The organism is Bacillus sp. AFS018417, assembly GCF_002560985.1.
Classification (GTDB): domain Bacteria; phylum Bacillota; class Bacilli; order Bacillales; family Bacillaceae_G; genus Bacillus_A; species Bacillus_A rhizoplanae.
Map to the genome: position 1 here is coordinate 1 of NZ_NTTM01000003.1, position 57,671 is coordinate 57,671.

The window sequence follows — 57,671 nt, forward strand, 5'->3', positions numbered from 1 at the left end:
ATGAATTATAGAGCTGCTTTCATTTTGTTTTACGCAATAAAACAGGAATCTCCTCCTATTTAGAGAAATTAAATACAGGTCTGTATTTCATAACAGGGGGATTTCTATGGAGAATTTATTTTTAATTGATAAGATTGACGGATTAAGCGACGATTTTTCTAAACTTGTTTCGATGATGAACTATGCACGCCTCTCAACTTTACGTGCTGTTCAAGATTTAACAATTGAAGAATTAGACTATTTATATGATGAAAATGCAAATTCAATCGGTATGCTTCTGTATCACATGGCAGCTGTCGAATTTTATTATCAAATTCATACCTTTGAAGACAGAGAACCAACAGAGGAAGAACTAGAACGCTGGTTACCAGGTGTTGAACTAGGCAATCTCGGACGCCAGAAAATTAAAAACCAGCCTCTGGAATTCTACATAAACACATTACAAGAAGTGCGTGATAAAACAATCGCTACATTTCAATCACTTCCAAACGAATGGTTATTTAAAACAACTCCTTTTTGGGAAGACAAGCCGGCAAACAATTATTTCAAATGGTTTCATGTATTTGAGGATGAACTAAGTCATCGTGGGCAAATTCGCATCATTAAAAAGATGCAACAAGCTCATTCCGTAAAGTAATATACAAAAAGCTGTATTACTGTATATGTGAAGTAGTACAGCTTTTTGTTATGATTTTGATTTATTTTATTAAAGTAAAAGACACTCTTATTTCAGTAAATGAAATTATATACTTTCTTTTATCCCAGACTCACACTCTTTATCTTAAAACACGACAGAGCACGCCTATTCAATAGGAGCGTGCTCTGATGATTATCGGATTCATATGCTAAATTTATTCCCATCATAAATTTAACTTATATGTTTTAGTTGTGTGTCTTCTTTCTTTCTACTCCGTCCTTTAAGTAAAGCAAGACCAATTAAAAGTACTAAAGTTGTAAAACAAACCACTGTTCCGACTGAAATTCCATTACTAAACGTTGAGCCTATGAAAATAACACATAATCCTACGATTCCAATAATAGTCGTAGTTGGAAAAAACTTCATTTTAAAATTAGGCATTGTTGAATAATTAGGACGTAATTTAAGTTGCGCAAAGCAAATACTTAACCAAAGCAATAACATTGTAAATCCTGGAATTGTCATCATTGTTCCGATAATACTATCTGGAGCAAAGAATGCTAGTCCTGCACCTATCAATAATAATAATCCATTAAAAGAGATTGCAACGATTGGTGCACCTGATTTCGCAGTATGTTTCAATATTTTTGGCGCTTCTCCTTTTTCAGCTAACGCAACCATTGTTCTGGAAGTAGCATAAACTCCTGAATTCGCAGCTGAAAGAACTGCCGTTAATAAAACAAAATTCATGATGTGTGCAACACCTGGGATACCAATGGCATTCATTACTTGTATAAACGGACTTACATTTCCTGCAACTTCATTCCAAGGTATTAATCCCGCAATAATTGTAATAGGTAAGATATAAAATATGATAACGCGCCAAACAACACCCTTTATCACTTTAGGTAAAACCTTCTCAACGTCTTTTGTCTCAGAAATTGCTACCCCTATTAACTCAGATCCTCCGAATGAAAACATGACAATAAAACAAGCACTAAATACCCCTTTAATACCATTTGGAAAGAATCCCCCATGCCCAAGTAAATGTTCCGTTGGTGTTGATGGAGCAAAATTCGTTAGCCCAAATAAGACTGCTCCACCTAAAAGGATGAATAATACAAGTGCCAAAATTTTTATACTAGCAAACCAAAATTCCATTTCGCCATAAAATTTCACTTGAAAACTGTTAATTCCCACAACTAAAAGCGCACAAATAGCACTTAGTAACCAAAGAGGTACATTCGGAAACCAAAATTGTAAAAAAGATCCTGCAGCTAATATTTCTACAATTGTAACAAGCGTCCAGTTAATCCAGTATAGCCATCCAACTACAAATGATACATGAAATCCAAAAGCCTTATGAACTAAATGTTGAACATTATGATTTGGATAAACAACAGCCATTTCAGCTAAAGCCACCATAACAATCATCATTAATAATCCACCAAGTAAGTACGAAACAATTACGCCAGGCCCGGCAATCCCTAGAGTATCTCCACTCCCTTTGAAAATGCCCGTACCAATCATTCCCGCTAACGCTAAAAATTGAACATGTCTAGGTAATAACTCTTTCTTTAAGCCATCTTTCTTCATTCTTTTTTCCTCTTTCTGTTCCTAATTTTTTTAATTGTTTTGCAAGTGATTTTAAATAATAATAGCCATCTTCCATGGCTATTCACCTCCTTTACATCACTATTTTTACTTGGTGAATGAATTGATTTATATGATTAAAATCCATTTTTTAAGAATAAAGGTCTGTAAGCCTCATCCACAATGAAACCTCCTAAAAACATAATCATCATTCATACATTTAGGTACTTTTACTTTTAAAAACAAATAAAAAATCCCTACTGAAATTAATCAGTAGGGACGATTTTATTCGCGGTACCACCCTAATTATTGACAAACTTTATATGTCAATCTCTTCATTCTCTATAACGGCTCTTCACCGTCTTCCCCTTACAATTCGCTCGAAGAAGATGCTCCTGGATTGTAATTCATGCTGTTCTATGTACTGACTTACACCAACCGTCAGCTCTCTTTAACAGGGAGAACATACACTACTTTATTCCATTCATCGCTTATCTATTATTTAGTTGTTATGAAAATACAAAAAATCCCTACTGAAATTAATCAGTAGGGACGATTTTATTCGCGGTACCACCCTAATTATTGACAAACTCTATATGTCAATCTCTTCATTCTTTATAACGGCTCTTCACCGTCTTCCCCTTACAATTCGCTCGAAGAAGATGCTCCTGGATTGTAATTCATGCTGTTCTATGTACTGACTTACACCAACCGTCAGCTCTCTTTAACAGGGAGAACATACACTACTCTATTCCATTCATCGCTTATCTTATTTACTTATAAAGTATCCTATAATAAATATAATAAAAAATCAATATTTTTTATTCCTGTAATTTTCTGTTAAATATGCCCATATCCTTTACGAAACATCACCTTAACCATTACAAAAATGCAGGATTTACTAATTTTTCGTACGAGTATTAGAGAGAGGAACTGTTTCCCCTTCTGATGAAATTAGATTAATAGAACAAAATGAACATAACAATTACCTTTGCAAATGAAATGATGCACCACGATAAACATAATATAGAAAAACTGCAACTTATATTTGCAGTCAATTCCTTGTCAAAAAGCTGGCGAAATACATTTACAAAGCGATTTGGAGGAAAAGAAACGAGTGCAGAAAAACGTTTAACAGGAAAACAACAAACTAATAGGAAAAGAGGACAGCGCATGAGTGAATTTATATTCGTATTATTTGTTTGTCCATTACTTGTCTTTATTTTTTCTGTTATTGGTACACGAATTACAAAGACGTATTATATAATGCCTATTATTACGTTTGCGATTTTTCTTATTGTAGCAGTAGCGTTATTTAATCGATCATTTTTCTTTTGGGTAGGGATGTATAGTATTTTTTCATTTCTTGTTTCTTATATGACGTTATTATTTGTAAAAGGAGACAAAGAGGTAGAAAAAAAGCAATAACGATGTAATTGCATAAAGAAAACACGACCGTGTTTCTCCCCACGGTCGTGTTTTCTTTTATTATTATGCTGTAATCCAAGCCTCATCAGCTGGATTTTTGCGCCATTCTTGTAGTTTCTTCGTTTCTGCTTCGCCGATCATACCTTTTTCTGCTGCTACTTCTGTAAGTGCACTGTAGTCGCTTAAAGAGTATGATGCAACATTTGCTGCTGCTAATTTTTCTTTTCCTGCTTCAAGTTCGTATGTGAAGATTGATACGATTCCTAATACTTCACAACCAGCTTCGCGAAGTGCCTCTACACAAGTAATTGCACTGCCACCAGTTGAGATTAAATCTTCTACTACGACAACTTTTTGGCCTTTTTCTGCTTTACCTTCGATTTGATTTCCTTTACCATGCCCTTTTGCCTTACTGCGTACATAACACATTGGTAAGTTCATACGATCGCTTACCCAAGCAGCATGTGCAATCCCTGCTGTTGCTGTTCCTGCAATAACCTCTACAGTTGGGAAGTGTGTTTGAATTAATTCTTCTAATCCTGCCGCAATCGCTTGACGTACTTCTGGATATGATAATGTTAAACGATTATCACAATAAATTGGTGATTTCATTCCAGAAGACCATGTAAATGGATCATTTGGTTGTAAGAATACTGCTCCGATATCTAATAAATGAGATGCGATTTGTTTTTTCATACTGTTACACCCTCCCACTGTTCTTTTACAATTTGATACGCTGCGCGTGGATTTTCTGCTTTTGTAATACTACGTCCTACTACGATATAACTAGAGCCTAGTTCACGCGCACGTTTTGGCGTTGCTACGCGAACTTGGTCATTTACATCATCGCTTGCAAGACGAATCCCCGGTGTTACTGTTACGAAAGCATCTCCGCATACTTCACGCAATTTTGGTACTTCCAGCGTTGAACAAACAACGCCGTCCAGACCGCTTTCTTTCGTTAATTTCGCATAATGAGCAACCGCTTCTTCTAACGTTTTCTCAATGCCGATCTCTTTTTTCATTACTTCTTCCGATGTACTTGTTAGTTGTGTAACTGCAATACAAATCGGTCTCTCTTTTCCTTCTTTCTTACCTTCCTCTAATCCCTCAAGCGCAGCTTTCATCATACTGCTTCCCCCAGCAGCATGAACGTTTACCATATCAACTTCTAAACTAGCTAAATTGCGCATTGCGCTTTTTACTGTGTTCGGAATATCATGAAGTTTTAAATCTAGAAAAATTTGATGTCCTTTTTCTTTTAGGTACGTAATAATAGCAGGTCCCTCTTTGTAAAACAGTTCCATACCAACTTTGACAAATAATTGTTCCCCTTCAAAGTGACTTAAAAACTGTTCTACCTCTGCTTTACCTGGAAAATCCAGTGCAACAATTAAAGATTGTGACATGTTTGCTTCCAGCTCCTTCCTTGACATTCCGAAATGTGTTCAAATCCTAATTCATCTAAAAGTGCTGGTAATTCTTCAATAATTGTTGGACATACAAACGGATCAACGAAGTTTGCTGTTCCAACTGCTACTGCACTTGCACCAGCGTAGAAGAACTCAATTACATCTTCTGCTGATTCAATACCGCCCATTCCGATAATTGGAATGTTCACAGCTTGACTCACTTCGTGCACCATACGAATTGCCACTGGCTTAATCGCTGGGCCTGATAATCCACCTGTACGGTTTGCTAAAATTGGTTTTGCCGTTTTTAAATCTAGACGCATGCCAAGCAATGTATTAATCATCGTTAATCCGTCCGCACCCGCGTTTTCAATTGCCTTTGCAATCTCCACAATGTTTGCCACGTTCGGTGACAATTTCACATATACCGGTACTTCAGAAACCTCTTTTACTCGCTTCGTTAAATCGGCAGCAATTTCTGGAACTGTACCAAAAGCGATACCGCCTGTTTTTACGTTTGGACAAGAAATATTTAATTCTAGTGCATGAACATTTGGTGCTTTCGAAATTTCCTTTGCTACTGCTACATAGTCCTCAGCTTGTGAACCCGCAACGTTCGCAATAATAGGAAGATCAAATTGCTCTAGCCATGGTAATTCAGACGTCATTACCTTTTCTAACCCTGGGTTTTGAAGCCCGATTGCATTTAGCATTCCGCCTGGTGTTTCTGCAACACGAGGAGTTGGATTTCCATAACGAGGTTGTTCTGTTGTTGCTTTAATCATGATTGATCCAAGTACACTTAAATCATAGAACTGTGCGTACTCACGACCAAATCCGAAACAACCAGATGCCGGGATAATTGGATTCTTTAATGATAATCCTGGTAATTCAACTTGCAATCTGTTCATAGTACAACCTCCCCGATTGGAAATACTGGCCCGTCGCTGCACACCTTCTTGTAAGAATGTCCACTTGGATCTTCTTGCAAGTGGCATACACATGCGAAACATGCTCCAACCCCACAGCCCATACGTTCTTCTAATGAAATGTAGGCTTTTTTCTCTTTATAGCGGCCTTCTAATGCACGAAGCATTGCTAAAGGTCCACATGAGTATAAAATGTCAAAGTCAATTCCATACGCATCGATCACATCTGTTACAAATCCTTTTGTACCATGTGTACCATCGACTGTTGCGACATACGTATCACCAAGCTCTGCAAATTTCTCTTCGTAGAAGACAACATCTTTTGTTTGGAAACCTAAGATGTGAATGACACGTACTCCTTTTGCAACAAGGCGTTGTGATAACTCATAAAGTGGTGGCACACCAATTCCGCCTCCTACTAAAAGAGCCGTTTGCCCTGCTTCCGCTTCTTCTACAGGAAATCCATGGCCTAATGGTCCTAATACGTCTACAAGTTCACCTTGTTTTTTCTTTGCTAATGTTTTTGTTCCTTGTCCTTCCGCGCGATAGAGCATTGTAAATTCGTTCTTTTCTTGATCAACATTACAAATACTAATTGGGCGGCGCAGCAGAGGCGCAATGCCTTCTGCTACTTTAATGTGTACAAACTGCCCTGGTTCGTTCATTTGCTGTACAAGATCACCTTGAAGCACTAGTTCATAAATATTTTTTGCGATTTCTTTTTGGTTAACGACGATCATATTTTGCTTTTGCATCATGCACGTACCACCTCGTGACGCTCGGTTGGCGCAATTTCTTTCATTGCGTGAGCTGAAAATGTCATGGATTCTAGTACACGTAAGATTGCTCTTGTTGTATCTAGTGATGTTAAGCATGCTACTCCATTTTCTACAGACTCACGGCGAATACGGAAGCCATCACGCGCTGGTTGTTTACCTTTTGTTAATGTGTTAATTACAAACTGAGCTTTTCCTTGGCGAATAATATCCAGCAAGTTGTAGTCTTCAGAATCGATTTTGTTGACAACTTGAACTGGAACACCTTGGTCTGTTAATGATTTTGCTGTTCCTGCTGTCGCTAATAAGTTATAACCAATTTCATGGAAGCGCTTTGCAATTTCCATTGCTTCTTCTTTGTCTTTATCCGCAACAGTAATGATGACAGATCCGTGTGTTGGAATACTAATTCCAGCAGCAACAAGTCCTTTATATAATGCTTTTTCAAGTGTTAAGTCTTTCCCCATTACTTCCCCTGTTGATTTCATTTCAGGTCCTAATGTTGTATCAACAGAACGTAGTTTTGCAAAAGAGAATACCGGAGCTTTTACGTACACTTCTTTCTCTTCTGGGCGATATCCAGTTTCATATCCTTGTTCTACAAGATTTTGACCTAAAATAACTTTTGTTGCGATATTCGCCATCGGTACACCTGTAATTTTACTTAAGAATGGTACTGTACGGCTCGCACGTGGGTTTACTTCAATTACATACACTTCGTCTTTGAATACTACAAACTGGATATTCAGTAAGCCAACAATGTTTAATCCTCTTCCAAGTGCAATTGTATTTTCGATAATTTGTTCTTTCAGTTTTGCAGATAAGCTTTGCGGTGGGTATACACCGATGGAGTCACCAGAGTGAACTCCAGCGCGTTCAATATGTTCCATAATACCTGGAATGAATACATTTTCACCGTCTGAAATTGCATCTACTTCAATTTCTTTACCAACCATGTAACGGTCAATTAATACTGGATGATCCGCATGAACTTTAACCGCATTTTTCATGTAGTGCAGTAGTTCTTCTTGACGATATACAATTTCCATCGCACGTCCACCAAGTACGTAAGATGGTCTTACAAGTACTGGATAACCAATTTCTTCAGCGATTGCTACTGCTGCTTCTACTGTTGTTGCCGTTTTCCCAACTGGTTGTGGAATACCTAACTCTGTTAAAGCCGCTTCGAATTTATCACGGTCTTCTGCACGATCTAAATCTTCCAGTGATGTACCTAAAATTTTCACACCGCGCTCTTGTAATTTTGCCGCTAAGTTAATTGCTGTTTGACCACCAAACTGAACGATTACACCTTCTGGTTGTTCTAAATCGATGATGTGCATTACATCCTCAATTGTAAGTGGTTCAAAATATAACTTATCCGAAATACTGAAATCTGTTGAAACTGTTTCTGGGTTGTTATTGATGATAATTGCTTCATAACCAGCTTCTTTAATTGCCCATACAGAGTGAACTGTTGCATAGTCAAACTCCACACCTTGCCCGATGCGGATTGGACCAGACCCAAGTACTACTACGCTTTTACGATCTGTAACAATCGATTCATTTTCGTCGCCATATGTGCTGTAGTAGTACGGTGTTGCAGATTCAAACTCTGCCGCACAAGTATCTACCATTTTAAATACTGGCGTCATATTGTTTTCTTGACGTGTTTCATAAATCTCACGCTCTGTTTTGTTCCAAGCAGCTGCGATGTAATGATCACTGAAGCCCATTTCTTTTGCTTCTTGCAGCACTTCCATATCACCAACATGTGCTTTTACTTTGCGTTCCATGTTTACGATGTTTTCAACTTTTTGTAAGAAGAAGAAGTCCATTTCACACCATGAGTTGATTTCTTCTTTTGTTACACCTTGACGGATCGCTTCTGCTACAACAAACAGTCGCTCATCATCAGCTTTAATAATGCGTTTTTTCATTGTTTCTTTATCAAGCTCTTTTAAGTGGTCTAACTCTAAGTGATAAATGCCAAGCTCTAGAGAACGAACCGCTTTTAATAATGATTCCTCTAAGTTACGTCCGATTGACATAACTTCACCAGTTGCTTTCATCTGCGTACCAAGCGTTCTGTTTGCTGATTCAAACTTATCAAATGGCCAGCGCGGAATTTTTGAAACAACATAGTCTAATGCTGGTTCGAAACATGCATATGTTTTCTGAGTTACTGGGTTTACAATTTCATCTAATGTTAAGCCAACTGCAATTTTCGCCGCTAATTTAGCGATTGGATACCCTGTTGCTTTTGACGCTAATGCAGATGAACGACTTACACGTGGATTTACTTCGATTACATAGTACTGGAAGCTATATGGATCAAGCGCAAGCTGAACGTTACATCCACCTTCAATTCCTAGTGCACGAATAATTCTTAATGAAGTGTTACGTAACATTTGATATTCACGATCACTTAATGTTTGGCTTGGTGCAACAACGATAGAATCCCCTGTATGAACACCAACTGGATCAATGTTTTCCATATTACATACTACGATGGCATTATCATTTGAATCACGCATTACTTCATATTCAATTTCCTTGCAACCAGCAATACTTTTTTCTAATAAACATTGTGTTACTGGGCTATGTTTTAAACCACTTGTTACGGTTTCAATTAATTCTTCTTCGTTATGACAAATACCACCGCCAGTTCCTCCTAATGTGAACGCTGGACGAACGATTACTGGATAACCAATTTCTTTTACAAAGTCATATGCTTCATCAAGCGTATGAATGATTTCACTTGGTGGTGTTGGTTCATTTAATTCTTGCATTAATGTACGGAATAGGTCACGATCTTCCGCTTGCTCAATTGCTGATAATTTTGTTCCTAAAATTTCAACTCCGCACTCTTCTAGTATGCCTGATTTTGCAAGTTCAACAGCCATATTTAGTCCCGTTTGTCCGCCTAGTGTCGGCAAGATTGCATCTGGGCGTTCTTTACGAATAATACGGCTTACAAATTCTAATGTTAATGGTTCAATATATACTTTATCTGCTGTTGCAGTGTCAGTCATAATTGTTGCTGGGTTAGAGTTCACAAGGATTACTTTGTAACCTTCTTCTTTAAGAGATTGACAAGCTTGTGTTCCAGAGTAGTCAAACTCCGCTGCTTGCCCGATTACAATAGGTCCTGATCCGATTACTAAAATTGTGTTAATGTCTAGGCGTTTTGGCATAACTCTTCCCCTTCTTTCTTGAAGTTTTCAATCATTGTTAAGAAATCTTCGAATAAATCATTTGCATCTTCTGGCCCTGCTGAAGCTTCTGGATGGTATTGTACTGTAAATGCTGGGAACTTCGTATGACGAAGACCTTCTACTGTTCCATCATTTAACGCTACATGTGTAATTTCAAGATCTGTACTTTTAACTGATTCTTCTTCTACTGCGTAACCATGGTTTTGAGAAGTAATGGCTACTTTTCCAGTTGCAAGATGCTTTACTGGATGATTTAAACCACGGTGACCGAATTTTAACTTGCTTGTATTTGCACCAGATGCTAGAGCGAACAATTGATGTCCAAGGCAAATCCCGAATAATGGTACTTTTCCGATAATGTCTTTTAGCATTTCAATTGCTTCTGGTACATCTTTTGGATCCCCAGGTCCATTACTTAACATAATTCCATCTGGGCTAAGGCGTAAAATCTCTTCAGCCGTTGTATTGTAAGGGACAACAATTACATCACAGTCACGTTTATTTAGTTCTCGTAAAATACCATGCTTCATACCGAAGTCTACAAGTACAACGCGATGGCCACGGCCTGGACTTGGATATGGATCTTTTGTTGATACGCGTTTCACATGATCTGTAAAGACTGTCGCTTTTAATTGGCTAACGATGTACTCTACATCCGCATCCATGTTGCAAAGACGTCCGCGTAATGTTCCATATTGACGAATTTTTCGTGTTAATTTTCTTGTATCAATTCCTGCTAATCCTGGAATGTTTCTTTCCTTTAAATAATCATCTAACGAAATTTCATTACGGAAGTTAGATGGGTGATCACAAATTTCGTTTACTATTAAACCATTTACAGATGGATGAATTGATTCGAAATCATCACGGTTAATGCCGTAGTTTCCGATTAATGGGTACGTAAATGTTACAATTTGACCGCAGTATGATGGATCAGATAATGTCTCTTGATACCCCGTCATCCCTGTTGTAAATACGACTTCACCTGATTTTTCAATTTCTCCGCCAAAGCCTTTTCCAATTAATACTGTTCCATCTTCTAAGATAAGCTGTCTTTTCATACTAATGCACTCTCCTTTTGCCATGCGATCTTACCGCCAACGATTGTCATAACCGGCCAGCCTTGACATTTCCAGCCTGCGAATGGCGTATTTTTTCCTTTTGATAAGAATGTTGTTGGATCAATCTCTTCTTCATTGTCTAAATCGATTATTGTAATATCAGCTACTCTACCTTCTGTCAGACGCCCTGCTTCTAAACCGAATGTATCAGCTGGTTTTTCTGCTAAGAATTGAATTAATTGTTCTAATGTAATGATTCCTTTTTTCACAAGGTTTGTATATAGTAGTGGGAATGCCGTTTCAAAACCAGTAATTCCGAACGGTGCTCTTTCAATCCCTTGTGCTTTCTCTTCCGCAGTATGCGGTGCATGATCTGTTGCGATCATATCGATCGTTCCATCTAATAATCCTTCGATTAACGCTTCATGATCTTCTTTTCCTCGAAGCGGTGGATTCATTTTAAAATTAGGATCAGCTGATGGGATATCATCTTCACATAATAGTAAGTGATGCGGTGTTACTTCTGCGGTTACTTTAATTCCAGCACGCTTTGCATCACGAATGACACGTACAGATCCTTTTGTACTTACGTGACATACGTGATAGTGACACCCTGCTGCTTCTGCAAGTAGTATGTCCCGGGCAATATGTACGGACTCACATACTGATGGGATACCGTTTAAGCCGTGTTTCTCAGAAAACTTGCCTTCATGTACACACCCTTTATTGATTAGCGTATTTTCTTCGCAGTGTGCTACAACTGCCATATTTAATTTTGCTGCACGCTTCATCGCTGCCAGCATCATGCTTGCATCCTGTACGCCTACTCCATCATCAGTAAACGCGAATGCTCCAAGTTCTTTTAATGTTTCAAAGTCTGTCATTTCAGAACCTGCTTGGCGTACTGTAATCGCTCCATATGGCAGTACATTTACATGTGCTTTTTCTTTAATTCGTTTTTGCAAGTCTTCCATATGTTCTCTGCTGTCTGGTACTGGACGTGTATTTGGCATTGCGCAAATTGTTGTAAATCCACCTTTTGCTGCTGCAAGTGTACCTGTTTCAATTGTTTCTTTATGTTCACCACCTGGTTCGCGAAGATGAACGTGTACATCTACTAATCCAGGTGCAATTAATTTTCCGTTTACATCGATTACTTCAGCATTATCTGCCGTAATATTTTCTGCTACTTTCGCAATTTTACCGTCTTGTACGAGAAGATCTGTTGCTACGATTTTTCCTTCTTCATTCAAATAACGTCCATTTTTAAATAAATAGTTCATGTTTCATTCCTCCTAATACATTTGGTAATGCGCGTTTTAGTACAGCCATTCTTACGTAAACTCCATTTTCCATCTGTTTGAATATGCGTGAACGCTCACACTCGACGAGTTCACTTGCAATTTCTACATCACGGTTTACAGGAGCTGGATGCATAATAATGCTTCCTTGTTTCATACGCTTTTCTCGTTCAATTGTTAATCCGTGCTGCTCATGATACTCTTTCATGATATCTGTTTCATAATGATCATGACGCTCATGTTGCACACGAAGTAACATCATCACATCAACTTCTGGAACAAGTTCATCTAAACTTCTGTATGTTCCAAATGTGTTCGTTTCATCTTTCCACTCTTCAGGGCTAGCAAAGTAAATCGTTGCTCCTAGTTTTGTTAAAGCTTCAGCGTTAGAACGTGCTACTCGGCTATGGCGAATATCTCCAACAATCGCAATCTTTAATCCTTCAAATCCTCCAAACTCTTGTTTAATTGTTAGAAGATCTAGAAGACATTGCGTTGGATGATTTCCACATCCATCACCAGCATTCAAGATTGGAATGTTTACTTGATCCTTTAGCTCATCAAAGTAGCGATCTTGTTGATGGCGGATGACCACTGCTTTTGTTCCGATTGATTCAAGTGTTCTTATCGTATCGTAAAGTGTTTCTCCTTTTTGTACGCTAGAAGACTCTGCCGAGAAGTTCAGAACATCGAGCCCTAATCGCTTCTCTGCTACTTCAAAGCTAAAACGTGTTCTCGTACTGTTTTCAAAGAATAAGTTTGCAACAAACGTTTGCTCTTTCGTTCTTATTCCTTTTCCACTTGCGAAATCTTCTGCATCTTTTAGGATTTCTGAAATCTCCTGCTCCGATAATTCACTCATCGTTAACAAATGGTTCATTGTCATCCCTCATCTTTCTGATTTTTATCTTAGCATCTTTGAATTTATATAACAATAACTGCATAAAAATACCCTAGCCGTGCGAGACTAGGGTGTAACAAATTACACACCCTTTTCGGTCTCACAGGACTGAATTAAAAGGTTGTTTTTATGAAGCAATGTTCTTTGATTGTTGTTGTTTTTGTTTCAGTTCAGGTAGTACTAAGTTTAGGATTACCCCTACAATTGCTGCAAGAGCCATGCCTTCTACTTGGAATGATTGACCGATATGAAGCACTGCACCACCGATGCCAATTACAAGTATGACTGATGCTATTACTAAATTTCGTTTATCCCCGAAATCTGTTTTCTCATCTACCATCATGCGTAAACCGCTTGATGCGATAACACCGAATAGTAAGATTGAAACTCCGCCCATAACTGGTGTTGGGATCGAATGGATAAGAGCTGAAATTTTACCAATAAATCCGAACATGATTGCCAATATTGCTGATCCAACGAATAAATATACGCTGTATGCTCTTGTAATTGCAAGCACTCCAATATTTTCACCGTACGTCGTATTTGGCGGTCCTCCAATTGCTGAAGCAATGAATGTTGCAATTCCATCTCCCATAATAGAGCGGTGTAAGCCTGGCTTTTCAATTAAGTCTTTATTTATGACATTTCCAAGTACAATTTGATGTCCAATATGTTCTGAAACTGTAACGATTGCAACAGGTACCATTACTAATACTATTTTCCACGAAAATTCTGGTGTATATGTGACAAATGGCACTACGAAATCCGGTACATCAAACCATTTCGCTTCAATTACTGGTTTCAAATCGACTAAGCCTTGGAAGTAAGCAAAGATGTAACCGCCTATGATTCCTATTAAAACTGGTATGATGCTTAAGAATCCTCTTCCAAAGATTGAGCAGATGATTGTAATTGCTAATGTGACAAGTGCAACTGAAAAGTGTGTAAAGCTATATTTTCCATCTGCATTATTCATTGCCATATCTACTGCTGTATGTGCAAGCCCAAGTCCAATTACCATAACAACTGGACCAACTACGATTGGGGGCAAGAGATTCATAATCCAATTAGATCCAGATTTTTTAATCGCAAGTGCAATCAACATATAGACAAGTCCTGCCATCATTCCGCCAAGCATTGCTGCTCCTGGGCCGCCTGCTGCTTTTGCTGTAATAATCGGTGCAATGAATGCAAATGATGATCCGAGGTAAGCTGGAACTTGCCCTTTCGTGATTAGCAGGAATGCTAGCGTTCCTAGTCCGCTCGAGATTAAGGCAACTGCTGGGCTTAATCCTGTTAAAAATGGAACAAGCACTGTCGCTCCAAACATAGCGAATAGATGCTGTATACTTAACAGTAACCATTTTCCTGGTTTCGGTACTTCATGAATGTCTAACACTGGCTTTTGTTCCATTATTATATCCTCCTCCAATGTTGAAAACTTGCAATAAAAAAACTCTTTGCGCCCTATGCACAAAGAGTCCTATACTTTCGTATGTCAAATTAGACATATGAAAGCCAAGACCCTTTGGCAGCCTCACAGGACTACATTTAAAAGGGCTTTATTTTTCGTATATGCTTACTCGATCTTGTTTGTCTGTTTCTTGAAGTCCTACTTCAATACGTTCTTCGCTTGATGTTGGAATGTTTTTTCCTACATAGTCAGCGCGAATTGGTAGTTCACGGTGACCTCTATCTACAAGAACAGCTAACTGAATTTGCGATGGTCTTCCAATATCCATTAGAGCATCCATTGCAGCTCGCACAGTTCTTCCTGTATATAATACATCATCAACAAGGATAACTTTTTTATTCGTAATATCAACTGGAATATCCGAACCTTTTACAAGCGGTTCTTTATTTTTAGATTGCAGTGTTAAGTCATCACGATACAATGTAATGTCTAATTCACCAACTGCCATCTCTTTTCCTTCAATTTGACTAATTCGTTCTGCTAAACGCTGTGCGATAAAAATACCGCGTGTTTTAATCCCAACTAGAACACAATTTTCAACACCCTTATTGCGTTCTACAATTTCATGACTAATGCGTGTTAAAGCACGGCGAATCATTTGATCATCTAGTACCACTGCTTTTTCTTTCATGCTCTTCACCTCCAAGCTTTTTTCTTGCGTGAGAGGAATGGTATAAAAAAATCCTCTCGTCGTGTGCGAGAGGATTTTTTTGAAAAAGGGTATACGTACCCTACGTATTTCAAACCGTTACCTTCTCAACCTCACGGGGCTGTGTTAAAGGACTTATTCAACTGCTGTTATTATGGCAGTTTTTATAACGATTGTCAATATTATTTTCGCAACTCATCCAAAAGATCTACAAAAATTTGTGGAACTGGTGCTTCAAATTCTAAATATTCACCTGTACGCGGGTGAACGAAACCTAAAATACCTGCATGTAATGCTTGACCATTTATATCAAACGTTTTCTTCGGACCATATTTCGGGTCACCTGCAAGTGGGTACCCAATATATTTCATATGTACACGAATTTGATGCGTACGACCTGTTTCTAGTTGACACTCCACATGAGTGAAATTATTAAAACGCTCTAATACACGGAAATGAGTTACAGCATGTTTTCCATTTTCCTCAACAGTCATACTTTGACGATCTTGTTTATCACGTCCAATCGGCGCATCAACTGTTCCTTTATCATGCGGAATAACACCATGAACAATCGCTTGATAGCGTCTTGTTACTGTTTTTGCCACAAGCTGATTTACAAGCGCTTCATGTGCCATATCATTTTTTGCCACCATCAATAATCCAGACGTATCTTTATCAATGCGATGCACAATTCCTGGGCGCATTACACCGTTAATACCCGATAAATCTTTACAGTGATACATTAAACCATTTACTAACGTACCGCTCGTATGCCCTGGCGCAGGGTGTACAACCATGCCACGCGGCTTGTTTACGACAAGTACATCACTATCCTCATAATAAATTTCTAAATTCATATCTTCTGGAAGAATATCTAATGACTCTGGTTCTGGAATAGTAACTGTAATTTCATCATTTGTTTTTACTTTATAGTTCCCTTTGATGTCTTTTCCGTTTACGGTTACAACACCATCTTTAATCCATTGTTGCACTTGTGAACGAGACCATTCATTGTTCACCCCTGCAACAAATTTATCAATCCGTTCGTTTTTTTGCTCTTCTGTAACTGTTACTTGTACTACTTCGCTCATTATTTACTCCTTTGTTTTCTTTCCTTCTAGTAATGTTTGAATAATAATTAACGTAACACCAACACATAATGCCGAATCTGCAACGTTAAATACCGGGAAGTTGTATGAGAAAATATACGTATGAATAAAATCAACAACTTCTTTTCGGAATACACGATCAATAAAATTACCAATTGCTCCGCCTAGAATAAGTCCAAGCGAAATGCCGAGAAGCTTGTCTGTCTTTGCAAATTTTTGCATATAAATCACAATAAAAATAACAAAGATGACTGTGATAACATAAAAGAACCACATTCTATTTTCTAAAATGCCCCATGCAGCTCCGGTATTGCGGTGAGACGTTATGTACAGTACATTATCAATAATCGGAATACTCTCACCTAAATCCATTTCCTTTACGATAATCCATTTTGATACTTGATCAATGACAATCACAAATAATGCTATTAAATAATATATCATTTTCGTTTCCCCCACAATGACAGTGTACCTCAAAATTTTAGCATAGCTGCTATGTTTTCACAATGAAGCATCGTAAAGGAGCATAAAATAAAATGAATTAGGTAATATAATATTGTTGTCTTTAAATTGTTTTTACTTTTTCATAGAAACATTCATGAACTGTACGTGCTGTTGGCATACCTTTTAATTGTCTAAGTGTCATTCTTTGTCCGGTTTCTTCACAAATTCCATACATGCCTATTTCCATTTTCAAAAGTGCTCGCTCTACATCTTTTAAATCTTCTCTCATATCATGCAATAATAATTTATTTTTCACATCTATTTTGGCTATACCTAGCAATTCCTCTCCAAATTCTACATCATACGCATACGTCTCTTCTTTTGCTAATCGCTCCTGTAGCTCTCGTTGCATTAATTGTAGCTCTTCTTGAATCTCCATGTATGTGTCAGTCACAAGCGCGTCCCTCCCGGCTGGAATGTATCGTTAGTTTATCCGAAAAGCACACGATTACCGCACACACATTTTTCCTTCCAAGGAAGAAAAAAATCGACTGCCTACAAGGCAGTCGATTTTTTTCGTTTCATTATTTTACATAATGTTCTTTTACAACTTCTCCGCAGCGTTCACATAACGTTGGATGGTCTGCATTACTTCCTATTGTTTCAGATACAACCCAGCAACGTTCACACGTTTCACCAGTTGCTTGTGCTACAACAACAGCTGTATGTTCATATTTCGGTGCATCAGCTGGTGCTTCTTCCATTGTTCCACCAAGTTTATACTCAGAAACAATAAACAACTGTTTTAAATCTTCGCTAATAGACTCTAACATTTGTTTCATTTCTGCAGTTGGGAATAGGGTAATGCTCGCATTTAACGATTTACCAATTACTTTCTCATTACGTGCCACTTCTAACGCTTTTAATACATCATCGCGAAGTGTCATAAATGCATCCCATTTTACTTTTAACTCTTCCGCACCCTCTACTTCCATAGCTTCCGGCATATCAGTTAACTGGACGCTTTCTTCTACTACACCAGGAACATATGGCCATACTTCATCTGCTGTATGAGGTAAAATTGGCGTTACAAGTTTTGTTAATGCAACAAGAACATCATATAATACCGTTTGAATTGCACGGCGATCATGATTATTTTCTGCTTCGATATATAAAATATCTTTTGCAAAATCTAAATAGAATGAACTTAAATCAATTGTACAGAAGTTATGAATCGCATGATATACAGCTGCAAATTCATACGTTTCATAAGCATTTTTTACTTTTGTAATTAAGTCATTTAATTTCACTAACATGTAGCGGTCTACTTCGCGAAGTTCTGCAGCCGGTACCACATCTTTACTTGGATTAAAGTCAGCTAAGTTTCCTAATAAGAAACGGAATGTATTACGAATTTTACGATATACTTCTGCTACTTGTTTTAAGATATCATCAGAAATACGTACATCAGATTGATAATCAACTGAAGATACCCATAAACGTAAAATATCGCCGCCTAGTTGATCCATAATCTTCTTCGGTACAACAATGTTCCCGATAGACTTACTCATTTTACGACCTTCACCATCAAGTACGAAGCCGTGACTTAAGACACCTTTATACGGTGCTTTACCTGTTACCGCAACTGCTGTTGATAATGAAGAGTTAAACCAACCGCGATATTGGTCAGATCCTTCTAAATATAAATCAGCTGGACGCTGCAGGTCATCACGCTCTTCTAATACAGCTTGATGAGAAGAACCAGAATCAAACCATACATCCATAATGTCTGTTTCTTTACGGAATTCGCCATTTGGGCTAGATGGATGTGTAAAGCCTTCTGGTAATAAGTCTTTCGCTTCACGTTCGAACCATACGTTCGAACCATGTTCACGGAATAACTCTGCTACATGATTAATCGTTTCATCTGTAATAATTGGATCACCGTTTTCTGCATAGAATACAGGAATCGGAACACCCCACGCACGTTGTCGAGAAATACACCAGTCACCGCGGTCACGAACCATGTTATGAAGGCGTGTTTCACCCCATGCTGGTACCCATTTTGTTTCCTCTACAGCTTGTAATAATTCAGTGCGGAACGCTTCAATAGATGCAAACCATTGTGCAGTTGCACGGAAAATAATTGGCTGTTTCGTTCTCCAGTCGTGTGGATAAGAATGCGTAATAAATGTTAATTTTAATAACGCACCAACCTCTTCTAATTTTTCCGTGATTGGTTTATTTGCTTTATCGTAGAATAACCCTTCAAATCCAGGCGCTTCACTTGTTAATACACCTTTATCATCAACTGGACAAAGAACTTCTAAGCCATATTGTTTCCCAACAAGGAAGTCATCTTCCCCGTGTCCTGGTGCTGTATGTACACAACCTGTACCAGCATCTGTTGTAACGTGCTCACCAAGCATAACAAGAGAATCACGGTCATAAAATGGATGCTTAGCCACTGTATACTCAAGTTCGCTACCCTTTACTGTTTTAATAACTTCTGTGTTTTCCCACTCTAATGTTTTTGAAACTGCTTCAAATAGCTCAGAAGCAATGATATATTTTGCACCATCTACTTTTACAATGCTATATTCAAGTTCTGGATGAACAGAAATACCTAAGTTAGCTGGCAATGTCCAAGGTGTTGTTGTCCAAATAATGAACTTCTCGTCGCCTTCTAAAACATTTTTTCCATCTTTAACAGGGAATGCTACGTAAATAGATGCAGATTTTTTATCTTTATATTCTATTTCCGCTTCTGCTAATGCAGATTCACTTGTCGGAGACCAGTAAACAGGTTTTTGTCCTTTATAGATGTAGCCCTTTTTCGCCATTTCACCAAATACTTTAATTTGCTGTGCTTCGTACGCTGGCTTTAATGTAATGTATGGATTATCCCAATCACCACGTACACCTAAACGTTTAAATTGCTCACGCTGACGGCTTACTTGCTCATATGCGTATTCTTCACAAAGTTTACGGAACTCAGCAACTGTCATTTCTTTACGCTTAACGCCTTTATTTGTTAAAGCTTGTTCAATTGGTAAACCATGTGTATCCCATCCCGGTACATATGGTGCACAGTATCCAGTCATTGATTTGTAACGAACAATAAAGTCTTTTAACACTTTATTTAACGCATGTCCCATATGAATGTCACCATTCGCATATGGAGGTCCGTCATGTAGTACAAATAGCGGACGCCCCTTTGTACGTTCTTGTACTTTTTCATAAATGTTCATTTCAGCCCATTTTTCTTGCATTACAGGCTCACGTTTCGGTAAATTTCCACGCATTGGAAACTCTGTTTTTGGCATTAATAATGTATCTTTGTACTCCATGCTTAACTCCTCCTTAAATATATAAAAGAAAGGCATTTTTTCTAAATAAATGGAATAAAAAAGAGACCTTCTCATTCCCCAAAAAAGGGACGAGAAGGTCTCCCGCGGTACCACCCTAGTAGACTACTACATATAGCAATCCTCTTTATATTCTTAACGCGAATACACGCCTGCGCTTACTTTATTATTCAGCGAGGAACTCCAGGGTGATATTCCCATTCTCTCCTTATTCTGAGCTTCCACCGTCCTCAGTTCGCTATATAAGGTATGAAAAAAGTACTTATCCCTATCTTCGTTTTTCTAAAAAATTATGTTGTATAGAATTATATGTAATAATGAGAAAAACGTCAAGCTTACACTGTTTCTTCTTTCTTAAGAAGTTCATCTACTTCTTCTTCTAACTCAATTAGCTTGTCCCAATCATCATTGTTTAACATTTCAAGCTGTGCTTCTATTAGCATACGGAAACGTGTACGGAACACTTTCGCTTGCTTTTTCAATTCTTCAATGTCAAATGCCACTTTTCTTGATTTTACTAACGCTTCGTTAATAATACGGTCCGCATTTTTCTCTGCTTCACGAACAATTAACTTTGCTTCTTTTTGTGCATTACGTTTTACTTCTTCTGCTGCTTCTTGCGCTACAACAATAGATTTATTTAATGTATCTTCAATATTGGAGAAATGCTCTAATTTCCCTTCTAGTTGTGCGACTTTTTCTTCTAACGCTTTCTTCTCACGAATCACTAATTCATAATCTTTAATGACTTGATCAAGAAATTCATTTACTTGATCCTCATCATAGCCGCGAAAGCCACGACTAAATTCTTTATTATGAATATCTAACGGTGTTAACGGCACAAACGCCACCTCCAAGTAGGTTATCTAAAATTTCCTTTTTTTAATTATATCTTTTCTTCGACAAAATGGGAGATTTTCCTTCTAAAAAAAGAAATCATTTTAAGATTCCATACAAAATTCTCCATTTATCGCGTTTTGTTTTTCCATCAACAGTGAGTAATTTCCCCCTGCCATAACCTCTGACAGAAAATACATCTCCTGGAAAACAATCATACGCAGATTGCTCAACTACTTTCCAATTCACTTTTACAAGACCATTTTTAATAAACGGCTGTGCTTTTTGACGAGATATATGAAACATTTCCGCTATTAGTACATCTAATCGAAGCGCCGAAACTGTCCCCGATTTTTCATCCCACTGTTCTTGCATATGTAACACATGATCAGATGACACAGGCGCTAAAGACACTTTTGTTCTTCCAATTGATTGTAAATTCATTTCTATGTACGAAACAACTTCTTTTGCAACTACTATTTGGGCACGATTTTGCTGGAGCCAAATATCTCCGCATTTTTCTCTCTTTAATCCAAGAGACATAAATGCTCCTAATATTTGACGATGTTCCAGTGTATAAAATTTAGAAGGATAGTCAATTTCTAATACTTCTACTTGAAACTCTTCCTCATTCGGCATAAGATAATTTGGATAAATTAATGCCCGCTTTCTTTCTGCACTCGGAGTAGCTCCATAGAACTGAAACGCAGCATCTCCTTGATGTCCAACAATCATAGAAACAATTTGCTGTTCACGTGGGTCAAGAAAATCAGTAAGTTTCACTTGATGATATTCCTCTGCCGCTTGCTTCCATTCTAACACTTTATCAACGAAAACTGTTTCTTCAGATCTAAAATGTTCATAGATGCTCATGTATATATCCTCTTACCTCACAAAAAATTCAAATACGCGTATCAATCCTGAACTAGCTAAATTTAGTACAATAATTGCTACAATTGGTGAAATATCAATCATTCCAATTGGCGGGATAAAACGGCGAAACGGTTCCAAATACGGCTCGCAAATGCGTGCTAAAAATTCTCCGAATGTCGATTCTCTTGCTCCCGGAAACCAAGATAGTAGGATATAGATAATAAGCGCCCAAGAATAAATTTTTATTACATAGAGCAAAATTTGTAAAATCATCAGCATAGCGCACTACCACCTCTTTATATTTGTATCTTCCTCTTCACCGAACAATTCAGAAATTGCTCCAACAATGTCTACATTATCCGGCGTACATATAAATGTTTTTGGACCTAATTTTTGAATGTCCCCGCCGATTGCATATACAGTGCCACTTAGAAAGTCAATGATACGTAATGCTTGATCTGTAGACATGCGCTGTAAATTAACCACAACTGCACGGCGACCTTTTAAATGATCAGCAATACCCTGTGCCTCTGAATACGTACGCGGCTCTAATAAAACAACTTTTGAAGGGTGTTTTGCTGTTTCAATACTTACCACGTTTTGTTTCGGTTGTACTTTTGTAAGCGGAATATCCTGCTCTGGTTCCTGCTGTTTTTTCATTTCATTTTGCTCCTTTTCATAAGCATAATGCGCTTCTCGCTCTTCTGGTGTGTCAAAAAAGAAATACTTTACTTTTGACCAACTCATAATAAAATTCTCCTTCCCTCTATTCTTTTCCTACTAAAATCGTCCCCAAACGAATAAATGTAGCGCCTTCTTCAATTGCAATTGTATAATCATTTGACATTCCCATCGATAACTCCGTACACGGAGCATGTGATAAGTTTAAATCTTGTACTTGCTTTTGCAGTTTACGCAACATTTGAAAATAACTACGAATTTGCATTTCATCATCCGTGTAAGGTGCCATTGTCATAAGTCCAACAACTTCAATTTTATCAAATTGCTGTAAATCGCGAATAAACTGAATCGTTTCATCTATAGCTATCCCTTGTTTGGACTCTTCCTCTGAAGTTTTCACTTGTACAAAGCAGCGAATTAATTTAGTTGCTCGTTTTTGAATTTCTTTTGCAAGTGAAAGACGATCAAGTGAATGTAAATAATCAATCTCATTTATAATCTCTTTTACTTTTCTAGATTGCAATGAACCGATAAAATGCCACGTCGCTTTGTTTCCGAAATACTCATATTTCTGTAAAAAGCCTTCATTACGATTTTCACCAAGGTGCACAAGCCCAGCTTGTACTACTTCATTTGTTTTTTCAATACCTACCGTTTTAGTAACAGCCACAAGTGTAATTTCATCTAAAGATCTATTCACTCGTTGGCATGCTTGTTCAACTTCTTGTTGAACATATGTTAAATTTCCTTGTACTGTCACTGCTTTCACTCCTCCTTAAAACCGATAAAGCTAAGCATTCTTCCCGTCTTTCCATGATCGCGGCGATGTGAGAAAAATAATTGCGTTTCACAGCTTGTACAAAGAGAGGACATGGCGATATGCTCTTCCTTAATCCCAGCTTGCAAACAGAGCAAACGATTTATTTCTTTTAAATCAATTGCATACTGTCCATCAGAAATCATTTCATATGGAACAGAACTATGAATCACTTGTTTAGCCGCAGATAACACACGTTCATCCACCACGTAACAACACGCACCAATAGACGGACCAATGGCAACATGTATATCATCAAGCGGTATCCCTTCGTCTTTCCACTTTCTAATCATTTCACTTGCAATTCCTTTTACGGTTCCTTTCCAGCCGGCATGTGCAAGTCCAAGCATTTTATAAGATGGCGAATAAAAATATAATGGAACACAATCCGCATAACAAGATGTTAATAACACGTCCGTATCTGTCGTATATATGCCATCTGTATTCGGGATACCATCTTTATAGGAAAAGACTCCTTTTCCCTTCTCTTGCTTTCCTACTTTTGCAACATGATAGTCATGAACCTGTTCAGAACAAATCCACTTTTCTAATGAAACATGTAACTTTTCTGCTAAAAGACGCCGATTTTCATGAACATCTTCCACTTTGTCATGGACGTGTAGCCCTAGATTCATTGTATGAAACGGTCCGGTGCTCACTCCACCTTCTTTTGTAGTAAATCCAGCTATGATGGGTCCAAGTTTTTCCCAAACATGTAAATGTAACATACCGTCCTTATATGTAAATGGTTCTCTCATAAAAAGGCTCCTTATAATAAAATAACATAAAAAGTATGGTACTTCTTGTCTATTTTACCATACTTTTATTTTTCCATAATGACAACATAAAAAAAAAAGGAATTTGTAATATTCTTTAAGAAATTGTCGGTGTTTGTATTGTTTCTGTTATTTTATTAATATGATCCGCTCGAACTAAGATAACATCTTCTCCTATTTTCACAATTTGTTTCCAAGGAATTACAAATTCTTCTTCTTTTCCAAATAAACCTAGCATTTTCCCTTGTTTTGTAATAATAACTGCTTGAATTTTCCCCGTCTTCATATCAATATCAATATCTCCAATATTTCCAAGTTTCTTTCCGTCTGACACATCGACAACATCCTTCATTTGAAATTCTGAAATACGTATCATTGCCATCCTCTCCTTTGTTTCATACTTAACTGACAATCATAATTCCACCTCAATGCATAAAGTGAAACTTCCAGCAGTAAGGGATACACCCTTCACGTACAAAATCTTTTCTTTATAGCCATTATATGAACCCACCATTCTTCCTATGAGCAGAATCTCTCTTCAAAACTTTAAAAGGTCTCATCATAAATGATGAGACCTTAGCCTTGAATTGTTTTATTCATTTGTTTAATTGCTGATTTTTCAAGACGTGACACTTGCGCTTGAGAAATCCCAATTTCCTCCGCTACTTCCATTTGTGTTTTTCCTTGAAAGAAACGCTTGCGAATAATCATCTTTTCTCGTTCATTTAATCGCTTCATTCCCTCTTTTAATGCTAATTCTTCGACCCATTGCTCGTCCCTTTGTTTATCATCACTTAGCTGATCCATCACAAAAATTGGATCTCCACCATCATTGTATATTGGCTCAAATAATGAAACTGGATCTTGAATCGCATCAAGCGCAAACACAATTTCTTCGTGCGTCACATCAAGTACTTTTGCTATATCCATCGCTGTTGGCTCTTTCGAATTTTCAGCAATAAGCTTTTCTCGTACTTGCAATGCTTTATACGCAATATCACGCAATGAACGCGAGACGCGTATTGGGTTATTATCACGCAAATATCTTCGGATTTCTCCAATAATCATGGGTACAGCATATGTTGAAAATTTAACATTTTGGCTTAAGTCAAAGTTATCAATGGATTTCATAAGTCCAATGCAGCCAACTTGAAATAAATCATCAACAAACTCCCCTCTGTTGTTAAATCTTTGGATGACGCTCAGTACAAGACGTAAGTTTCCGTTTACTAGTTTCTCCCTTGCGCTTATATCACCGCTTTGCATTTCTCGAAATAGCTGTCGCATTTCTTCATTTTTTAATACTGGAAGTTTAGATGTATCAACACCGCAAATTTCTACTTTGTTTCTCGTCAAAGTGTTCCCTCCTATCGGGAGTTGCTGTACAGTGTAAAGTATCTCCTTTGGAGGGAATTTTATGCATATATTCATTTATCCCGCATTACTAAATGAAACGTTTTTTTCTAAAATGAAAATTAAATTACTTATAAAAAAGCAATCGACCAAGCACCCCAAGTAAAAAATATTCGTTAGAGAATGCTTAACCTCATACCATTTTGTTAAACTCTTTACGAAGCCTTTTAATAATCCGTTTTTCTAAACGCGAAATATAAGACTGTGAGATACCAAGCATATCCGCAACATCCTTTTGCGTTTTTTCTTCTCCGCCATCTAATCCAAAACGAAGTTCCATAATTTGCTTCTCTCGATCATTTAATTGATGTAATGCTTTCATAAGTAAATGGCGGTCAACAGTTGCTTCCAAATCTTTTGTAATAATATCTTCATCCGTTCCAAGGACATCTGATAGCAATAGTTCATTTCCATCCCAATCAATATTAAGAGGCTCATCAAATGATACTTCTGAACGATTTTTATTATTTCGTCGTAAATGCATCAAAATTTCATTTTCAATACACCTTGAAGCATATGTTGCAAGTTTAATTTTCTTTTCCGGATTAAATGTATTAACCGCTTTAATTAAACCAATGGTTCCAATACTAATCAGGTCTTCAATATTAATTCCTGTATTTTCAAATTTCCTAGCAATGTATACAACAAGACGTAAATTGCGTTCAATTAAAAGCGATCGCGCTGTTTCATCTCCCTTTGGCAGTTTTTGCAGCAATATTTCTTCTTCTTCTTTCGTTAATGGGGGTGGTAACGCTTCACTTCCACCGATATAATAAATTTCATCGGTCTTAATTCCAAGTTTTAGTAATAATTTATACCAAAGATAAGTTAAACGAAATTTTAATTTCAACATAAAATCCCTCCTTTTTTCATTAAGCAATTGTCACTTTTTGAGACAATAACATTTTTGGATGTAAAATACATTGATACTCACCATTTGCTGATAGTTGCTGTGTATTTAAACCAATTAATACTTTATTTACGGTAACAGTAGTACCTTCATGATAAACTCGTACAATGTCAGGTTTAATTGCCCACAAAAATTGTTGATTAACACCTACAGCACGATAAGGAATTAACCTCAAACGTGTTGCCCACTGTGATTCTTCATCTGGTATATATGGAATTGTTGTTTTCATTTGAACTTGTTCTATTAACCACTTTGGAAGCACATGTTCTAAAGAAGAAACATGTATAATCATAACTGGTGTTTTTGTAAGCGGGTCATACAATTGATTTCCACTATCAATCAATCCATCTAGTTGAATATTATTTATATCAATTTTGATATCTACTTTCACAATTTGCTCATAATGGATTTTTGTCACTTCCACATCTGCAATTCTCTTTTTAGAAAAATAGTACATAATCGGAAAGCCAATCATAACAAACACCCAACTTACAGGATCACCATATGAAATGGATTTTGTAGAAATAAGTCCATTCACCATGTCATTTGTTTGAAGAAAAAAATGTGTTCCAACAAGGCCGCCTCCCACCATAAATGTCACAAAATAAAACGTTAAAACAGTCTGTAGAAATGTCCGAAAACGAATAAAACCAAATGCAGTATACACAATGAGGAATGAATATAATAATTTCATTACAGGATGCGTCATCACAGATGCTAACGGTGTGAATACAAAAATAACAATTGTTGAACCGATACATGCGCCAAGTGCAAGTCTCCATCTTTTTACTTTTCGCTTTAAAACAATTGCTGTTAATAAAAGTAAAAGGAAATCAATGCAGACGTTTAATAACCAAATAATATCGGCGTAAACGACCAAACGGTTCACCTCTTTTTTATAAAGTTTAGACTAGTATAATGCATATCCTATGGAAAAGTGTGTCAATTCACGGAAGGGATTTTTTGTTATTTTGAAGCTTTCAGGCATAATTTGTCATGTTTAAAAACTACCAAATAGTCCTTCTAGCTAGGATAAGGTGAACCTTCCATCAGTGGGGTTCTCACTGATGGTTAGTTGAACCAATCGGGCTTTTACGAGCAGCTTCCCCTACCTATCTTCTTCGCCATTCTCTGCATCTTGAAATGGGGGCTTACTGCCCGTTAATGCGGGATAGAGAGAACATATAGAAATAAAAAAAGAAGGCCTAAAAAGGCCTTCTTTTTTTATTTAAAATCAAGATATTTAACTGACTATTAGTCGCGGTAAAATTTCAATTCAATTATCGTCTGCGACGGTTACGTAAAAATGCTGGAATGTCAATGTCGTCTACGTCTGCACTACGCTCATTTACAACCGGCTCTTCGCGTTTCACTTCACGCTTTATTTCACGTTGTTTGACTGGTTGTACTGGCTGTTGCACATTTTTTGTAGTCGCTGTAGGACGAATAATTGGCTTTGGTGGTTGCATTGAAATGCTATCATCAAAACCTGTTGCAATTACAGTTACAACAATTTCATCTTTTAAGCTCTCATTAATTACAGAACCAAAGATCATATTTACTTCTTGGTCTGAAGCTGAAGCTACAATATCTGCTGCTTCTTGTACTTCATATAAACTTAAGTTTGTGCCACCTGTAATGTTCATAATAACACCTTGTGCACCATCAATAGATGTTTCTAGCAATGGACTAGAAATTGCACGTTTTGCAGCTTCCGCAGCGCGGTTTTCACCAGTTCCCACACCAATACCCATTAATGCAGAACCTTTGTTAGACATAATTGTTTTTACATCTGCAAAGTCTAGGTTAATGAGACCTGGTGTAGCAATTAAATCAGAAATACCTTGAACACCTTGACGCAATACGTTATCCGCTTCACGGAATGCTTCAAGCATCGGTGTATTTTTATCAACGATTTCTAACAAACGATCATTTGGTATTACGATTAATGTATCTACATTTTCTTTAAACGCTGCGATACCAGATGCAGCTTGCGTTGCACGCTTACGGCCTTCAAATGTAAATGGACGTGTTACAACACCAACTGTTAGTGCTCCTAACTCCTTTGCAACTTGTGCGATAACTGGAGCTGCACCAGTCCCAGTTCCTCCGCCCATACCAGCTGTTACGAAAACCATATCCGCTCCGCGAAGTGCTTCTTGGATTTGTTCTTTACTTTCTTCAGCGGCTTTTTTCCCTACCTCAGGGTTTGCACCAGCACCAAGCCCGCGCGTTAATTTGCCACCGATTTGCATTCTTGTTTCAGCTTTTGATAAATTTAAAGCTTGTGCATCTGTGTTTACTGCAATAAAGTCTACACCTTGTACACCATGCTCAATCATACGATTGACAGCATTGTTTCCGCCACCGCCAACACCGATAACTTTTATATTTGCCATTTGATCTTGAGTAGTATCAAACTCTAACATGTCGAAATCCCCCTAGAACCTCATTTTTCGCGCTCAAATCTATTCCCATAAATATCGGAATACACGCTTCACTTTTGACATCATTCGTTCATTATTATTGTTATTGTTATTGTTATTGTTATTGTTATTGTTATTGTTATTACGCGGCTTTTGTTTTACAGGTTGTTGCACTGCAGCAGGTACTGGTGCATGTTGTAATTCATAACTTTCTTGCTTCTCCTGAACACTTTTTCCTCGTAACTTAGCTTTTTGATAGGCATTTTTAATAAGTCCAACACCAATCGTATATTGCGGTTCACGTACACCTATATAATCTGGCGTTGCAATACGAACATTTTCATGTAGAATATCGTAGGCAAGATCAAGAATACCTGACATAGAAACAACTCCACCAGTAAGTACATAACCAGCCGGTAACTGTTTCAAACCAAGTTTTTGCACCTCATCTTGTACAAACATAAGAATTTCCTCTACACGAGCTTCAATGATATCTGCTAACTCTACTTGAGAATATTGCTCTGTTTGATCACTGCCCATAATTGAAACAGTAAATAACTCTTCCTCAGATGCTGTATCATAAAAAGCATGTCCATATTTTAGTTTAATTTGGTCGGCATTTTCCGTTGATGTTTTCAATCCAATGGCTATATCTTTTGTAATATGATCTCCGCCAATCGGTAATATGCTTGCTGTTTGTAATTCTCCATCTTGGAAAATTGATAACGTTGTTGAACCTCCACCGATGTCAACGAGAGCAACACCTCGATTTTTCTCATCACTTGACAAAGCAACTGTTGATGCTGCTAATGGTTGAAGGCAAATATCAATTATTTCAAGACCCGCTTTTTCTACACATCGAAGTAAATTATGTAACAATGTTCTCGAGCCTGTAATTAATGTGCCTTCCATTTCTAAACGTACACCAATCATTCCGCGCGGATCATTAATTTCATCGAGACCGTCTACGATAAACTGTCGAGGTACCACATCAATAAATTCACGCTCCGGTGCAATTGACACAACTTGCGCCGCATCAAGTACACGAAGCACATCTTCGTTCCCGATTTCACGATCTTCATTTGAAACAGCGACTACTCCATGACAAGGAAGAAGCTGTACTTGATTTGCGTTTACACCCACAACAACGCGTTCAATGTGTATCCCCACCATGCGTTCAGCTTGTTCAATCGCCTTTTTAATCGATTGCACAGTCTCATCTATGTCAACAATGGAGCCTTTTTTTAAACCATTTGACTTTACATTTCCAACACCAATAATGTTTAAAGCGTCATTGACCATCTCGCCAATAATAACTTTAACATTGGATGTACCGATGTCAAGACTAACGTATATTTCATTGCTGTTCATTCTTTGGCACCTCCTTCTTTATTTATACCACAAAATTCAATATATGGAACAACAATCGTTGTTTTACTATGTTATAAGAAAAATATTCAACGTATTTATGTGTTTCCCTTTTTTAACACTATATTTTTCTTATTTTTATTTGGCATTCTTTCATTTTTCCAACAGTAAGATGCAAATCACTGCTATATTTTGAAACAACCTTATCCGACTACAAAGATTGCTGCCAAGTATAAGTCTACACCAAGATGTACTCCTAGAAAAGCTAAACTTGCGGCTAAGATTATATTAAAAAAGAAAACAGAGAAAAATATGACTTAATCACATATTTTCTAAGAGTAAATTCCTATATCTCTTTGAAAAAACAATTTTACAGTTAAAATATCTGCTTTATTAATCCCTTATTGATTAATTCACATATTCCGTATATGCCCCTACTTCTAAATGAATAATTGCCTTTTTATCTGGTGATAGGTTTTTAATAATAAGAGGATAAGCTTCCATTCGTTTTGCAAAATCTTGAATTACTGTACTTACTTCATATCCCTCATTCATATATAATGTAAGATGATCTGCGTACAAATCTGTTGGCTTGTAATGAATTTCAGAAATAGACCGAAGAACAGTTGGTGTTAATTTTTCTAATTCAGCAATCAATTCTTTCATTTTCTTTTCTTCAAATGGAACGAAAATCGGGGCAGCAATTGGCAATTTTCCATTCGGGAGAGCATCTAGTGACTTTCCATTTTCTAAAAGCGGATACAGTTTTCCTTGTTTATTAATGTAGCCAATTGTCACATATTCCTCAACATCGATAACAATTTGATTTGGAAATTTTTTCTTTACATGAGCCTCTTTAATCTCTTTTTGCTTCTTTAAATTTGTTTCTGCTTGCTGTGTCGCTACACGAAAATAGCTTGTTTTATGTGTAATGCCTGCTTGCTCCATTATTTGTTCATCTGTCATATAGTGATTGCCGTGAACCGTAATTTTCTTTATATTGCTAAGCGGAGATCGAAAATAAATTAAAAAAAGCACCAGTAAAAATAAAATCGATACATATAAAATTAATCGTTTGTTTACCTGTTTCTTCTTCTTTTGATTTTTTAATTTTGGTACACGATCTTGTAGTTTAATAACTTTACTATTCTTCATGTACGATCCCCCTATGTAACATAAAGAACGGCATGTTATGCATGCCGTTCTTCTCTTTCTATTATATCATAAATGACAATGGGTGGGACAAACAACTATTATCTTCCAATTATCTCTACTTCTGTATGCATATTAACATCAAATTGTTCTTTAATCGTTTTCTTCACAAAAGCAATTAAATCAAGAACATCTTGCGCAGAAGCTGTTCCTGTATTAACAATAAAGTTCCCATGCATTTCCGAAATTTTTGCACCGCCAATTTGATAACCACGTAGTCCAGCCTTTTCAACTAAATTACCAGCATAATTTGGTAGTGGATTCCTAAAAATACTTCCTGCACATGGGTGATTCCAAGGTTGTGTATCACGGCGATAATCTTTATTCTTTTGCATAATCGCAATAATGTCTTCACGATTACCTGCTTTTAATTGTAACTCTGCTTCTAATACAATGCCAGGACGCTTCTTTTGTAAAACAGATGTGCGATAAGAAAATTCTAGCTCTTCTTTCGTTAGCCATTCAATCGTTCCATCTTCAAACATAACACGAGCTCTCGTCAAAATTTCAGACATATCCGATTTATGAGCACCTGCATTCATATAAACAGCTCCGCCTACGCTTCCAGGAATACCACTAGCAAACTCTAATCCTGCTAATCCTTGGCGGCTCAATAAAGTTGACAGTTTAACGAGAGAATACCCTCCACCTACTCGTACAGTAACACCATCTACTTCTAAATGATCTAGTCCTTCTCCTAATCGAATCACAACTCCTTCAATACCTTTATCCGATACAAGAAGGTTGGAACCGCGACCAATTGCAGTCCATTTTGTCCCATGCTTTTTCACAAGCTTTAACGATTTTTCCACACCTTCAACACTACTTGGAACCACTAAAATATCCGCTGGACCACCTATTTTCATAGTTGTATAGCGAGCTAATGGTTCGTTTTCTAGTACTTTTCCTACCTGTGCTTCCATAAGTTCCTTTGCTAATTGTTTCATGATGCTCTCCCCCATATTAAGTCTCCGTACTACAGTAGTATGCAGGGCATTCACCTAACGTTATTTTCTACAAGTTTTTTCATAACTTCAAACAACTTGTTTGCTGCATTTGGCATTCCTAACTGCTTTGCAGCTAGTTTCATATTTTGTAATTTTTGTACATCTAGTAAAATTTCATCAATATCACCAATAAGCGTTTCACCTGTTAAATCTTTTTCAAGAAGCATTTTTGCTGCTCCTTTATCAACAACAGAAAGAGCATTTTTCTCTTGGTGATTGTTTGTTACATACGGACTCGGAATTAAGACACTGGGTTTCCCTAAAGCTGTCAACTCAGCTAACGTTGTAGCACCTGCACGCGAAACAACAAGGTCTACCCCAGTAAGTACTTCTGGCATATTATCAATAAACGGCTTAATAATAACATTTTGCGGATTCCCTTTTTGTTTCACAGCTTCCATTACTTTATCATAATGTACTTCACCTGTAACGTACAATACTTCATAATTTTTATTACCAAATTGTTCAATTGCTTCTAAAAACGCATCGTTAATCGGTCTAGCGCCTCGGCTTCCTCCAAAAATTAATACTGATTTTTTTGAAAGAGATAATCCCACAGAACGCTTGCCTTTCATACCATTTTGGTTCATTACTTCCGAAGCACGAGGATTTCCTGTCATCACAACTTTATTTTGCGGGAAATGTTCTGTTGCCGCATCAAAACAAACCGCTACTTTATTCACGTAGCGACTCAAAAATTTATTTGTTACACCAGGTACACTATTCTGTTCATGTACAATTGCTGGAATACCAAGTTTGGCAGCTGCATATACAACTGGACCACATACATAACCACCTGTTCCAATTACAACATCCGGATTAAAACGGTGAATATAACGTTTACTATCTTGTACACCTTTTACAAAACGCATCACCGTTTTCACATTATCAATTGATAATTTCCGTTTAAACCCGCTAATAACAATGGATTGAAATGGAATGCCGGCTTTTCGAACAATTTTACTTTCCAAACCATTTTCCGTACCAATGTATAAAAATCTTGCTTCAGGATGTATTTTTTTGATTTCTCGAATTAACGCAAGAGCTGGATAAATATGCCCGCCTGTTCCACCACCGCTGACTAATACTCGCACTGCTTGTTCCTCCGCTTCTTTTTTCTATTATCCCGCTGCTCACGGGCAATAAAAGTCTAATTAATTCAACTAAACCTTACTGATAGAAGTTTCATTTTATGTATGCCATTCGTATATCAATCGCTTTATTTCCGTTTTCACATACGAAAAACCCTGTCATAAAAACAGGGTTTAGTAGCGAGAATGACGACTTATATTTAGTAACACTCCAATCGCCATCAACATAAGGGTCAAGCTAGACCCACCATAGCTTAAAAATGGCAAGGTAATTCCTGTAACCGGCATTAATCCAGTTACAACACCGATGTTAATCATCACTTGAATCGCAATCATCGCCACAATCCCGACTGCTAAAAAAGTACCGTATAGGTCTGGCGCTCCTAACGCTACACGAATCCCACGCCATAACAACAGACTAAATAATAATAACACAAACGAACCACCAATAAAACCTAATTCTTCGGATAGTATCGCAAAAATAAAGTCTGTTTGCGGCTCTGGTAAGTAAAAAAATTTTTGTCTACTTTGTCCAAGACCGAGCCCAAATAACCCCCCCGGTCCGATTGCAAGTAACGATTGAATAATCTGAAATCCACTTCCTAGCGGATCTGACCATGGATCTAAATATGATGTAATACGCTTTATTCGATACGGTGCTGATGCAATAAGTCCAACAAATCCTGCAACTCCTATCAACCCTAACATTGCAAAATGAAAAATACGTGCTCCCGAAACAAAAATCATAACAACACAGGTTCCAACCATTACCGTTCCTGTCCCCAAATCGGGTTGTAACATAATCATACCAAATGCAACAAACACGAAACTAAGCGCAGGAAGTAATCCTCGTTTGAAAGACGTAATCATTTTTTGTTTTTCCGATAAAAATTTCGCTAAAAAAATAATCATCGCAAACTTCATAAACTCAGAAGGCTGAATAGAGAATGCACCTACACCAATCCAACTTCGAGCTCCGCCTCGCACCAGTCCAATTCCAGGAATTAAAACTAGAATAAGAAGAACGAAACAGATAAGTAAAATCACCTTGGAGTATGTACGCCACACCCAATAATCAATCTTCATGATAAAAAACATAGCAACGACACCAAGACTAGCAAATAACAATTGACGTTTTGCAAAAAAGAATGAATCTCCCATTTTATACGAAGCCCATACAGCGCTAGCACTGTATACCATCACCATTCCTATCGTCAAAAGTAACAATGTCACAATAATAAGAATAAAATCAGGAGTCTTCTTTGTTGGCAATGAGCATCACCTCTTTGAAAGCAGCTTTTCGTTAGCCCTACTTTTTCACAAACGAAGCATCATTTATCTCTGGCTACTTGCAGGCAGTATGACTCCCACCTCAAGATTGCAAGAAATCAAAGAAGATAGGTGTGAGATAACTCCCTGTAAGAACCCCATTGGTGAAAGCCTTTCATCAGTGGAATACGAAGAAAAATCCCGCCAATAGGAGTTTCATTTTATCTACCTATAAAAGAATCATCAGTAGGAACAATCCACTGATGATTCTTTCACTTTATACTAGCTTATGCACAGCTTGTATAAACATGTCTCCTCTTTCTTCAAATGTTTTAAATTGGTCCCAGCTTGCACATGCAGGAGATAAAAGAATCACGTCTCCCTCTTCTGAAAGAGCATATGCTTCTTGTACCGCTTGTTCCACATTATCGACACATTTAATAACTTTCATTCCAGCCTTTTCTGCAGCTTTCACAAGCTTAGGTGCAGTTTGTCCAAATGTAAGCAGTGCCTTCACATGCCCAAAGTATGGGATTAAATCATCAAATTCATTACCACGATCTAGCCCACCCGCTAATAAAATTACTGGTTGCGTAAATGCAGACAATGCTTTTTCTGTCGCCAGCATATTTGTTGCTTTTGAATCATTATAAAACTTACGGTTTCCAATCGTCGTTACATACTCTAAACGATGCTTTACACCTGTAAAACGTTTTAAGACTGCTATAATCGCTTCATTAGCAACGCCCATAAGCTTTGCAATACTCATAGCAGCTAGTATATTTTCTAAATTATGTTTACCCGGTAATACAATATCGTGAATATCAATAACTTTTTCACCTTTAAAGTAAAGAGCACCATCTTTTACACAAGCGCCGTCTTCAATAATTTTCGTCGTAGAAAAGTACACTTTTTGTCCTTTACTTTGCTCAGACAACATCATTACATCTTCATCGTCAGCATTAATGATGCTATAGTCATTTTTAGTTTGATTTCTAAAGATATTCGCTTTTGCTAAACCGTACTCTTTCTTCGTACCGTGATAATCTAAGTGTGCTTCAAATAAGTTTAAAAGCACTGCAATCTTCGGTTGAAACGTTTCAATACCCATTAATTGAAATGAAGAAAGTTCTGTTACAACCACTTCTTGTTCAGTTACATCTTGTGCAACTTCACATGCTACCGTACCGATATTTCCAGCAATAACAGGATGTTTTTCTCCTTCTTTTAACATTTCAAATGTTAATGTTGTTGTCGTTGTTTTTCCATTAGACCCTGTAATCCCAATAAATGGTGCTTCCGAAATGCGATATGCTAATTCTACTTCTGTTACCATTGGAATATTTTTTTCTTTTGCCGCGACAAGTAACGGATTAGAATACGGAATCCCTGGATTTTTCACAACAAGAGAAATATTTTTCTCTAATAATTCTAAGGGATGACCACCACATACAACTTCCACGCCTTGACCTTGCAACTCTATCGCTAACGGATTTTCAGCTAGCGGCTTGCTATCATTTACAACTACATTTGCTCCAAGCTTCTTTAATAAAACAGCTGCAGCATAACCGCTTTTTGCCATACCTAATACAAGAATATTTTTATTTTGATAGTCAGTTATCGTTTTCAATTACATCCACACCCCGATATAAATTCCTAACACTGCAAATAAAAGCCCTACTGACCAGAACGTTACAACTACGCGCCATTCTGACCAACCGCATAATTCATAGTGGTGATGAAGCGGACTCATTTTGAATACACGCTTTCCTCGTGTTTTAAACGAAACGACTTGAATAATAACAGAAAGCGTTTCAATAACAAACATTCCACCAATGATAACTAATAATAACTCTGTTTTCGTTAAAATTGAAACAGCAGCTAAAGCACCACCAAGTGCTAAAGATCCTGTATCTCCCATAAATACTTTTGCAGGATGAGCATTAAATACTAAAAACCCTAATACAGCTCCAACAACTGCCATACAAAAAATAGCAATTGTGTACTGCTCATGAGCAAAAGCAATAATACTATACGCACCAAATGCAATGGCAGCTGTTCCTGCTAATAATCCATCTAGCCCATCAGTTAAGTTAACTGCGTTTGAAGCTCCTATCAACATAAAGAGAACAAGAATAAAGTATGCCCAGTGTAAGTCAAACTTAATTTCTGTTCCTGGAATACTTAAATGTGTATCAAATCCTTGGCCCTTTGCAATGATAAAGAAAGCTACCGCAATAACAAACTGCCCTATTAATTTTTGTTTTGATGTCAAACCAAGATTTCTTTTTTTAACAACTTTAATGTAATCATCAAGAAATCCGATTAAACCATAACCAAATGTAACTAGAAGCAATAAATATGTCTCAGCGCTCTTTTGAAACTTAAACATCATAATAATAGACGTAATCATAATTGAAATAAAAATAACAATTCCGCCCATAGTCGGTGTTCCCGATTTCTTTTGATGTGACTTCGGACCTTCATCACGAATGCTCTGTCCAAACTTTAAACGGCGTAAAAATGGAATAAAAATTGGTGACAACGCAACAGAAATTAAAAATGCCACCCCAACTGTAATTAATAATCCTTGTTCAAGCATATTTAGTCCCCCTCTCTTGTTGTTATTCTTTCATGCTTAAACGTTGTGCAATTGCCTCCCCAGCAACTTCACGATCGTCAAAATGATGTACTTCTGTACCGATAATTTGATATGTTTCATGACCTTTACCAGCAATTATAATAATATCTCCAGCTTTTGCCTCAGCAACAGCACGAGATATCGCTTCTTTTCGATCAACAACCACTTCATAATTATTCCCTTTTACACCTTCTATCATATCATCAAGAATTGCTTTGGGCTGTTCGCTGCGCGGGTTGTCTGATGTATAAATTGCGTGCGTTGCGTACTGAGATGCGACATTCGCCATAATTGGTCGTTTCGTACGATCTCGATCCCCACCACAACCAACGATACAATACACATTTCCTTTTGCAAATTGTTTTGTTGTCATCAATACGTTTTCTAAACTATCCGGTGTATGCGCATAGTCAACAATGACTGTAAAATCTTGACCTCTATCAACAACTTCAAAACGCCCAGGCACACCTTTTAATTCTTTCACAACATCAATAATCGTTTGTAAAGCTACACCAGAAACGAGACATGCTGCAGTTGCAGCTAGTACATTATAGACATTAAATTTCCCAATTAACTTCATCGTAATCTCGATGCTTTCATTCGGAGTTACCAGTGTAAAAGCCGTACCAGCATTTGTCATCTCAATATTTTTCGCCATTACATCACTTTTCGTATCAATACCATACGTAATTACCGTCGCTGCCGTACTTTTCATATAATCTATTGCTGCGGCATCGTCATTATTTAATACAGCATATTTTACACGGTTATGAGAATAGCTATTACCAAGCTGTGCAAATAATAAGCCCTTTGCATGTTTGTACTCTTCCATTGTTTTATGATAATCTAAATGATCTTGCGTTAAATTCGTAAACACTGCTACATCGTAGTCACATCCATGTACTCTTCCAAGGTGCAATGCATGTGAAGATACTTCCATAACAGCACTATTTACATTTTGTTCAATCATTTTATGGAACGTCTTTTGTAATGTTAATGCATCTGGTGTTGTGTTTTTCACTTCAAACGTTTCGTCACCTATTTTCATATTAATTGTTCCAATTAATCCTGTTTTATGTCCATGCGCACGCATAATTTCGTTCATTATATGCGATGTTGTTGTCTTTCCATTTGTACCTGTAATTCCAATTAAATGTAACTTTTGCGTTGGCTGCCCATAAAAATAATCTGCTAACACCGCTAAAGAACGTACTGTATCTTTAACAAGTACAACTGGAACGTCAACATCAATAGGTCTTTCCGCAACAATAGCAGCCGCACCTTGCGCGGCTGCTTGCTTGGCAAATTCATGACTATCAACCGTGAAACCTTTTATACATACAAATAAACTTCCATTTGTCACTTTACGCGAATCCGCTTCAATAGATGTAATTTCCGGATTTTCTTTTGGAACAACCGGAAAATCATGCAAACTTGATACAAGTGTATGCAACTTCATTTCTTTAAACCCTCTCTACTCTTTATTTATCTCTTATAAATGGATAGTTTCAAAGAACTCCATATATAAGAGCATAATTTATTAATTAACAGGCAGTGAGAAACAAGTGTCTCACTGCTAGTTAGTTGAATGTTATTGTATCGTAAATAAGCACTTCATACTTAATTAAAGTATATTCGAACCTTTGATCCTGCTTTTACTTTCGTGCCGGGCTTTGGAGATTGTTCGACCACTTTGTCTCCTTCGCCGCTAGCATCCAATTGTAAATCAACAAGTTGATTTTGTAATTCCTTTCGATCCATGCCTACTACATTAGGAACTTCTATTAAAGGCGTCTCATCCCAAGTTAATTTCTTTTCAATTTGCTCTTTTCTAGGCTCTACTCCCATAACCGGCAAAACATCACGAAGGATATTCCCAACGATTGGTGCAGCTACAACCCCGCCAAATTGTGTAACCCCTTTTGGATTGTCTACAGCGACATACACAACAATTTGCGGATCATCTACTGGTGCAAATCCAATGAATGACACGATATAGTTGTTATCTAAATATTTCCCATCTTTTACTTTTTGGGCTGTACCAGTCTTTCCTCCGACAGGATAACCATCAATATAAGCACCTTTACCTGAACCTTTTGCCACAACATTTTCAAGTGCATAACGCACTTTTTCAGATGTTTCCTTGGAAATAACTTGTCTCTTCGCAACAGGCGTTGTTTTACTAATCACTTTATTCGTAGTTGGATCTATAAACTCTTTCGCAATGTACGGCTTATATAACGTGCCTCCATTTACAGCAGCAGCTACTGCTGCAACTTGTTGAATAGGGGTAACAGACACCCCCTGCCCAAATGCTGTCGTCGCTTGCTCAACAGGCCCTACTTTTTTTAAATCAAATAAAATCCCTTTACCTTCTCCTTGTAAATCAATGCCCGTTTTTTCACCAAATCCAAAATCACGAATATATTGAAACAGCTTTTCTTTTCCTAGACGTTCTCCAAGCTCTACAAACCCTGGGTTACAAGAGTTTTGAACAACCTCTAAAAATGTTTGGCTACCGTGTCCCCCTGCTTTCCAGCAACGTAATCTTGCACCGCCAACTTCTGCCGCTCCATCATCATAAAACGTATCTTTCTCCAAGTCTACTAAATTTTCATTTAAAGCAGCTGCAAGTGTAATAATTTTAAATGTGGATCCTGGTTCATATGTACTCCATACAGGTAGATTTCGGTTAAATACTTCCGGTGAAACACTTCTGAAATCTGCTGGATCAAAACTTGGTCGGCTAGACATCCCTAAAATCTCACCATTATTTGGGTTCATAGCAATTGCTATCATTCCATCTGGATGATACGTCGAATCCGCAATATTTAATTCTCTCTCCATGATCGTCTGAATACGTGAATCAATTGTTAGCCTTAAATCCAAGCCATCTCCAGGTTCTTTATAATCATCACCAATGTTCGGCATACGCTGTCCTTTCGCATCAGCAAAAAAACGAACATATCCTTTGTCACCATTTAATTCTTTGTCATAATATGACTCCAGCCCCATAAGTCCTTGGTTATCACTCCCAGCAAATCCAAGCACATGTGATAGATATTTTCCAAACGGATAATATCGAATGGAATCTTCAGCGATATATACACCTTTTAAACTTAAAGCCCTAACTTCTTTTGCCTTGTCGTGAGAAATTTTCCGCCCGCCTTTGTCTAATCTCACTATGGACTCTTTTTTCGTAAGACGCTGATAGATTTCTTCTTTCGACACACCTAAAACTGCAGCTAATTTCTCTGCAGTCTCTGCTGGTTTTTCAATTTGCCTTGGTACCACAAAGACAGTTGGTGCACTTTTATTTGTTGCGAGCTCTACACCATTTCGATCTACAATTTTCCCTCTCTCAGGTTCAAATGTAATATTACGGCTCCATGAATCTTTCGCACGATCTGTTAACATATTCCCAAGAAAAAACTGCACATATCCAAGACGAATATCGATAATTGTAAAAATCAGTATACCAGATATAAGCACAAAAATAAGCCGTTTTCTTACTGTTACATTCGATACACGCATATTGGAACAAGCCTCCTTTACGCTTCACTTGTTCCAATATATGCTTGTACGTATTTAATTAGAACACGCCTACTTTTCCTATGTTAAGTGCCTTCCTTTTTGCTTGGCTCCTTCTCCGCTTCTTGCTGTGGTTCAAGAGGCGGAACAAGTTTTACTTCTAACGGAGTTCGTTCTTTTAACGGCGTACCTTCAGCAACACTCTGTTCTGTTACATATCCTGTACCTGAAAGTTTCAAATCTAGATTCAATACTTCCGCTAAATTCATGACATCCCGAAGTGCCCAACCATTAATATTCGGCATTTTCGGTTGATCTCCTACTAAAAATACTCGATCACCCGGTAACGTTTTTTCATTCGCTTTTGGCACTTGTTGTTTAACTTTTCCCTCTCCTAACACAACAGGTCGAAACTTTGCCTTTTCTAATATTTCTTTTGCTTCTCCCATCGTTTTGCCTGTTACATCTGGAACAGCAGCTTGCTGCTCTTTTGTTTGTTTATTCACATCTTTTACTTCATTCGGTTTAATCTTTAAATACTCTAAACTATTTTCCGTTACAGATTTAAACATTTCAGCTAACGGTTGTGCACCGTATTCAGTATCTTTTAATTTAGGCTGCTTAACTGCTAAATAGATAACAAGCTGCGGATCATCTATTGGTGCCATACCAAGGAATGAGAAAATATAATTTTCTCGTCCTGTCATGTAACCGCCTTTTCCATCCGGAATTTGTGCTGTTCCGGTTTTACCACCAACAGAATAGTTATCAAGTTTATACGCTGTTCCCGTTCCTTTAGGTGATGTTACAACTTGTTCTAACAATTGCCTTACTTGTTCTGCAGTCTCTTTTGTAACCGGTTCTTCTACCACTTCCGGTTTGTGATCCTCGACAACTTTATTATCCGCTGGATCTACAATCTTATCAACTACATACGGCTTCATCATTTTTCCGTCGTTAGCAATTGCAGTAGCCGCTTGCACAAGTTGAATTGGAGTTACTGTAGAACCTTGTCCAAATGCCGTTGTTACCTGCTGAATTTGCTTATCAAATAAAATTGTATTTTCACCTTCTCCAGGCAAATCAATTCCTGTCTTTTGATCTAAGTGAAATTTTTGAATGTATTGATGGAAACGATCGGGTCCCAACTTTTCATTTCCTAGAATAGCGAAAGCAACGTTTGATGAGCGCTCAACACCTTCATCAAACGTAATAGAGCCCCATCCTGCACCATTATTATGATCTTTAATTACCGAATTCCCTACTTTGTACGTACCAGATTGATAATACTCTTGGCCATTGTATACACCTTCATTAATCGCGGCCGCTAACGTAAAGATTTTCATTGTCGAACCTGGTTCATAAGCATTAGCAATGGGATCATTTAAAAAATAATCAATGTCTCGTTTATTTGGGTCATAACTTGGCCTACTAGACATCGCTAAAATTTTCCCTGTTTTTGGATCTGCTACGACTCCGATTAACATTGATGGATCATAATGTTTTTCCGCTTCTTCCATCGCATCTTCTAGAAAGCTTTGAATACGTTGGTCAATTGTTAAATATACATTATCTCCATTTTTAGGAGGCTTTACATCATTTTTTTTCTCTTCTAGCGAGACACCTTTCGTATCACCCGTATACGTTACGCTTCCGTTAGAAGCACGCAAATATTTATCTAAACTTTTTTCAAGTCCGAACTGTCCTTCTCCAATTCCTTCATCATTCGGCTTAGCATATCCAAGTACGTACGAAGCAAAATCACCGTTCGGATATACCCTTGCCTTTTCTGTAACAAAAGAAATTCCTTTTATATCTAAACTTTCAATTTCGTCCTTCTTTTCTTTCGTTAAATTTCTTCCAATTGATCCAAACTCTACTTGTGTAAGGTCTTTATTTAAGTACTTCAAAATTTCTTCTTTACTTACATCAAGTACTTTCGATAGTTTCTCTGCAGCATCTTCTTTGTCTTCTATATGATTTTGTCCTTTTAAAGTAGCAACCATCTTATATGAATTTGCATCTTGAGCAAGCACATAACCATTTTGATCATAAATGGTTCCTCGATTTGCTTCGAGTACCCCGCTTTTATTATGTTTTTGCTGCGCAAGTGCCTCTAAATCTACTCCATGCACTGTTTTTGTTGCTTCAATATAAAGAAAGCGGGCTAACAACAGAAAAAAGAGCAGGAGAAAAACCTTGATGAAGAACCCTGCTCCTTTGTTGGTATGAAATTTACGTGTATTCATCTCTTCTTCACACCTATTGGATTAATTTAAGCCTTTTACATTATTCGCATTGATTTCAAGCCCATGTTTTTTTGCAATTTCCGCAATGCGATCATAACGTGTTAGCTTTTCAGTTTCAGCCTGTAATTCTTGATTTGTATTTTTTTGTTTTGTAAGTGCGCTTTCCATTTTTGTTACTTTTGCATCAGCTTCATATAACGCCGCTTTATTCCCAATAAATGCTACACATGCATACAATAAAAAGCCAATAAATGCAACATACAATAATTTTTCAATTCTTGTAATTTTTGTTTTCGCACCTGGCTGTATCACTTGCTGCGGAGCTTGAGATTGTACTTCTACTTGCTGCTTTTTATACTTAACGGCTAAATTTGTCATACCTCTCTCTCCTTTTTATAATTTTTCAGCAATTCGTAGCTTTGAAGAACGCGCTCGGTTATTTTCTTCTAATTCCACATCAGAAGGTAAAATTGGCTTTCTTGTAATTAGCTTCAACTTTGGTTTGTATTCATCAGGAATAATTGGTAATCCTGGTGGAAGCTGAGGTGTTGTACTATGTTTTTTAAATGTCACTTTACAAATGCGATCTTCTAACGAATGGAATGTAATAACGCTAATTCGTCCGCCTGTTTTCGTTACGTCAATCGCCGCTTCCAACGCTTCCTCAAACACTTTCAATTCATCATTAACTGCAATACGAATTGCTTGGAATACTCGCTTCGCAGGATGTCCGCCAGTTCGACGTGCCGGAGCTGGAATCCCTTCTTTAATTAATTCCACTAACTCTCCAGTTGTTTCAATTGGCTTTTTCTCACGGTACGCTTCAATTTTCCTTGCAATTTGCTTTGAAAATTTTTCTTCACCATATTGAAAAAAGATTCTTACAAGTTGTTCATATGACCAACTATTTACAACGTCATATGCTGTTAATGGGGCATCTTGATCCATGCGCATGTCAAGCGGAGCATCGTGATGATAACTAAATCCACGTTCTGGTGTATCTAATTGCGGGGAAGAAACACCTAAATCAAATAAAATACCGTCTACTTCTGTAATTCCTAATTCATATAATCTTTCCTTCAAATAGCGAAAGTTACTTTTTACAGTTATAAATTGGCCGTTGTAAGAAGAGAATTTTTCTTTTGCATTTTGAATTGCAATCTCATCTTGATCAAATGCAATTAGTCTTCCTTCTTCGGAAAGTTGAGATAGTAAATAAGCACTATGACCTCCACCTCCTAGCGTACAATCCACATATGTACCATTTGGTTTAATTTCTAAACCATCTACTGTTTCTTTTAAAAGCACTGTTACATGTTTAAACATTGTTGCACCTACTTTTTGCAAAATAATCCTCTTGACGCATCTTTTTATCCCGCTTTAACAGTCAATCCGCAAAATTATGAGGAATTGAGATAACTGCCCCTAAGAGTCTGATTGTTATGGATGACAATTAGTGGGAACACAGCTCCCTACTAATAGTAATGTCACCTTATTATATACTAAATTTTATCATCTTTTGCGGGAAAATACATAAAAACATGTCGAAAAAGATAATAACCTACTTTCATTTTGTTTCATTTTGTCAAAAAAAGTACTGTTCTTCAAAAAAAGAGTGCTCTCAGCTTTTACATGCTAAGATTTACATAGTAAATAAAATTATTTTACAGTTAATTCCACAAAATAAAATAAAATCCTGCTCTTAAGAGCAAGATTTTATAATTTTATAATATGCTGTTTTCCAGTCCAACTAAAAGTTTGCTTCATAACCCTTTCCACAAAATCAAGTCCGTAAATATTTAAGTAATAGCAAATATTCCATACTCGTTCTTGCGGCGCATATAGAGGTTGTAAAGAATTTTCAATTCGCCGGAATTTATTAAGCTGCACTTCATGTTTTCTCTCAAAATCCGCTCGAAGTGTTCGCTCTAACAATTCAAGTTGTTGCATAATTTTCAACTCATTTTTCTTTGCAAAATCTCGCAGACCTGGATTTACTTTTTGTACAAATTGTTGTAAAGATGTATGAATCGCCCCGATTTGCTCCGCCGCATGAGTAAATTGATTGTCTATCGGCTCTTCAACTTGCATAGACAGCCATTTTTCTCGGAGTGCAGTAATACCTTTATTAAACACTTCGCTCTCTTGTAGCTGCAAATCTTGTAAATCAGTTTCAATATCGCGCGCTAAATAACTGATTGTCAAACGCGGCACAACCGGTGGCATTTGAAAATCCATTGCATGAAACACTTGTTGTAATTCGCTCCAATATGCAATTTCTCCTGGCCCACCAATAAATGCGAGCGTAGGGAAAACAAATTCTTGCATAAGCGGTCTTGTTACAACATTGTTACTAAATTGTTCAGGGTGACTCTCCATCCTTTCTATGAGCTCCTCATACGAAAATGAATACATCCCCTCTTTACAAATAAAACGTCCTTCTTCTTCTTCTAACAGAAGACGCTCTCCATTGATTTTCATAAAAATATGAATAGCATTCTGTTTTGTTTCAATAATCGGTTTATATCCTTGCTCACGTAATACACGTTGCTGAGCGTTAAGCCCTTCTTGCACATTTTTATATCGTGCTAATGTTTCTTTGAAAAAAGGCACTTCCATATTTCGAAGAATTGGATGATGAGAATCTACAAGAATTAAACCTGAGTGTGTAAATAACTTTGTAATAAGATGCGCAAAGAAATCAACATATGTCCGCGATTGCTGTAAACACTCATCTATAAAATCCAATACGTCTTTTGTATATTTTGTTTCTGGATATGTTTTAAAGATTTCTTCTATCCAACGTTTACAATCCTCAATAGAAATCTCCATTTCAGAAGCACTCGCTTTATATGGATGCCGTTCATGGAAAATTGTCTTTTTCACCTTTCCATTTTTCGTAACGAACGCATGGTTAATTTCATCAATGTCATGATCTTCTCCAGCAATCCAAAAAACAGGAACAACCCGTACCCCCAGCGCCGCTTCCTTTTCCTTTGCAAGTTGTAAAATAGATATGATTTTATGAATTGTGTAAAGAGGACCAGTTAACAACCCTGCTTGTTGTCCACCAATAACAACATATGTATCTTCCTCTAACAAAGCATGGATATTTTGAAGTGTTTTTTCTCCCGCATTCAATTCTTGATTATATTGCAATAAATGTGATACTAACTCTTGCCTTGGATACTGTCTATTTCGCAAATCATGTATACGTCTTACAAAGCCCTCTTCCGTTATCGGATAATCAAAGCATTCTTGAATCTCTTTTTTATGTTTCAAATAGTCCCCAACAATTCCTTGAAGCGGGACAGAGATTTCTTTTATCTCCATATACTTCTTCCTTTCATATCCTGATCTCTCACCAACCAAATTGTAGTCAATGTTCGTTATAAAAGCAAAGAATATCTCTTATCTTTCTAATCCTTTTATGGAATGATACAAAAAGGAGAGCGTTGGAACTGATTTTTGTTGCTGTTCTGCCTCTCGAATTAAATAACCAACAATTGCATCAATTTCTGTTTTTCTATTATTTTGTACATCCATTAACATAGATGAAGTATTATGAGCCGTATTTTTACATACTGTACATACACGTTCCCAATACTCACCACATTTTGAATCACCTACAATTTCCATCACTTCCGAAAATACTTGCTTCATCACTTTGTAAAACGATGGATTTGTCAATAACTCACCATTTTGTACACCAAACAATGCAGTTAAGGGATTAATACACGCATTGACGACAAGTTTATGCAGCATTGTTTGCTTCCAGTCTTTTTCAATCACTATCGGAAATAGACTGGAAGAGAATGCAGTAAATAGAGATTCAAATTGTTCCTCTTCTCCATGTATGAGCCCAAATTTCGTACTGCCTATTCCAGTATGATGGACGGTACTAATATTTTCTTTTTTCGCCCCATGCTCTACAATTCCTACCGCAACGCTGGTATTTTGCATCTGTTGCAATATATGAAGATGCCCCATCCCATTTTGCAAGAAAATAAGCCGATTTTCTTGCAAATAAGGCCATATTGCTTCCAAATGATATTGCTTCACAGCAACAAATGTATAATCATGTGTTTTGTTTTTTATATCCTCTAAAGGACTTACAAGCGGATATACAGTTTCTCTCACACCGTTGTGTACGCATGTAATCCCGCACTCGTTCAATCGTTCCGCTTGTTCTACTGTTCGTGTATATAGTGTAACAGCCTGCTGATTTTTTTCTAAATAAAATGCAAAAAGGAGCCCGATTGCTCCCGGTCCAACAATTCCAATCTCCATTCTACAAAGGCCTCCATTTTTATCCCGCTATTCACAGACAGTATACCCCGCATCTTAAGATTCAGGAGAAGCGAAGGCGACATATTGAGGACGACTGTCCGTAAAAGCCTAATTGTCGAAAGCTTTCCATCAGTAGGAAAGAAACCCCGCTCATGAAAGTCTCACTTTATAGTTTATAGAATAAGTTTAGCAGACTTTTCAAAAAAATACTGAAAGAATTATCTCTTTTCTTCATAAAAATAAAAAAATGCGTTATAATACTATTATAAATATTTATACTTTTCTTTATTTTTACACCAAGAAGAGGATGTGATTACATGCACTTTCCCAAAGTTGAGCGCTTGCTCATCAATTATAAAACGTTAGAAGAGTTTAAAAAGTTTAAAGGTTGCGGTGCTGAAGAATTATCTATGTTAGAAGATTTACAAGCAAATATCATCGAAAACGATAGTGAATCCCCTTTTTATGGAATTTATTACGGTGGTTCTCTTATAGCACGCATGAGTTTGTATACGAAACAACAGTCTGTTAACAATTTGTTTACTGGCCCTTATGTAGAGCTTTTTAAACTCGAAGTGTTGCCAACATTCCAAAAACAAGGATTTGGTAAGATGCTGGTCAATTATGCAAAACAATTGCACCTTCCTATCAAAACAATTGCTCGCGTACAATCTGCTGTTTTCTGGGAAAAATTACACTTCGAAAAAATAACCATTGATGATGGAGATTTTTACATTTGGCATCCAAACGAAAATTTGAATGCGGTTACAAACAGTGAATCTGCTTAAAAATAAAAACAGCTGTAATTCAGCTGTTTTTATTTTGATGTTTTTTCAAGTATTCCTTTTTCCAATTTTCTCTCTTTTTCGGAAGGCTCTAATACCATCGCACTTCTTTTTTTGTCAATATAATCAAATAAAGTGCGATACTCTTCTTCGTACAACGACAACTGCTGCAAAAGCCCCTCTTTTTCCCTTTGCAACACTTCAATTTTTTTATATAAATCCGTCTTTTCTTCTTCTTCCTTATATCTTTGTAAAAAGACAATTACATCTTCTAACGTTAATGAAAGAGAAGTTATTTTCTCTTTCTTTTGTTCTTGCACTTCATAATTTTCAGCTTTTCTTATCCGCTTTGCTTCTTCAATAAGTTCTTTATATTGTTTACGTACGTAAGAATTCCAGCGAAATCCACAAGCAGCAGGTGTACGTGATAAATGTCTTCCTACTTCTTTGAAGGCAGAAAGTTGCGTTCCCCCTTCACGAATATGCCGGAGCACTACTTCTGCCAGAAGTAAATCTTCATCATCAGTCCATGCATCTTGTCTTGTTGTTGCCATCTCTCTAGTCCTCCTTATGCATTTTTTATTAAACATATGCAGTTACTAGAAAAGATAGAAGAATAACATGTAAAGAAAAAGTTAAAAAAATAAACGCAGAAGGTTTCCCTCCTGCGTTTATTTCCGCAATTACTTGCTGATTACTTCTTTACCTTTGTAAGTACCGCATGCTTTACATACACGGTGAGCTAACTTCGCTTCACCACAGCTTGGGCACTCTACCATACCAGGTACTGATAATTTGAAATGCGTACGACGCTTTCTTTTTACTGTTTTAGAAGTTCTTCTAAAAGGTACAGCCATTCTTCCCACCTCCTTAAAAGAGAGAGTTATTTTCATATGAAGGCCTAAACCGGTCTTCTGATTATTTGTCAAAAAACTTCGCAAGCCCTGCTAATCTTGGATCAACAGGCTTTTCTTCGCTTTTTTCCGAAATCACTTGCCAGTCTCGACCTTGCATCGGTGTTCCTTCAGAAACATCCTCACTGAAAATTTGCATTGGAATCTCCAATAGTATATTTTCCTTAATTACAGGGAGTAAGTCAAGTACTTCTCCTTCTAAGTAATGAAAATCTGCTTCGGTTTCGTAATCTTCTTTCGAAACTAAGAACACCTCAGTTGTTTCAACGTCAAATGGTAATGTTACATCTACTAACGTTCTAGAACATGGTAATACCATGCTTCCTGTTATATGTAGATGGAACGTAAATTTATTGGAGCCAAAATCAACTCTACCTGTCACATGAACAGGAGTAATGTCTCGAACATCTTTCTCAACATTTTTCAGCTCACTTACATCTACCATCTCATCCAACGTTAGTCCTTTATGTCGATATTTGTTCAATTGATGGATGGACCATTTCATATCATATCACCTCAAGGCAACAAACAAAATTATAGCTAGCCGTTGTATATTTGTCAATATTTTTTCTTTACACTATAATGGAGTCATTATAGGAAATAATATATAGATTATCATGTTTTAGGAAAAGATGCTACACTGAAAGGAGAGATTATTATAAAAGCTAGCGGCATTATTGTTGAATATAATCCGTTTCACAACGGTCATGCTTATCATGTGCAACAAACCAAAAAGTTAACAAATGCCGATATAATCATCGCTGTTATGAGCGGGCCCTTTTTACAGCGAGGAGAGCCGGCACTAGTTTCAAAATGGGCGCGAACACAAATGGCATTAGCAAATGGAATAGATATTGTCGTCGAACTTCCCTATGCCTTTGCAACGCAAAAAGCTGAAACATTTGCCAACGGTGCTATTTCAATATTAGATGCTCTTCGCGTCTCTGAGATTTGCTTTGGAAGCGAAAATGGTAATATTGAACATTTCCACAATACAATTACTATACGCCAGACTGAACAGGATTTATTTAATCATCTTGTACAACAATATACCAAAACCGGAATGAGTTATGCAAAAGCCACTTCTGAGGCATTTGCATCCTTACAAAAAAACATGGCTACTATTGATGTCTCAGAGCCAAATAATATTTTAGGACTGCATTACACAGAAGCAATTATTGAGCAGAAAAGTTCAATAAAAGCAAGTACAATTAAGCGTTTTGCTTCACATTATCATGATGAAACATTTCAAGATGAACGAATTGCCAGTGCAACGAGCATTCGCAAACAATTATTTCATGAACAGAAAACTTTTTCAGCAATTGCTCCCTTTGTTCCAAATATAACAAAGCTACTTTTGGAGCAGTACAAGCATTCCTATCACCTATTACATAACTGGGAGAATTATTTTCACTTACTAAAATATAAACTCCTGACAATGTCGCCATCTCAATTACAACATATATATGAAGTAGAGGAAGGATTGGAGAATCGGATTTTATCTTCTATTCGGGAAGCGACCTCATTCATGAGATTTATGGAAGTATTAAAAACAAAACGTTACACATGGACACGGCTACAGCGTATTTGCACGCATATTTTAACAAACACAACGAAAGAAGAAATGCAAATAACTCACATAGAACAGCACGCACAATATATACGTTTACTTGGCATGTCCCAGAAAGGACAAGCATATATATCAAGTATGAAAAAGCAAATAACTCTCCCTTTGCTTTCTCATACAAAAACGTTACAGCATCCCCTTCTAGATATAGATCGAAAAGCAAGCGCTGTTTATTTCTCTATTTTACAAGAGCCCCTTTGCGGTGAAATGATAAAGCGAGATATAACGCAGCATCCGATTCGATATGACGAAACGCAACATGTATTTTTATAAAGTTCAACTAACCGGGCTCATGCCAGCAGTAAGACCCCCACCTATCTTTTTTGTTTTAGGTGGGGGTCTTACTGCCCGCGAATAGCGGGATAAAGCGAAACTTCCATCAGTTAGGTCTTACTGCCCGTTAATGCGAGATAAAAAAATCCTCTCTTAAATGAGAGGATCTACTTTTTTTCTGACATTTTGTCCAAATATGCTAAGGCATCATCTAACGTATCCACAGGTATAATCTTCATTTTTGTATTTATATCTTTAGCTGTTTTCACCGCTTCTTTATAATTTGAATTCTTTGCTCCCTTCTCATTTGGAGCAAAGAATACTTCTGCACCCGCATTATGAGCTGCAACTACTTTTTGAGAAATACCTCCAATTGGACCGATTTCTCCTTTTTCGTTTATTGTTCCAGTCCCAGCTATTTCGTGACCTTTTGTTATATCTTCTTTCACAAGCTGATTATAAATCTCTAACGTAAACATAAGCCCAGCAGAAGGCCCTCCAATTTTATGCGCATCAATTTTCACGTTAGGACTTACTGTAAGTTTCTTATCCGTAATAATAGAAACTCCGATGCCAGCACGACTTTTATCTTGCGGAATTGGTTTTAGTACAAATTTGTCTTCTTTCTCATTCTTTTCGTGTACATACTTAATAGTTACTTCATCATTTTGTTTTTTTGTTTTCATGTACGCAATAAACTCCTCTGCTGTTTGAAATGGTTGTCCATCAACAGCAACAATACGATCGCCAAGTTTTAATTTTTCAGCAGCCGGCATACCATCTGCAATTCCTGCTACGAGTACACCTTGATTTTCAAACTTAACAGGATAGTTTGCTCGTTTATAGGCATTATAAATAGCCGCATCTTGAGATTCTTTCATTGCATACACTTGGCGTAATTGATACTCTTCATCACTTTCACCTTTTTGTAAAATTTCTTCCTTTTTTAAAATTTCTTCATACTTATTAAATTTAGCAGAAAGAAAGTTAACAACATTCGCTCGCCCCATTGAAACTGTAACGAGCATAAAATCGCCCTTCTCTTTATTCCCTCCCTCAACTTGTACGTACGGCTCTAATTTCTCTGCCATACCTGGCTTTGTAATATAATATGGCAGAGGAACAAACACGATTAACATTGCAACTATAACTCCAATGAGTAATGCGTATAAATACCGAAATTTTTTAAACATCCTTTTTCTCCTTCCACTGTTCAATCAAGGTGTAAATCGTTTGAATATGCTGCTGCGCCTCTTCTTCTCCAACACGAATGATATCTTCTATATTCGTAAAGGCCCGTGAACTAAATTGTTCTACAGCTGGATGCATCATAAGATCTGATGCAATTTGTCTATTTACTACAAGTTCATGCTGCATAATCTCAATACTTTGCATAATGACATCATAAATAGATGTAACTTCTCCATTAACCTTAATAGGGGATACATCAACAGCAATCACAATATCAGCTCCTAATTTTTTCACTACCGATACTGGAATACGATCAATTACTCCCCCATCAACCAATAACCTTCCGTTTATTTTCTCTGGAACAAATATGCCGGGTACAGAAATACTTGCCCTGACAGCATCTGCAATAGAGCCTTGTGTAAAGACAACCTTTTCACCATTTAGAATATCAGTTGCTACAACCGCTGTCGGGATATCCAGTTCTTCTAATTTTTTATTATATGTAAACATTTTAATCATATCCTTCACACGTTTGCCAGCAATAAACCCCATTTTAGGTACAGTGAAGTCCAAATAGTATTTTCGCTTAAATACTGTTGCTAAACGATACAAACGGTCCACGTTACATCCTGCAGCATAAAACGTACCTATTAGTGCCCCCATACTGCTCCCAGCAATCATATGAATAGGTATCCCCGCCTCTCTTAACACTTTAATAACACCTACATGTGCAAACCCTTTCGCACCGCCTGACCCAAGTGCTAATCCAATTTTTGGCTCTCTCATCTTCTTCACCCTCAAAATTTTTTCACTCTCTTTTTATACTTATGGTCTAATTTCACCATGTATCCTCGTATACTGAAATGAACATTTGGGACAAAGGGGGATACAAAATGTACGAAAAATGGAAAACCGGCTTTCTCACCATATCGGTCACTTTTTTTACAGTTTCTCTCGTACTCCACCCCCAAGCGGCACTGCAATCATCTATTCGAGGCTTAAATATATGGTGGGAAGTTGTCTTTCCTTCGCTGCTACCTTTTTTTATTATTGCAGAACTTCTAATTGGACTTGGGATTGTAAAGTTCATTGGTGTGTTATTAGAACCCCTTATGCGTCCACTCTTTCGTGTACCTGGTATCGGAGGATTTGTATGGGCAATGGGGATGGCCTCTGGTTTTCCTGCAGGTGCAAAATTAAGCGCTCGATTACGCCAAGAAAATCAACTTACACAAATTGAAGCAGAGCGCCTTGTGTCTTTCACAAACTCTTCTAATCCATTATTTATTTTCGGCGCTGTAGCGATTGGTTTCTTTGACAATCCAAAACTAGGACTAATTTTAGCAGCTGCCCATTATGTCAGTAACTTCACAGTTGGACTACTCATGCGTTTTTACCAAGATAGACACACACAAACAGAAACGAAGAAACATTCAACGCCCATTCCATTACGACACGCCTTTTCCGTTCTTCATAAAACTCGATTACAAGAAAAACGACCCATTGGCAAATTAATCGGTGACGCTATCACTTCTTCAATTCAAACATTACTTATGATTGGCGGGTTTATTATTTTATTCTCTGTTTTCAATAAAATGCTAACTGTTTTTCATATTACAACTTTCCTTGCCCTTATTATGAAACAAATATTAGTTGCATTTCAACTTTCGCCTTACTTTAGTTTTCCCATTTTATCCGGTCTTTTTGAAATGACACTCGGGAGCCAAATGATTAGTCAAACAGAGCATACTTCTATTTTACAACAAGCCATGATGACAAGTTTCGTTTTAGCATTTAGCGGTCTTTCAATTCAAGCTCAAGTTGCCAGTATTTTAGCAGAAACCGACATTCGTTTTAAACCATATTTTATCGCACGAATTATTCAAAGTATCCTTGCTCCAATCTATACATATATATTTTGGGGACCACTTTATGAAAGATTACATTCTTTTTCACCTACCCAATATGATATTCCAGTCTTTTTATCTAAGCAATCTACCCTGTTGGCAAAAGGATGGGCCGCACTAGTTACATATGGTCCGACCTTTACACTGTTTTGTTTATATTTATATGTTATGTTACTATTCTTGCGTCTTATCAATAGCAAAAAACCCCGTTCATCATAACGGGGTTTGAAATTTCTCTTTTAAAGCACGTTCTACAATTGGCGGGACAAGCCCAGCAACATTACCACCATAACGCGCTACTTCTTTTACAATACTTGAACTTAAAAAGGAATATTGATTATTTGTCATAATAAAAAATGTTTCTACATTCTCTTCTAATTTACGATTCATGGATGTAATTTGCATTTCATATTCAAAATCAGATACGGCGCGCAAACCGCGTAAAATCGCATTTGCATTACGCATCCTCGCATACTCTACTAATAAGCCACTGTGTGAATCAACCTTTACATTCGGAATATCTTTTGTCGCCTCGCGAATTAATTCTAAACGCTCTTCTACTGTAAAAAGCGGTTTCTTTGATGAATTGTTTAAAACAACAACATATACTTCGTTAAAGACTTTTGCGCCCCTCTTAATAATGTCTAAATGTCCAAGCGTAATCGGATCAAAACTTCCCGAAGAAATTGCTATGCTTGCCATTCGGTCCCCTCACCTTCATACTTATAAATCGAAATCGCTGTAATACCATAGTTTTCAGCTCTTACCTTCACAAGTCTTCCAATTGTTTCAGGTAATTCTACATCTACCCCATGCTCTGACATAACGATTCCGTTTTCTTTCAATAGACCGTGTTGATCCATTATACTAATTAAAGAAACAATCTTTTGATCTTTATACGGTGGATCTAATAGTACAAGGTCGAATGATATCTCACGTTTCATAAGCGCCTTTACAGCACGTTCTGCATCATTTCTATATACTTCAGCTTGCGCTTCTAACCTGCAGCTTTCTAAATTTTGATGGATAACCTTTATAGCTTTTCCATCACGATCAACAAAAATAGCTTTATCTATCCCTCTACTAAGAGCCTCAATACCAAGACCACCGCTTCCTCCAAACAAATCAAGAGCTAAACCACCGTCAAAATAAGGACCGATAATATTAAAAATGGCTTCTTTCACCTTGTCTGTTGTTGGACGCGTTGTGTTACCTGGTACAGCTTTTAAAGGATGACCTTTACACTTCCCTGAAACTACTCTCATAATTTGTCACTACCTTTATCTCTTTCTAACAGATGTTCATGTAAATCATTCTTGTGTAAGCTCAATCTTACTTACTACTTACGGACAGTAAGACTTCCACTGATAGAAGTTTCACTTTATGTATATTCATCTTTTTTATCCTATCATAAAACACCCGAAAGAAAAATAAAAAGCAAAAGAGAAATTTTAATTTTACAATGTATATCTTTATATAGTTTGGACATAAATAAGGATAACAACATCACCTTCGATGTTGTTGCCAACCGCGGAGAAGACTTACGTTTCCCCATAAGTTCTTCCTCCGGTTTCTCCTCTCCCTTTGCCTTCTTGCTAGTCATACTAGTGTAAGAGGGGCCCTGCTTCGGCAGGGTTTTTTCTTTACCTTCTTTTCATTTCAAAAATGAAATGATACAGTAAAAGAAGAAGAAGGAGGGGAAAGTCGTGATTCAACGTTTTATTCAGCTAGGTGAAGGTTACTCCGATTTATATGAGTTACTAGAAATCGCAAAGGCAAACCAACACCGTGTATCTCATATGTTACAATTTCACACATTAAAAAATAATAAATCTGTTTGTTCCCTTGCTGTTGTTCTACATCCAACAGCAGTAGGCAATTTCCAGCCATTATACATATGTCTAGAAGGAATTCCTGTGGAAGAAGATAAACAAAGCAAACGCATTGCCTTGTTTGAAAATACCGCTTCAGAAATTGGTAAACAAGTCGTTTCTTTCACAGTCAAACCATCGACAATGTTTCCAGAGAAAGAATTATATTTCAACCATCTCATTGGTATTTTACGAATGAACCATTTCATTCCGCCAATGCAATAAAGTGAAACTTCCTTCTGGGAACGTTTTTTTCCCAGAAGGTTAGTTGAACCAATCGGGCTTTTACGGGCAGTTTATCCACCACCTATCTTCTGTAGAAAAACGTCCTGCGATTCTAGCCGCTAGAGCTGGACAGCGATTCTCGTTCAATCTTAAGATGGGGGCTTACTGCCCGTTAATGCGGGATAAAGTGAAACTTCCTTCTGGGAACGCTTTTCTTACTGATGGTTAGTTGAACCAATCGGACTTTAACAGTCGGTTTGATGTAACATCCTAGAAAAAATTAGCTTACCGACTGTTAAAGCGAGGTAAGGTGAAACTTCCATTTAGGAAATCTTACTGGTTCTACATGCAAATAATACAAGAAAAACCCACCAAAGTTTTGGTGGGTTTTTAATCAATCTTATTATAATCATATTCTTTTGCACGATCTGGTCTAGAATTTTCGAACTCCGTTTTTAAAAATGGGCGATAAGATGGCTCTACCTTTTTTACAAACGGAAGCTTATTTAATTTTTGCATCATATATTCCAGTTGCTCCATATCACAATACACAACGGCATATTTAAACCGCTTCGATATGTAATGAATGTTTCCGTATTTCCTTAAAATTTTAGCGTGTTTTAAGGAATTTAGATAGACAATCATACTTTGTCGTTGCCCAAACATAATTTTCTCCTTTTATATAATTTCATTCTTTCTATTTTACAAAAAGCACACAGAAATTTATAACTTTACATACAATTATTCATCAGTTTTTCAAACATCAAAAGATACTAGCGGGTGTTTTTTGTATCCATTTTCTTCTATATTCTAAAAAACGGGGCAAATCACCCCGTTTTTTTGCACCCACAGCTACCACCAGAACCACAACCGCCTCCACATCCACCTGCGTCAAAGAACGGGTTCCCTGTTGGAACTTTAATAGAAGTCGAGATTTCCATCCCAATCATTGTACTGACTTCATCTAATAGCTTTTGCAATTCATTTTCTGCTTTTTTAAAAGCAACTATCGCTTCATGCAAATCTACTGCCCGTTTCAATTCTCGCATTTGCGCAGAAACTGAAGTGAAATCTGGATGATATTTCCCAAAGCGCTGTACTTCTTCGTATCGTTCCTTCAGAGCTATAAACTGTTTAATTAATGTTTGTGCTTCTTGATTTTTCTGCAATGCATGATGGCATTCGCG

Annotated in this window: 55 protein-coding genes, 2 pseudogenes and 3 other annotated features (1 of these 60 running past the window's edge); of the genes and pseudogenes, 7 read left to right on the forward strand and 50 right to left on the reverse strand. The window is 37.1% G+C overall.

Going from position 1 to position 57,671, the window contains the following annotated elements; genetic code table 11:
- Positions 1-106 precede the first annotated feature (106 nt).
- Positions 107-637 carry a DinB family protein gene (locus CN326_RS01405; protein WP_098305502.1) on the forward strand — a complete coding sequence of 177 codons (531 nt, stop codon included), beginning with the start codon at positions 107-109 and terminating at the stop codon, positions 635-637.
- A 231-nt stretch (positions 638-868) separates the two neighbouring features.
- Here the strand turns inward: CN326_RS01405 and CN326_RS01410 are convergent, their stop codons facing one another.
- Positions 869-2,233 (reverse strand): amino acid permease, encoded by a 1,365-nt coding sequence (locus CN326_RS01410; protein ID WP_098305504.1) that lies wholly within the window; start codon positions 2,231-2,233, stop codon positions 869-871.
- Positions 2,234-2,502: 269 nt separating this feature from the next.
- Positions 2,503-2,727: a binding site (T-box leader), on the reverse strand.
- A gap of 48 nt (positions 2,728-2,775) precedes the next feature.
- Positions 2,776-3,000: a binding site (T-box leader), on the reverse strand.
- A 202-nt stretch (positions 3,001-3,202) separates the two neighbouring features.
- Between CN326_RS01410 and CN326_RS25500 the strand changes: the two are divergent.
- Both CN326_RS25500 and CN326_RS24895 read left to right on the forward strand, forming a co-directional pair.
- Positions 3,203-3,316 (forward strand): annotated as a pseudogene (locus tag CN326_RS25500) (3-alpha domain-containing protein); the annotation flags it as partial.
- An 87-nt stretch (positions 3,317-3,403) separates the two neighbouring features.
- On the forward strand, positions 3,404-3,658 hold the full coding sequence (locus CN326_RS24895; protein WP_255258074.1) for a YbeF family protein: 255 nt from the start codon (positions 3,404-3,406) through the stop codon (positions 3,656-3,658).
- A 63-nt stretch (positions 3,659-3,721) separates the two neighbouring features.
- Here CN326_RS24895 and pyrE read toward each other — a convergent pair whose 3' ends face one another.
- The 40 genes and pseudogenes from pyrE to CN326_RS01620 form a co-directional block, all read right to left on the reverse strand.
- The gene (pyrE, locus tag CN326_RS01420) at positions 3,722-4,354 is read right to left on the reverse strand and encodes an orotate phosphoribosyltransferase (protein WP_098305508.1); all 633 of its coding nucleotides are present in this window, start codon (positions 4,352-4,354) and stop codon (positions 3,722-3,724) included.
- On the reverse strand, positions 4,351-5,067 hold the full coding sequence (gene pyrF / locus CN326_RS01425; protein WP_098305510.1) for an orotidine-5'-phosphate decarboxylase: 717 nt from the start codon (positions 5,065-5,067) through the stop codon (positions 4,351-4,353). Before pyrF ends, pyrE begins: the two co-directional genes overlap by 4 nt.
- Positions 5,052-5,981 (reverse strand): dihydroorotate oxidase B catalytic subunit, encoded by a 930-nt coding sequence (gene pyrD / locus CN326_RS01430; RefSeq protein WP_098305512.1) that lies wholly within the window; start codon positions 5,979-5,981, stop codon positions 5,052-5,054. Before pyrD ends, pyrF begins: the two co-directional genes overlap by 16 nt.
- Positions 5,978-6,757 (reverse strand): dihydroorotate oxidase B electron transfer subunit, encoded by a 780-nt coding sequence (gene pyrK, locus CN326_RS01435; RefSeq protein WP_098305514.1) that lies wholly within the window; start codon positions 6,755-6,757, stop codon positions 5,978-5,980. Before pyrK ends, pyrD begins: the two co-directional genes overlap by 4 nt.
- Positions 6,754-9,972 (reverse strand): carbamoyl-phosphate synthase large subunit, encoded by a 3,219-nt coding sequence (gene carB, locus CN326_RS01440; protein WP_098305516.1) that lies wholly within the window; start codon positions 9,970-9,972, stop codon positions 6,754-6,756. The genes pyrK and carB overlap by 4 nt, the downstream gene beginning before the upstream one ends.
- Positions 9,957-11,054, reverse strand: a complete 1,098-nt coding sequence (locus CN326_RS01445; RefSeq protein WP_098305518.1) for a carbamoyl phosphate synthase small subunit — start codon at positions 11,052-11,054, stop codon at positions 9,957-9,959. The genes carB and CN326_RS01445 overlap by 16 nt, the downstream gene beginning before the upstream one ends.
- On the reverse strand, positions 11,051-12,337 hold the full coding sequence (gene pyrC / locus CN326_RS01450; RefSeq protein ID WP_098305520.1) for a dihydroorotase: 1,287 nt from the start codon (positions 12,335-12,337) through the stop codon (positions 11,051-11,053). Before pyrC ends, CN326_RS01445 begins: the two co-directional genes overlap by 4 nt.
- A complete protein-coding gene (locus CN326_RS01455) occupies positions 12,321-13,235 on the reverse strand; it encodes an aspartate carbamoyltransferase catalytic subunit (protein ID WP_098305522.1) in 915 nt (304 codons plus the stop codon). The genes pyrC and CN326_RS01455 overlap by 17 nt, the downstream gene beginning before the upstream one ends.
- A gap of 148 nt (positions 13,236-13,383) precedes the next feature.
- Complete coding sequence (locus CN326_RS01460; protein ID WP_098305524.1) at positions 13,384-14,670, reverse strand: solute carrier family 23 protein; 1,287 nt, start codon at positions 14,668-14,670, stop codon at positions 13,384-13,386.
- 148 nt (positions 14,671-14,818) lie between these two features.
- On the reverse strand, positions 14,819-15,361 hold the full coding sequence (pyrR, locus tag CN326_RS01465) for a bifunctional pyrimidine operon transcriptional regulator/uracil phosphoribosyltransferase (RefSeq protein ID WP_098305526.1): 543 nt from the start codon (positions 15,359-15,361) through the stop codon (positions 14,819-14,821).
- A gap of 200 nt (positions 15,362-15,561) precedes the next feature.
- Positions 15,562-16,470, reverse strand: a complete 909-nt coding sequence (locus CN326_RS01470; RefSeq protein WP_098305528.1) for an RluA family pseudouridine synthase — start codon at positions 16,468-16,470, stop codon at positions 15,562-15,564.
- Positions 16,471-16,473: 3 nt separating this feature from the next.
- Entirely contained in the window at positions 16,474-16,932 is a 459-nt protein-coding gene (lspA, locus tag CN326_RS01475) for a signal peptidase II (RefSeq protein WP_098305530.1), read from the reverse strand.
- A gap of 121 nt (positions 16,933-17,053) precedes the next feature.
- On the reverse strand, positions 17,054-17,386 hold the full coding sequence (locus CN326_RS01480; protein ID WP_098305532.1) for a TraR/DksA C4-type zinc finger protein: 333 nt from the start codon (positions 17,384-17,386) through the stop codon (positions 17,054-17,056).
- Between the two features lie 130 nt (positions 17,387-17,516).
- Positions 17,517-20,282, reverse strand: coding sequence for an isoleucine--tRNA ligase (gene ileS, locus CN326_RS01485; protein ID WP_098305534.1), 2,766 nt, complete (start codon positions 20,280-20,282; stop codon positions 17,517-17,519).
- Positions 20,283-20,364: 82 nt separating this feature from the next.
- Positions 20,365-20,584: a binding site (T-box leader), on the reverse strand.
- Positions 20,585-20,635: 51 nt separating this feature from the next.
- Entirely contained in the window at positions 20,636-21,142 is a 507-nt protein-coding gene (gene divIVA, locus CN326_RS01490; RefSeq protein ID WP_098305536.1) for a septum site-determining protein DivIVA, read from the reverse strand.
- Positions 21,143-21,236: 94 nt separating this feature from the next.
- A complete protein-coding gene (locus CN326_RS01495) occupies positions 21,237-22,010 on the reverse strand; it encodes a YlmH family RNA-binding protein (RefSeq protein ID WP_098305538.1) in 774 nt (257 codons plus the stop codon).
- A 12-nt stretch (positions 22,011-22,022) separates the two neighbouring features.
- On the reverse strand, positions 22,023-22,289 hold the full coding sequence (locus CN326_RS01500) for a YggT family protein (RefSeq protein ID WP_098305540.1): 267 nt from the start codon (positions 22,287-22,289) through the stop codon (positions 22,023-22,025).
- 6 nt (positions 22,290-22,295) lie between these two features.
- Positions 22,296-22,757 (reverse strand): cell division protein SepF, encoded by a 462-nt coding sequence (locus CN326_RS01505; protein WP_098305542.1) that lies wholly within the window; start codon positions 22,755-22,757, stop codon positions 22,296-22,298.
- Positions 22,758-22,776: 19 nt separating this feature from the next.
- Entirely contained in the window at positions 22,777-23,451 is a 675-nt protein-coding gene (locus CN326_RS01510) for a YggS family pyridoxal phosphate-dependent enzyme (RefSeq protein ID WP_098305544.1), read from the reverse strand.
- A gap of 5 nt (positions 23,452-23,456) precedes the next feature.
- A complete protein-coding gene (gene pgeF / locus CN326_RS01515; protein ID WP_098305546.1) occupies positions 23,457-24,266 on the reverse strand; it encodes a peptidoglycan editing factor PgeF in 810 nt (269 codons plus the stop codon).
- Between the two features lie 115 nt (positions 24,267-24,381).
- Positions 24,382-24,660 (reverse strand): YlmC/YmxH family sporulation protein, encoded by a 279-nt coding sequence (locus CN326_RS01520; RefSeq protein WP_098305548.1) that lies wholly within the window; start codon positions 24,658-24,660, stop codon positions 24,382-24,384.
- 200 nt (positions 24,661-24,860) lie between these two features.
- Positions 24,861-25,640: an RNA polymerase sporulation sigma factor SigG gene (gene sigG, locus CN326_RS01525; protein WP_098305550.1), complete on the reverse strand. Its 780-nt coding sequence runs from the start codon at positions 25,638-25,640 to the stop codon at positions 24,861-24,863.
- Between the two features lie 190 nt (positions 25,641-25,830).
- Positions 25,831-26,550, reverse strand: a complete 720-nt coding sequence (gene sigE / locus CN326_RS01530; RefSeq protein ID WP_098305552.1) for an RNA polymerase sporulation sigma factor SigE — start codon at positions 26,548-26,550, stop codon at positions 25,831-25,833.
- A gap of 19 nt (positions 26,551-26,569) precedes the next feature.
- Complete coding sequence (gene spoIIGA, locus CN326_RS01535; protein WP_141524949.1) at positions 26,570-27,487, reverse strand: sigma-E processing peptidase SpoIIGA; 918 nt, start codon at positions 27,485-27,487, stop codon at positions 26,570-26,572.
- A gap of 400 nt (positions 27,488-27,887) precedes the next feature.
- The gene (gene ftsZ, locus CN326_RS01540) at positions 27,888-29,036 is read right to left on the reverse strand and encodes a cell division protein FtsZ (RefSeq protein WP_098305556.1); all 1,149 of its coding nucleotides are present in this window, start codon (positions 29,034-29,036) and stop codon (positions 27,888-27,890) included.
- Positions 29,037-29,075: 39 nt separating this feature from the next.
- Positions 29,076-30,404, reverse strand: coding sequence for a cell division protein FtsA (gene ftsA / locus CN326_RS01545; protein ID WP_098305558.1), 1,329 nt, complete (start codon positions 30,402-30,404; stop codon positions 29,076-29,078).
- A gap of 150 nt (positions 30,405-30,554) precedes the next feature.
- Positions 30,555-30,706: pseudogene (locus tag CN326_RS01555) on the reverse strand (DUF1290 domain-containing protein); the annotation flags it as partial.
- Between the two features lie 103 nt (positions 30,707-30,809).
- Positions 30,810-31,556: a cell division protein FtsQ/DivIB gene (locus tag CN326_RS01560; protein WP_098305562.1), complete on the reverse strand. Its 747-nt coding sequence runs from the start codon at positions 31,554-31,556 to the stop codon at positions 30,810-30,812.
- A gap of 98 nt (positions 31,557-31,654) precedes the next feature.
- On the reverse strand, positions 31,655-32,560 hold the full coding sequence (murB, locus tag CN326_RS01565; protein ID WP_098305564.1) for a UDP-N-acetylmuramate dehydrogenase: 906 nt from the start codon (positions 32,558-32,560) through the stop codon (positions 31,655-31,657).
- A gap of 50 nt (positions 32,561-32,610) precedes the next feature.
- Entirely contained in the window at positions 32,611-33,714 is a 1,104-nt protein-coding gene (gene murG, locus CN326_RS01570; RefSeq protein WP_098305566.1) for an undecaprenyldiphospho-muramoylpentapeptide beta-N-acetylglucosaminyltransferase, read from the reverse strand.
- Positions 33,715-33,885: 171 nt separating this feature from the next.
- The gene (gene spoVE / locus CN326_RS01575; protein WP_098305568.1) at positions 33,886-34,983 is read right to left on the reverse strand and encodes a stage V sporulation protein E; all 1,098 of its coding nucleotides are present in this window, start codon (positions 34,981-34,983) and stop codon (positions 33,886-33,888) included.
- A gap of 274 nt (positions 34,984-35,257) precedes the next feature.
- Positions 35,258-36,610 carry a UDP-N-acetylmuramoyl-L-alanine--D-glutamate ligase gene (gene murD, locus CN326_RS01580; RefSeq protein ID WP_098305570.1) on the reverse strand — a complete coding sequence of 451 codons (1,353 nt, stop codon included), beginning with the start codon at positions 36,608-36,610 and terminating at the stop codon, positions 35,258-35,260.
- A complete protein-coding gene (mraY, locus tag CN326_RS01585) occupies positions 36,611-37,582 on the reverse strand; it encodes a phospho-N-acetylmuramoyl-pentapeptide-transferase (RefSeq protein ID WP_098305572.1) in 972 nt (323 codons plus the stop codon). It abuts the gene before it with no gap.
- A 22-nt stretch (positions 37,583-37,604) separates the two neighbouring features.
- On the reverse strand, positions 37,605-39,080 hold the full coding sequence (locus CN326_RS01590; RefSeq protein ID WP_098305574.1) for a UDP-N-acetylmuramoyl-L-alanyl-D-glutamate--2,6-diaminopimelate ligase: 1,476 nt from the start codon (positions 39,078-39,080) through the stop codon (positions 37,605-37,607).
- A 161-nt stretch (positions 39,081-39,241) separates the two neighbouring features.
- Positions 39,242-41,155: a stage V sporulation protein D gene (locus CN326_RS01595; RefSeq protein WP_098305576.1), complete on the reverse strand. Its 1,914-nt coding sequence runs from the start codon at positions 41,153-41,155 to the stop codon at positions 39,242-39,244.
- A gap of 83 nt (positions 41,156-41,238) precedes the next feature.
- Positions 41,239-43,401, reverse strand: a complete 2,163-nt coding sequence (locus CN326_RS01600; protein WP_098305578.1) for a penicillin-binding protein — start codon at positions 43,399-43,401, stop codon at positions 41,239-41,241.
- 21 nt (positions 43,402-43,422) lie between these two features.
- Positions 43,423-43,779 carry a cell division protein FtsL gene (gene ftsL, locus CN326_RS01605; RefSeq protein ID WP_098305580.1) on the reverse strand — a complete coding sequence of 119 codons (357 nt, stop codon included), beginning with the start codon at positions 43,777-43,779 and terminating at the stop codon, positions 43,423-43,425.
- A 15-nt stretch (positions 43,780-43,794) separates the two neighbouring features.
- Positions 43,795-44,727, reverse strand: a complete 933-nt coding sequence (rsmH, locus tag CN326_RS01610) for a 16S rRNA (cytosine(1402)-N(4))-methyltransferase RsmH (RefSeq protein WP_098305789.1) — start codon at positions 44,725-44,727, stop codon at positions 43,795-43,797.
- A gap of 390 nt (positions 44,728-45,117) precedes the next feature.
- On the reverse strand, positions 45,118-46,734 hold the full coding sequence (gene bshC, locus CN326_RS01615) for a bacillithiol biosynthesis cysteine-adding enzyme BshC (RefSeq protein ID WP_098305582.1): 1,617 nt from the start codon (positions 46,732-46,734) through the stop codon (positions 45,118-45,120).
- A 78-nt stretch (positions 46,735-46,812) separates the two neighbouring features.
- Positions 46,813-47,691 carry a 2-dehydropantoate 2-reductase gene (locus tag CN326_RS01620; RefSeq protein ID WP_098305584.1) on the reverse strand — a complete coding sequence of 293 codons (879 nt, stop codon included), beginning with the start codon at positions 47,689-47,691 and terminating at the stop codon, positions 46,813-46,815.
- Positions 47,692-48,008: 317 nt separating this feature from the next.
- On the opposite strand from CN326_RS01620, the gene CN326_RS01625 reads away from it, so the two are divergent.
- Positions 48,009-48,479, forward strand: a complete 471-nt coding sequence (locus CN326_RS01625; RefSeq protein WP_098305586.1) for an N-acetyltransferase — start codon at positions 48,009-48,011, stop codon at positions 48,477-48,479.
- Between the two features lie 29 nt (positions 48,480-48,508).
- Here CN326_RS01625 and CN326_RS01630 read toward each other — a convergent pair whose 3' ends face one another.
- From CN326_RS01630 to CN326_RS01640, 3 genes are all read right to left on the reverse strand, one after another.
- Positions 48,509-49,030, reverse strand: a complete 522-nt coding sequence (locus CN326_RS01630) for an RsfA family transcriptional regulator (RefSeq protein WP_098305588.1) — start codon at positions 49,028-49,030, stop codon at positions 48,509-48,511.
- 129 nt (positions 49,031-49,159) lie between these two features.
- The gene (rpmF, locus tag CN326_RS01635) at positions 49,160-49,333 is read right to left on the reverse strand and encodes a 50S ribosomal protein L32 (protein ID WP_001984764.1); all 174 of its coding nucleotides are present in this window, start codon (positions 49,331-49,333) and stop codon (positions 49,160-49,162) included.
- Positions 49,334-49,394: 61 nt separating this feature from the next.
- Entirely contained in the window at positions 49,395-49,895 is a 501-nt protein-coding gene (locus tag CN326_RS01640; protein WP_098305590.1) for a YceD family protein, read from the reverse strand.
- Between the two features lie 153 nt (positions 49,896-50,048).
- On the opposite strand from CN326_RS01640, the gene CN326_RS01645 reads away from it, so the two are divergent.
- Positions 50,049-51,290 carry a nucleotidyltransferase gene (locus CN326_RS01645; RefSeq protein WP_098305592.1) on the forward strand — a complete coding sequence of 414 codons (1,242 nt, stop codon included), beginning with the start codon at positions 50,049-50,051 and terminating at the stop codon, positions 51,288-51,290.
- A gap of 167 nt (positions 51,291-51,457) precedes the next feature.
- Here CN326_RS01645 and CN326_RS01650 read toward each other — a convergent pair whose 3' ends face one another.
- Together CN326_RS01650 and CN326_RS01655 are read right to left on the reverse strand one after the other, a co-directional pair.
- Positions 51,458-52,483, reverse strand: a complete 1,026-nt coding sequence (locus tag CN326_RS01650) for a SepM family pheromone-processing serine protease (protein WP_098305594.1) — start codon at positions 52,481-52,483, stop codon at positions 51,458-51,460.
- Complete coding sequence (locus CN326_RS01655) at positions 52,476-53,267, reverse strand: patatin-like phospholipase family protein (protein WP_141524950.1); 792 nt, start codon at positions 53,265-53,267, stop codon at positions 52,476-52,478. Before CN326_RS01655 ends, CN326_RS01650 begins: the two co-directional genes overlap by 8 nt.
- 107 nt (positions 53,268-53,374) lie before the next feature.
- Here CN326_RS01655 and ylbJ point away from each other — a divergent pair, with 107 nt between their 5' ends.
- Positions 53,375-54,607, forward strand: a complete 1,233-nt coding sequence (gene ylbJ / locus CN326_RS01660; RefSeq protein WP_098305596.1) for a sporulation integral membrane protein YlbJ — start codon at positions 53,375-53,377, stop codon at positions 54,605-54,607.
- Here the strand turns inward: ylbJ and coaD are convergent.
- Entirely contained in the window at positions 54,602-55,090 is a 489-nt protein-coding gene (coaD, locus tag CN326_RS01665; protein WP_098305598.1) for a pantetheine-phosphate adenylyltransferase, read from the reverse strand. The genes ylbJ and coaD overlap by 6 nt on opposite strands.
- Positions 55,078-55,653 carry a 16S rRNA (guanine(966)-N(2))-methyltransferase RsmD gene (rsmD, locus tag CN326_RS01670; protein WP_098305600.1) on the reverse strand — a complete coding sequence of 192 codons (576 nt, stop codon included), beginning with the start codon at positions 55,651-55,653 and terminating at the stop codon, positions 55,078-55,080. Before rsmD ends, coaD begins: the two co-directional genes overlap by 13 nt.
- Before the next feature lie 441 nt (positions 55,654-56,094).
- On the opposite strand from rsmD, the gene CN326_RS01675 reads away from it, so the two are divergent.
- Positions 56,095-56,484, forward strand: coding sequence for a DUF7147 family protein (locus CN326_RS01675; RefSeq protein WP_098305602.1), 390 nt, complete (start codon positions 56,095-56,097; stop codon positions 56,482-56,484).
- A 390-nt stretch (positions 56,485-56,874) separates the two neighbouring features.
- Here the strand turns inward: CN326_RS01675 and CN326_RS01685 are convergent, their stop codons facing one another.
- Positions 56,875-57,150 carry a YlbG family protein gene (locus CN326_RS01685; RefSeq protein WP_098305606.1) on the reverse strand — a complete coding sequence of 92 codons (276 nt, stop codon included), beginning with the start codon at positions 57,148-57,150 and terminating at the stop codon, positions 56,875-56,877.
- Positions 57,151-57,311: 161 nt separating this feature from the next.
- Positions 57,312-57,671, reverse strand: partial view of a YlbF/YmcA family competence regulator gene (locus CN326_RS01690; RefSeq protein WP_098305608.1) — the 3' portion only. The gene runs 93 nt beyond the window's last position; 360 of the gene's 453 nt are visible here — the last part of the coding sequence; its start codon lies beyond the right edge, outside the window; its stop codon occupies positions 57,312-57,314.

Coding starts and splice junctions, on each gene's coding strand:
- CN326_RS01405 (WP_098305502.1), top strand. CDS start 107: ATGGAGAATTTATTTTTAATTGATAAGATTGACGGATTAAGCGACGAT.
- CN326_RS01410 (WP_098305504.1), bottom strand. CDS start 2,233: ATGAAGAAAGATGGCTTAAAGAAAGAGTTATTACCTAGACATGTTCAA.
- CN326_RS24895 (WP_255258074.1), top strand. CDS start 3,404: ATGAGTGAATTTATATTCGTATTATTTGTTTGTCCATTACTTGTCTTT.
- pyrE (WP_098305508.1), bottom strand. CDS start 4,354: ATGAAAAAACAAATCGCATCTCATTTATTAGATATCGGAGCAGTATTC.
- pyrF (WP_098305510.1), bottom strand. CDS start 5,067: ATGTCACAATCTTTAATTGTTGCACTGGATTTTCCAGGTAAAGCAGAG.
- pyrD (WP_098305512.1), bottom strand. CDS start 5,981: ATGAACAGATTGCAAGTTGAATTACCAGGATTATCATTAAAGAATCCA.
- pyrK (WP_098305514.1), bottom strand. CDS start 6,757: ATGATGCAAAAGCAAAATATGATCGTCGTTAACCAAAAAGAAATCGCA.
- carB (WP_098305516.1), bottom strand. CDS start 9,972: ATGCCAAAACGCCTAGACATTAACACAATTTTAGTAATCGGATCAGGA.
- CN326_RS01445 (WP_098305518.1), bottom strand. CDS start 11,054: ATGAAAAGACAGCTTATCTTAGAAGATGGAACAGTATTAATTGGAAAA.
- pyrC (WP_098305520.1), bottom strand. CDS start 12,337: ATGAACTATTTATTTAAAAATGGACGTTATTTGAATGAAGAAGGAAAA.
- CN326_RS01455 (WP_098305522.1), bottom strand. CDS start 13,235: ATGAACCATTTGTTAACGATGAGTGAATTATCGGAGCAGGAGATTTCA.
- CN326_RS01460 (WP_098305524.1), bottom strand. CDS start 14,670: ATGGAACAAAAGCCAGTGTTAGACATTCATGAAGTACCGAAACCAGGA.
- pyrR (WP_098305526.1), bottom strand. CDS start 15,361: ATGAAAGAAAAAGCAGTGGTACTAGATGATCAAATGATTCGCCGTGCT.
- CN326_RS01470 (WP_098305528.1), bottom strand. CDS start 16,470: ATGAGCGAAGTAGTACAAGTAACAGTTACAGAAGAGCAAAAAAACGAA.
- lspA (WP_098305530.1), bottom strand. CDS start 16,932: ATGATATATTATTTAATAGCATTATTTGTGATTGTCATTGATCAAGTA.
- ileS (WP_098305534.1), bottom strand. CDS start 20,282: ATGGAGTACAAAGATACATTATTAATGCCAAAAACAGAGTTTCCAATG.
- CN326_RS01495 (WP_098305538.1), bottom strand. CDS start 22,010: ATGAGCATCTATGAACATTTTAGATCTGAAGAAACAGTTTTCGTTGAT.
- CN326_RS01500 (WP_098305540.1), bottom strand. CDS start 22,289: ATGCTGATGATTTTACAAATTTTGCTCTATGTAATAAAAATTTATTCT.
- CN326_RS01505 (WP_098305542.1), bottom strand. CDS start 22,757: ATGAGTTGGTCAAAAGTAAAGTATTTCTTTTTTGACACACCAGAAGAG.
- pgeF (WP_098305546.1), bottom strand. CDS start 24,266: ATGAGAGAACCATTTACATATAAGGACGGTATGTTACATTTACATGTT.
- CN326_RS01520 (WP_098305548.1), bottom strand. CDS start 24,660: ATGATACGTATTTCAGAATTTCAAATGAAGGATGTTGTCGATGTGTCA.
- sigE (WP_098305552.1), bottom strand. CDS start 26,550: ATGTTGAAATTAAAATTTCGTTTAACTTATCTTTGGTATAAATTATTA.
- ftsZ (WP_098305556.1), bottom strand. CDS start 29,036: ATGTTAGAGTTTGATACTACTCAAGATCAAATGGCAAATATAAAAGTT.
- ftsA (WP_098305558.1), bottom strand. CDS start 30,404: ATGAACAGCAATGAAATATACGTTAGTCTTGACATCGGTACATCCAAT.
- CN326_RS01560 (WP_098305562.1), bottom strand. CDS start 31,556: ATGAAGAATAGTAAAGTTATTAAACTACAAGATCGTGTACCAAAATTA.
- murB (WP_098305564.1), bottom strand. CDS start 32,560: ATGAAACAATTAGCAAAGGAACTTATGGAAGCACAGGTAGGAAAAGTA.
- mraY (WP_098305572.1), bottom strand. CDS start 37,582: ATGCTTGAACAAGGATTATTAATTACAGTTGGGGTGGCATTTTTAATT.
- CN326_RS01590 (WP_098305574.1), bottom strand. CDS start 39,080: ATGAAGTTGCATACACTTGTATCAAGTTTGCATGATTTTCCGGTTGTT.
- CN326_RS01595 (WP_098305576.1), bottom strand. CDS start 41,155: ATGCGTGTATCGAATGTAACAGTAAGAAAACGGCTTATTTTTGTGCTT.
- CN326_RS01600 (WP_098305578.1), bottom strand. CDS start 43,401: ATGAATACACGTAAATTTCATACCAACAAAGGAGCAGGGTTCTTCATC.
- ftsL (WP_098305580.1), bottom strand. CDS start 43,779: ATGACAAATTTAGCCGTTAAGTATAAAAAGCAGCAAGTAGAAGTACAA.
- rsmH (WP_098305789.1), bottom strand. CDS start 44,727: ATGTTTAAACATGTAACAGTGCTTTTAAAAGAAACAGTAGATGGTTTA.
- bshC (WP_098305582.1), bottom strand. CDS start 46,734: ATGGAGATAAAAGAAATCTCTGTCCCGCTTCAAGGAATTGTTGGGGAC.
- CN326_RS01620 (WP_098305584.1), bottom strand. CDS start 47,691: ATGGAGATTGGAATTGTTGGACCGGGAGCAATCGGGCTCCTTTTTGCA.
- CN326_RS01625 (WP_098305586.1), top strand. CDS start 48,009: ATGCACTTTCCCAAAGTTGAGCGCTTGCTCATCAATTATAAAACGTTA.
- CN326_RS01630 (WP_098305588.1), bottom strand. CDS start 49,030: ATGGCAACAACAAGACAAGATGCATGGACTGATGATGAAGATTTACTT.
- rpmF (WP_001984764.1), bottom strand. CDS start 49,333: ATGGCTGTACCTTTTAGAAGAACTTCTAAAACAGTAAAAAGAAAGCGT.
- CN326_RS01640 (WP_098305590.1), bottom strand. CDS start 49,895: ATGAAATGGTCCATCCATCAATTGAACAAATATCGACATAAAGGACTA.
- CN326_RS01650 (WP_098305594.1), bottom strand. CDS start 52,483: ATGTTTAAAAAATTTCGGTATTTATACGCATTACTCATTGGAGTTATA.
- CN326_RS01655 (WP_141524950.1), bottom strand. CDS start 53,267: ATGAGAGAGCCAAAAATTGGATTAGCACTTGGGTCAGGCGGTGCGAAA.
- ylbJ (WP_098305596.1), top strand. CDS start 53,375: ATGTACGAAAAATGGAAAACCGGCTTTCTCACCATATCGGTCACTTTT.
- coaD (WP_098305598.1), bottom strand. CDS start 55,090: ATGGCAAGCATAGCAATTTCTTCGGGAAGTTTTGATCCGATTACGCTT.
- rsmD (WP_098305600.1), bottom strand. CDS start 55,653: ATGAGAGTAGTTTCAGGGAAGTGTAAAGGTCATCCTTTAAAAGCTGTA.
- CN326_RS01685 (WP_098305606.1), bottom strand. CDS start 57,150: ATGTTTGGGCAACGACAAAGTATGATTGTCTATCTAAATTCCTTAAAA.